Genomic DNA, 57,671 nt, shown 5'->3' with positions numbered 1-57,671 from the left:
CCGACCCCGGCATGAAGGAGACCTCGGCCATGAGAATCCTCGCAGCGGGCGACCACTTCGTCGCTCCCGACCTGTTCACCCGGGAGCTGACCGCCGAGATCGGCACCGGTCACTCCATCGACGAACTGCGGCTGCCGTGGCCGCTCACCCCCTTCGGCCGGGTCGCCGAGGTCGACGAGGCGTCGGGTGACGAGGACACCATGGTCACCGCGTTGCGCGGGGCGCAGGTGTGCGTCACCCAGATGGCGCCGGTGACCCGGAAGATCCTCGAAGGCGCCCCCGATCTGCGGCTGGTGGTGATCGGCAGGGGCGGCCCGGTGAACGTCAACCTCGAAGCGGCGAAGGAGCACGGCGTCCAGGTCTGCAACACCCCCGGGCGCAACGCGGCCGCCACCGCCGAGTACACCGTCGGGATGATGCTCGCGGCGATGCGCCGCATCCCCGAGACGTCCGCCGCGCTCGCCGCCGGGCGCTGGGCCGGCGAGTTCTACACGTACGACAACTGCGGGCCGGGGCTCGACGGTGCGACCGTCGGGCTCATCGGGTGCGGAGCCGTCGGCAGCCGGGTGGCGCGCGCCCTGACCGCGCTCGGCGCGCGGGTGCGGCTGTACGACCCGTACGCCGACGAGCGGGTGCTGCGCGAGTCCGGTGAGCCCGTCGCCGACCTGGACGACCTGCTGCGCGGCTCCGACGTGGTGTCGCTGCACGCGCGGCTGACACCGGAGACCCGCGGGCTGCTCGGCGCGCGCGAGCTGGCGCTGCTGCCGGAGGGCGCGGTCGTCGTCAACTGCGCGCGGGGCGCGCTGCTGGACGAGGACGCGCTCTGCGACGCCCTGGAGTCCGGGCGGTTGGCGGCGGCGGGGCTCGACGTGTTCGCGGTGGAGCCCCCGCCGCCGGACTCGCGGCTGCGGACCGCGCCCCGGCTGGTCATGACGCCCCACCTGGCCGGCGCCAACACCTCCGTCGCGCACAACGCGGCGAGGATCGCGGCCGCGGAGGTGGGGCGGTTCCTGCGCGGCGAGCCGCTCGCGCACCGCGTCGTGTGAGGCGCGCGCGGCGGGGATGCGGCGGAGTGGCTCCTGCCGCGTGACGCGCGGGCCGCGGGCTTCGGCCCCCTGACTTCGGCCGCTGGCTCGCTCGCCGCGCTTGCCTCGCTCGCCGTTCGCGCCGTTCGCGTCGTTCGCGCCGTTCGATGCTCGCGTCGCTTGAAGCTTGCGCTGCTTGAAGTCCTCGCCACTTCAAGTTCTCGTCCCCTGAAGGTGTTTCAGCCGAAGGTCTTTCAGTCGAGGGAAGGAACGCACGGTGTTCGTCGGACTGGACATGGGAACCTCCGTCGTCAAAGCGGCGGCCTTCGCCGATGACGGCGCGACCCTGCGCGTCGAATCGATGCCGATCTCGCTCGGCGGGCAGGGGGAACACGTCGAGCAGGACGTCGAGGAGGTGGTGCGCGCCGCCACGGGTGTCCTCGCCGCGGTCAGCGAAGGGCAGGCGCCCGCGCTCGTCGCCATCACCGGCCAGGGCGACGGGCTGTGGCTGGTGGACGCCGAGGGCCGGGCCGTACGCCCCGCCATGTCCTGGATGGACGGCCGGGCCGGCGGGCTGGTGGCCGGCTGGATGGCGGACGGCACCGCGGAGCGGCTCTACCGGCGCACCGGCAACGTGCTCTTCCCCGGCTCGCCCGGGCCGCTGCTGGCCTGGCTCGACCGCCACGAACCGCAGTCCCTCGACGCGGCCACCACCGCCGCCTGCTGCAAGGACGTCGTCCACCTGCGGCTGACCGGTGAGCGCGGCACCGACCTGTCCGACGCGTCGGTGCCCTTCCTGGACCCGCGCACCCGCACCTACGCCCCCGAAGCGCTCGCCGACCTCGGCCTCGGCCACCGGGCCGGCCTGCTGGCGCCGATCGCCGCGACCCTGCCGTACGGGCAGGCGCGCGGGCACATCGCGGGCCTGCCGGACGGCACCCCCGTCACCGGCGGCCCCTACGACCTGCCGGCCTCGGCGACGGGCGCCGGGGTGACCGAGCCGGGGGACGGGCTGCTCATCGTCGGCACGACCCTGGCCTGCCAGGTCGTCGTCGAGCGCGTCGCCCTCGACGAGGACCCGGTCGGCTTCCACCTCGCCACGGCCCGGCCGGACCGCCACATGCGGGCGCTGCCGGCGATGACCGGCACCGTCGCGCTCGACTGGGTGCTCGGCCTCACCGGCACGACCCACGACCAGCTCTCCGAACTGCTCGACGCCACCCCGCGCGGCGCCCGGGGCGTCGCCGCGCTGCCCTACCTGTCGCCGTCGGGCGAACGCGTGCCCTTCGTCGACCCCACCGCCCGCGCCGAGTTCACCGGTCTCGACCTGCGGGCCACCCGCGCGGACCTGGTCCGTGCCATGTGCGAGGCGATCGCCTTCGCCGCCCGGCACTGCCTCGAAGCGGCCGGCCTGACCGGCCGGTTGGCGGTCTGCGGCGGCGGTGCCCGCAACCCCGCGTGGCTGCGCCTGTTCGCCGACGTGCTGGGCCGCCCGCTGCGGGTCGCGCGGGGACCCGAACCGGGCGCGCGCGGCGCGGTGTTGGCGGGTGTCGCCGCCCACGGGGACACCCTCGGGCGGCAGTTGGACGTGGCGCGGTGGACGGCTCCCGAAGCGGTGATCGACCCGGACCCGGCGGGCGTCGCCTACTACGAACACGCCTACGCCGACTACCTGTTCCGCGTCGAGAGCGCCCGCAACCGCTGGGCCGGCCCGGCGGGCGCCAGGGAAGCCGGCCGCCCCTGAACGCCCGTCCGGTCGTACGGCCCCGCCCGGGCGCGGTCGGGCGGGTCCGTCGGGCGGGGCCGTCGAGCGGGGCTGTCGAGCGGTGCGCTCACCGCGCGGGAGGTCGGTGGGCCGGCGCCCGGTCGACCCCCTGCGCCGCGGTCGGCCCGGGCCCCTCAGGCCAGAAGATCAAGCCGGAGACGTAGCCACTCGGGCAGCCGAGCACCCTGTCGATCCGGTCCAACACGTTCGGAAGGCCAACGTCGGCGCACTCGGTGTCCATCACCTTCCGCACCCACGCGACGGCCGTCTCGCGCGTCATCGGCAACCGTCTCCACCCTTCGGGAACCGCCTTCAGGCGCGGCTGTCACGCCGGCGAGTCCTGATCGGCCCGGCACCCCCCGAGGCCGGTGAGGAGGCGGACGGGGCCCAGGAGGCCGGAGACGCGTTGGCCGGGGAAGACGAAGTGGGTGGGACCTGAGGCGTCGAGGTGGGGGGCGAGGGTGCCGAACACGGTGACCTCCAGGGTGTGGGGGCCCGGGGCCGCCGTCAGGGCGGTCAGGTCGAAGACGTAAGGGGAGCAGATCCGTACGCCGGCGGGGACGCCGTCGACGGACACCTCCGCGGTGCCGCGCACGCGGCCGAGGTCGAGGGTGACCGGGCCGCCCGCGGCATCGGGTGGCAGGTGCACGGTGCGGCGGTAGCGGACGCCGCCGCTGTACTCGGCGAGGCCGTGGGACTCCCAGTCGCCGGCCCTGATCCGGCCGGGGCCGACCTCGCAGCGCAGCGGCCCGGCGAGGGCGGCCCCGCCTGCGTGGCCCGAGTCCGGCTCCAGTCGCAGGGCGGCGCAGCGTACGCCCGTGGGGGCCTCGCCGCCGGCCAGGTGGACGGTCAGGGTGTGCGGGCCCGCGCCGCCCGCGGTGCTGCCGCGCTCCTCGCCGTCCACGAACACGGTGCCGCCGCCGTGCACCTCCACCGTCAACCGGGTGGCGCCGGGCGGCAGTTCGCACCACAGCCACTCCACCGACGGCCGGCCGCCCGGCACGGCGAACCCGACGGGTACCACGGTGCCGTCGTCGGCGTCCGGGTCCAGCCAGGCGGCACCGGGCAGCGGGTGGGGCCTGCGGCGCAGGTACAGTGCCGCGGGGTCGCCCGCCGGCGCACGGCGTACCACCGACGGCACCCGCTCGCCGTCGCGTTCCGCCCACCAGGTGGCATCGCTGTGCGCGGTCGCGACGAGGGCCGAGGCGTCGTCGTGGCAGGCCGCGTCCACCAGGACGGCGAGGTCGTCGCCGCCCGCGCTCTCCACCACGATCTCGTTGTCGCCCGCCCGCAGGGCCGCGGCCACGTCATGGCGCCGCACGCGCGGCACGGCGTGCTCGGCGTACGGGTCGAAACCGCCCTGCCGGCCCACCACCCGACCGTTGACCCGCAGCACGCACCGGCCCCGCGCGGCGACCTGCACCACGGCGCGCGCGGGCGGCCGGGACAGCGACAGCGTCGTGCCGACCCGTACGGTGCCCGAGCCCGCGCCGCCCGCACCCGCTCCCGCGCCCGCAGCCGTGCCCGTACCCGCAGCCGCAGCCGCAGCCGCAGCCGCAGCCGCCGTCGCAGGCGCACCCGCCGCTGTACCCGCGCCTGTACCCGTGCCCGCCGCCGTGCCCGCGCCCGCGCCTGTACCCGTGCCCGCCGCCGTGCCCGCGTCGCCCTCGACCGCCGTGTCGGGGGCGGCAGTCGCGGCGATCCACTCGGGTCGCCGGTAGCGTGCCGCGTCGCGTACGAGCGCCACGTGTGCCCGCAGATCCGTGTCCTGATCCGGTGTCAGATCCAGCTCCAGGAGCTGCCGGCCGGGCTCCAACCGCACGCGGCCCAGGGCGAGATGGCCGCCGTCGTCCAGGGCGACGGGGCGTCCTGCCAGCCGGGCCGACTTCGCGGCGGCGGCGCCGATCGCGAGGTGGCCGTCGAAGGCGTCGGCGAGCAGCAGGTCGACGGCCACCCGCCGGGTCGCCCCCGCGGGCGTCGGGCCGAGGTGGAGGAACTCCTCGGGCACGTGGCCCTTGGGGCCCAGCACCTCGCGGTGCACCGGGTCCTTGTGGATGCCGCGGGAGTCGGACCACTCCAGGGTCCGGACGGTCTGCCCGTCGGCGCCGCGCAGGACGGCGTGCGGTCCGAACGTGGCGTGCGCGGTTGGCTCGGCCGGCACCGCGGCGCTCCCCGGCACCGCCCACCCGTCGCGCACGCCGTCCTCGCCGGGGCCTTCCACCCGGTGGCGGAAGGTGCGCAGTTCGGTGCGGGCCGGGCCGTCCGGCCGGGCCGCGGGGCGGTCGAAGTCGCCCCAGGTGTTGTCGGCCGTCGGCACGAGCCGCATGTCCCAGTCCGCGTCGTCGGGGATCACGAGCACCTCACCGCCCCGCGCGGTGGCATCGGCAGCCACCGCTTCCTCCCGCGGCAGGTGCCGGAGCGCGCGACCGGCGGGGAGGACCAGCACCGCGGCCGGCCCGGCGTCGAAGGGCACCTCGACCTCGTGGCAGCCCGGCTCGTCGGGGACCGCCGTGACCGGCAGGGTGCGGGGCGAACCGTCGAACGGGTCGACCAGCAGGGCGAGTTCAGCCGGTTCGCACAGCCGGACCCGGACCCGTGCGGTGCGCGCGTAGCGGCCGGGGTCGAAGTCGTAGCGCGCGTCGAGCCAGCCCAGCGCGGCCCCGCGCGCGTCGGGCGCGGCGACGGCGGCCATGGTCGCGCGCGGAGCGGCCGCCGTCAGGAACACCACGGTCGCGTCCGCCACTTGGCGGGCGAGCGCGGGGACCGTCGCCTCGACGACCGGACCCGGCCCGTGCGGCAGATCGGCCAGCCGGTCCGCCGCGGGCACGCACACCGCGCGGCCGTCCGCGAAGCACGCCCGCAGCGCGTCGAGCGCGGCATCGGCGCCCGCGCCGACCACCTCCTCGGGCACCGCACCGACCGCGACCAGCCGCCCGCCGGCCGCCGCGAACTCCACCAACTTCCGTGCCGTGTCCGCTTCGAGGACGGTGCACGCGGGCAGCAGGAGCGTCGCGTACCGCTCCTCGGCGACGCACAACCGGGTGCCGTCCGGCTCGCCGCCGCGTACCGTCGCCCGCGCGAGGGAGGAGTCGTCGATGACGTCGGCGTCGCGGCCGAGCCGGTCGAGCAGCCCCGGCCTGGTGCGGAACCAGGTCATGTCGCCGACGAGTTCGAGGTACGTCGCCTGCGCGCGGGCCGCGGCGGCCGAGACGCCGTCCAGGGCGGTGCCGGCCTGCGCGGTCGTGGTGGGCAGCAGCACCGCGACGTCGCACAGGTGGTGGCCGAGGCTCAGGATCGCGCAGAGCCGGGTCACCGCGTCGGCGAAGACCCGGTGGTGGCGCCAGTACGGCTGCCGCCAGTCGGTGCCCGGCGGCGCCCACTCCCACCAGCCGCCCTTGGTCGTGTAGTACACCGCGTGCGGGTTGTAGAGGGTCGCGCCGGCGCGCAGCCACGGCAGCAGCCAGTCGAACGTCTCCTCCAGCGTGCCGCCCCACCCGGTGGAGTGGAACGCCTCGATCCAGGTGCGCCGGCCCCCGTACAGGTGGGCGAGCGAGGAGTGGATACGGGCGTCGCCGTGGTGGTCGGAGCCCGGCGCGGAGAACCAGCGGTGGGTCCTGGCGTAGTCGGCGTACAACTCGACCCCGCCGACCGGGTGTCCGGCGCGGGCGGGGTCCTGCTGGTCGCAGCCGACGAGCAGCCCGTGCCGCTGGTGCCAGCCGGCCAGCGGCCGGAAGAACGCCTCCTCGGCCGCCTCCGCCCGGGTCAGCTGGTAGTCGCGCCGTATCCGACCGGCGTCCGGGCGCGCGCTGTCCGCGTACAGCGCGTCCAGGTGCGGTACGAGGTCGTAGCCGCGCCGCCGCCGGAAGTCCGCGGCGAACCCGGCCGACCAGGTCGGCAGGGACGGCAGTTCGTCCTGGAACGAGCCGACGACCACGGTGCCGAGCCGGTCGCCCAGCCGCCGCTCGAAGGCGCCGTGCACCCGGTCGAGCAGCGCGGCGCACGCCTCGGTGCCGAGGTAGTCGAAGCCGCGCGCCACATGGTGGTGGAGCGTCAGCCGCCAGCGGCCGGGCCCCGGTGGGCGGATGGTCCGGCCGTCGACGGCGAGCGGGACGGCGGGGCCGGTCATCTCGCCTGCCTCGTCCAGCGGTTCCGCGTGGCCGCCGACCGGCTGCCCTTGCGGCGGGCAGCCCAGCTCGCCATCGCTGTCGACGACCGCGCGTACCCGCTCCAGCGCGCGCCCGGCGTAGCGCGGCTGCTCGTCGACGAGACGCGCCTGCAGATCGGCGCCGGAGAAGCCCAACTGGTCGTAGAACCAGAGGAACACGCCCAGTTCGGCCGCGTCCGCGCAGACGCCGTCGAGCAGCGCCCACCAGGCGTCGGTCATGAACGCCGGGTCGTCGGCGTCGGACCCGAACAGCGGCCCCGAGGGCGCCAGGTTGAGGATGACCAGGTTGAACACCCCGCCCTCGGCGAAGCGTTGGAGCTGCGCCCGCAGCCGGGACCGGTCCAGCCGCTCCCCGCTCCACCACCAGATGGCGGTGGGCGAGAAGGCCCTGGGGGGCTCGGCGAGGATCGCGGCGATGTCCGCCGGGAGAGCGTCAGCCCTTGAGGCCACCTGCGAACCCCTTGATCACGTAGCGCTGGAGGAAGAGGAAGATGACGAGGATCGGCAGCGCGGCGAGCACCAGACCGGCGAAGACCAGGCCGTAGTCGGAGACGTACTGCCCCACGAACGAGAAGATCGCCACCGGCACGGTCTCCTTGCCGGAGCCGCCGAGGTACAGCAGCGGGGTGAAGAAGTCGTTCCAGATGAAGACCGCGTTCAGGATGATCACGGTGCCGGTGATCGGCCGCAGCAGCGGGAAGACGATCCGGGTGAACGCCTGCCGGTGGTCGCAGCCGTCGATCAGCGCGGCCTGCGCGTAGTCCCGCGGCAGCGCCCGGATGAACCCGGTGTAGAGGAAGACGGTGAACGGCATCTGGATGCCGGTGTAGAAGAGGATCATGCCCTGGTAGGTGCCGAGCCAGCCGAGGTCGTCGACCAGCTTGTACAGCGGGATCATGCCGAGCTGGAACGGGAGGATGATCCCCAGCAGGAACAGGACGTACAGCCCGTAGCCGAGGCCGCTCGCGCACCGCGCCAGGTAGTACGCGCCGGTCGATCCGATCACGATGAGCAGCAGCAGGCTGACGGCGGTGATGATCGCGCTGTTCACCAGGGCGGACCCGAGGGACGCCGACGACCAGGCGTTGTCGAAGTTGTGGAAGGTCGGCGAAGTCGGCGGCGACAGCGGGGAGTCGGCGATCTGCGACGGGCTCTTCAGGGCGAGCGTGAGCAGGGCGTACACCGGGAACAGGAAGACGACCGCGGCCGCGATCATCACCAGTTCCAGCAGGTAGCGCCCGTAGCCGGGACGCCGTTTGCGGCGCGCGGTGGCGGGGCGCTCGGCCCCGGTGCTGACCCCGCCGGCCGTGACGGTACTCACGCGGTGACCTCCCGGGCGCGCAGATAGCGGAGTTGGACCAGCGAGACGGCGGCCACGAACAGCGCGAGGACCAGCGCCACCGCCGTGCTGTAGCCGAACTTCCCGTACACGAACGCTTCCTTGTAGAGCACCGTGGAGAGCGTCTCGCTCGACGTGCCGGGTCCGCCGTTGGTCGCGGCGTACACCTGGTCGAAGAGCTTCAGGCCGCCGATGGTCGACAGCATCAGGTTGACGGTCAGCGCGGGCGCCAGCAGCGGCCAGGTGACGTAGCGGAACCGCTGCCAGCTGCTCGCGCCGTCGATCCGCGCCGCCTCCAGGAGTTCGGCTGGCACGTCCTGGAGCCCGGCCAGGAAGATCACCATCGAGTAGCCGGCGTACTGCCACACCACCATCGCGGCCACCGACCACAGCGTGATCGACGGGTTGCCCAGCCAGTCCTGGCGCAGGCCGCCGAGGCCGACCGCGCCGAGGATGCCGTTGAGGCCCGCGCCGTTGTCGGGGTTGTAGACGTACTTCCACAGGAACGCCACCATCACCGGGCTGACCACGGCGGGCGCGAAGAAGATCACCCGCAGCAGCGTCCTGGACCTGATGTTGGCGTTCACGCCGAGCGCCAGCAGCAGCCCGATGAGGTTCTGCACGACGACGATCGCGACGGTGAGCAGCAGCGTGTTGCTGATGGACTGAAGGGCGCGGTCGTCGCCGAGCAGGGTGTGGAAGTTGGCGAGGCCGACGAACGAGAACGACCCGATGCCGGACCAGTCGGTGAACGCGTAGACCACGCCCGCGATGCTCGGGTAGAGCACCACGAGCGCGTACACGGCCAGCGCGGGCACGACGAAGATCCACGGCGGTACGGTCGGGTCGCGGCGGCCGGGCCGGGGCAGTGCGACGCGCGGTGCCTTCACGACTTCTTCCCGTAGGCCTTGTCCATCTGCGCCAGTGCGCCCTTGACGTCGGTCTTGCCGGCGAGCAGGTCCTGCACGGCGGCGAAGTGAGCGGGCTGCACTTCGGCGTTGGGCCAGCGCTGGTCCATGAACGGCACGGCGTGGTTGGCGTCGATGATCGGCAGGAACTCCGACAGCACCGGGTCGATCTTGGTGCTGGAGTCGCGGGAGAAGGGGATGGCGGAGACGTCCGCCGCCCAGGCGTTGATGTTCTCCTGCTTGCCGAGGAACTCGATGAACGCCTTGCCCTTGGCCGCGTTCTTCGCCCGAGCCGACACCCCCAGGCCCACCACGATGCCCGCCGGAATCCACAGGTTCGCCGCGTCGTCCCCGCCGGGGAAGGGGAACATGCCCAGGTCGTCAGGGGACTTGGCGGCCTGCCGGAAGTTGGACAGCACCGAGGACACCTGTACGGCCATGGCCGCCTTGCCGGTGGCGACCATCGAGGTCTGCTGCTCGAACGTGGTGCCGTCGGGGTGGTCGTTGAAGAAGCCCCGCTTCTGCAGGTCCTGGTACTTGCCCATCGCGTCGGCCCAGCCCGAGCCGACGAACGTCGCCTTCCCCGACGCCATCTGGTCGTCGAACGTGGGGTCCTTGGCGTAGACGGCGTTGGGGACCAGCGCGTAGGTGATCAGCTGGGTGACCCAGGGCGTCTGCGCGCCGAGCGCCAGCGGCACGACACCCTTGGACTTCAACGTGCCGCACACGTCGAGCAGTTCGGCCCAGGTCTTGGGCGGGGTCACCCCGGCGTCGGCGAACACCTTCTTGTTGTAGATGGTGCCGATGACGCTGCTGCCCGCCGAGTACAGATAGGTCTTGCCGTCGTGGCGGTAGGCGGCGTCGAAGCTCTTCGGGATGGTCTTGGTCCACGCCTGGTCGTCGAGGTCGGTCAGCAGGTCGGCCTTCGCCAGCTCGACCATGGACATCGCGCTGCCGCTGCCGGGGTAGAGCACGTGCACGTCGGGGGCGTTGCCGCCGGCGAGCTGGGTGCGGACCACCGTCTGCACCTGGTCGGTGGGCGCGAAGGAGGTGCTGAACGAGACGCCGGTGTGGCCCTTGCGGTAGGCGGCGATCAGGTCCGTGATCGGCTTCTGCTCGTCGGCGACACCGACCACCCGTATCTTGCCGCCGGAGCCGCCCGAACCCGAGCACGCCGTGAGGACCGAAGGGAGCGCGGCCGCGGCCGCGACCCCACCGCCGACGCGGAGCAGTCCTCGGCGGCTCACCGTGCCCCGGTCGGGCTGACTGCGGGAACCCGTGCTCATGGTGTGTCCTCCTCCTGGGGACCGGCGGACGTGGGCGCCGCCGGAGAGAATGCCGCGGTGAAGTGGTAGGAACCCGAGGCCACTTGGTAGCGGGCGTGGCCGGGGCCGGTGTCGATCAGCGTGGAGTGGGCGCCGTCCTCGGGCGCCGCGGCGAGTTCGCGGACCGAGCGCGGATCGGTGGTGGGTACGAAGACCTCGGCGGTGGCGCCGGGCGGCACCTGCACGCGCAGGGTCAGGCGCTCGCCCTCGCGCCGCCAGGCGGCGGCGACGGTGCCCCGCGCCGACTCGTAGCGGGCGCTCGCGTGGCCGAGCGCGCCGGGGCGGGGCCGGACGCGCAGCCGCCGGTAGGCGACGGAGTCCGCGTCCTGGTCCACACCGGCGACGCCCCGGTAGAGCCATTCGCCGATGGAGCCGAGCGCGTAGTGGTTGAAGGAATTCATCGCCGGGGCCCGGAAGCCGCCTTCGGGCGTCCAGCCGTCCCAGCGCTCCCAGATGGTGGTGGCGCCGTGCCGCAACGGGAAGAGCCACGACGGCACTTCGGTGCGGCGCAGCAGCGCGTGGGCCAGATCGGCGCGCCCGTACGCGTCGAGTACGGGCGCGGCGAGTGCCACCCCGACGAAGCCGGTCTGCAGGGCGGGCCCGGCCGCCTCGACGAGTTCGGCGAGCCGGCGGGCCGCGCCGTCCGCCAGGTGCTCGGGCAGCAGGCCGAAGGCGAGCACGACCAGATAGCCGGTCTGGGTGTCGCCCGCCAGCCGTACCTGCCCGGCGGGGGTCGGGGTGTCCTCGGCGGGTTCGGCTCGCCCGGTCCGCTCGGCTGGTGCGGTGTTCCCGGCATCCGCGGCTCGCTCGACGCCATCGGCGTCCCCGGTGGTGACGAAACGTGCCACGAACGCCGCTCTGATGGCGGCCGCCAGCCGGTGGTGCTCCTGCGCCACGTCGTGGTGGCCCAGTGCCTCGGCGGCCAGCGCGGTGAGCCGGGTGCTGTGCGCGAAGTACGCGGTGGCGATGACCTCGCGCGGGGTGGGGACGCCGGGGGCGAGCCAGTCCGAGAAGTGCGGGCCCACCCGGTGCCGCCAGATCAGGTCGGGGTTGTGCCGGTGGATCAGGGCGACCCAGGCGCGCATCCCGTCCAGCGCGCGGGAGAGGAACCGCGGGTCGCCGTAGGTGCGGTACAGGTGCCACGGCACGACCACTCCCGCGTCGGCCCAGCCGGGCGCCCCCTCGTCGGCGACGCCGGCCAGCCGCGGCGCGACGTTGGTGAAGCCGCCGTCGGGCGTCCGCGCGTCGTCGATGTCGCGCAGCCACTTGGTGAAGAAGGCCGCCACGTCCGCGTTGAGCGCCGCCGTGGGGAGGAAGACCTGCGCGTCGGCCAGCCAGCCGAGCCGCTCGTCACGCTGCGGGCAATCGGTGGGCACGCTCACGAAGTTGGAGCGCTGGCCCCACTCCACGCAGGCGTGCAGCCGGCGGATGTCCGGGTCCGAGCAGTCGAAGGAGCCCGTCCACGCGGTGTCGCTGTGCAGGGCGACGGCCAGCACGGCGTCCGAGCGCAGCTCCGGTATGCCGCTGATCTCCGCGTAGCGGAAGCCGTGGTAGGTGAACCGCGGCTCGAACGTGCGGTGTCGGCGCCCGTCGCCGATCAGTACGTCGGTGGCCGCGGCCGTGCGCAGGTTGGCCGTGTACAGGCGCTGCTTGTCGTCCAGCACCTCGGCGTGCCGGACGACCACCCGGGCGCCTGCGGCGAGGTCGTCGACCCGGAGGCGTATCCGCCCGGCGAGGTTCTGGCCGAAGTCGACGAGGTGCGTGCCGGGGGAGACGCGGGTGACGGACACCGGCCGGATCTCGGCCATCGCCCGCACGGGTTCGTCGACGGACGCCACCAGCAGCCGGTGGTCGGCGTCCACGACCAGGGCCGGCGACCAGCCGTCGTCGTCGTATCCGGGCGACTCCCAGCCGTCGACGGCCTGCCGCAGGTCGTGGCACTCGCCCCTCAGCAGATCGGCGTACCGGATCGCCCCGGTGCGGGTGACCCAGGTGTCGTCGGTGACGACGGTGCGGACGCTGCCGTCGGCGTGGGTGAGGTGCAGTTCGGCGAGGAACTGCGGGAACGTGCCGTAGTGCGCGCCCGCCCGGCGCGGTTCGAAGCCGACGAAGCCGCTCCACCAGCCGTCGGTGAGCGTCGCGGCCAGCACGTTCTCGCCCGGGCCTACCAACTCCGTGACGTCGTAGGTCTGGTACTGCACGCGGCGGGTGTAGTCGGTCCAGCCCGGGGCGAGTTCGGCGTCGCCGACGCGGGTGCCGTTGAGGCGTACCTCGTACAGGCCGCGCGCGCTGACGTAGAGCCTGGCGCGGACCAAGGGGGACGCGGCGGGGGAGTCCGCGGGGTGCGCCGCGCCCGGGAAGGCCCGCCGCAGCAGCGGGCAGGGGGCCAGACCGTGGTCGTCCAGGGCGAGTTCGCCCTCCGTCGGGGCGTCCATCACGGCGATGGGGTTCGGGTCGTGGGTGATCCACGAAGCCCGCCACGCCGGTTCGCCGGGGCCGCTGCCGTCCACCGCCCGCGACGGCACCGTCATCCCGGTCTCGAACCAGGAGACCGCGCCGGCGGGTTCCTCGCCGGCTGCCGCTGCCTGCGACCACACCTCGACCCGCCAGTGGTAGCGGGTCCTCGGGCGCAGGGCGGGTCCCGCGTAGCCGGCGCCGATCGCCGAGGGGTCCTCCACCCGGCCGCTGTCCCACAGGAGTCGACCGCCCTCGGCCAGTGCTTCGGGCCGTTCGGCGACGCGGACCCGGTAGGCGGCGGGCGCGTCGCCCCGCAGGTCGGACGCCAGCCGCCACGACAGCAGCGGGGCGGGTTCGTCGATGCCGAGGGGGGTGGTGCGGTGGTCGCACCGCAGGGCGTACGGCCGCAGTGCGGGCACAGGCACGTCCTCCTCTCACACCATCTACGGCGTGAAGATGATCATCCGTGAATGTGAAAACTAACGTCGATTCTGTGGCGTGGAGACTATGAGCCCCTCGCGAGGGGTGTCAAGAGTCCCGTCGGACCCCCGACCAACCGCCCCCTTTCCGTGACCCACTCCTCACCCGCACCCCTTCGACCGGCACCACCACGTAAGCGGCGCACCCTTGTGAAGCACGGCCCCTCGGTGATATTCGCGGCGTGATTACCACACGAATGAACGTGAAATCGTCCACGCCGCCGCCCTCGCACCGTTGGGGGGTGCGGGCATTCCGCGGGAGACCCGCACCGACTCAGGGGCGCGGGGAACTGCGCCCTCGGCCACGTGCCGGGCTGAGCCGGGCCGCCGGCCAGGCCCCCGCGGCGGAGTCGCCGGACCACCGGCCGGTGGCGCTGAGCGCGCCGTGCCGCGCACGACCCGCGGGGGTCCGCCACCACGGCGCGTCGCCCGGTTCAGCCCGGCGGCAAGCCACCCGTGTTCGTCGGGCCGTCATCGTGGAAAGGGAACCCTGAGGGGAAGGACGGTGGTCGGGGGATGTACTCGATCGACGCTTTGCGCACCGCGGCCGACGGATACCGCTACCTGGACGAGGGCGGCCACGTGTACCTGGACCACACGGGTGCGGGCCTGCCCGCGCGGGCCCAACTGTGGGCCCACGCGGAACGCATCACGACCGGCTGCTACGGCAACCCCCACTCCGTCAGCCCCGCCTCCGCGGCCTCGGGCGAACTCGTGGAGCGCGCGAGACGCAGGGTGCTGGCCCACTTCGAGGCGGACCCGTCCGAGTACGCGGTCGTGTTCACGGCGAACGCGACCGGGGCGTGCCGGCTCGTCGGCGAGGCGTACCCGTTCGCACCGGGCACCCGGTTGGTGCTGACGCTGGACAACCACAACTCGGTCAACGGCCTGCGGGAGTACGCCAGAAGCCGCGGCGCCGACACGGTCTACGTACCGCTGCGGGCACCTCGCCTCGGTGTGGACGCGGAGGCGATGGACGCGGTGCTGGCCACCCCGCCGCCGGGCGGCGGCCTGCTGGCGTACCCGGCGCAGAGCAACTTCAGCGGCGTACGGCACTCGCTGGAGTGGGTCACCCGGGCGAAGGCGGCGGGTTGGGACGTGCTGCTCGACGCGGCCGCCTACGTGCCGACCAACCACCTGGACCTGTCCGCGGTGCACCCGGACTTCGTCGCGGTGAGCTGGTACAAGGTCTTCGGCTACCCGACCGGCGTCGGCTGCCTGCTCGCCCGCCGGGACGCGCTCGCCCGGCTGCGCCGCCCCTGGTTCTCCGGCGGCACCATCCACGTCGCCAGCGCGCAGGGCCAGTGGCACCACATGGCCGACGGGGAGGCCGCGTTCGAGGACGGCACCGTCAACTACCTGAGCATTCCGGACATCGAGTTCGGCCTGGACTGGGTACGCGCGATCGGCACCGACACGATCCACCGCCATGTCACCGCGCTCACCGCGGAGTTGCTGACCGGGCTGGCCGCGCTGCGGCACTCCGGCGGCGGACCGCTGGCCCGCGTCTACGGCCCGCCCGACACCGAGGACCGCGGCGGCACCGTGGCACTCAACCTGCTCGACCCGGCCGGGACGGTCGTCGACGAGCGGATCGTCGCCCGTGACAGCGCCGCCCGCCGGATCTCGCTGCGCACCGGCTGCTTCTGCAACCCCGGCACCGGGGAGGCCGCGTTCGCGATCGACCGGCACACCCTGGGCGGCGCGGTGCGCACCGCCACCGGCACCATCGACGACTACCTCGGCCGGCTCGGCCTGCCCTCCGGCGGCGCGGTCCGGGTCTCCCTCGGCCTGTCCTCCAGCCGCGCGGACGTCGAGGCATTCCTGGACTTCGTGGCCACCGGCTACCGCGACCGCACCCCGGACCCGGGCGGACTCAGCCCCCGGCTGGTGTGCTGAGCGCGACCGCGGGCACCGGGGCCGCCCGGGGTGCCGGCCGGCCGACGGTACGGCACCGGCCGGCCAGCACCGCCCACGCGCCGGCCAGGAACAGCGCGGTGAACCCCGCCAGCAGCAGCCAGTCCACCCACACCGCGCGCCCGAACGAGTTCCCGTACGACGCCAGCAGCGGCGGGCCCAGCGGCGAGGAGCCGTGCGCCCACAGCCCCGGCAGCCCGATGCCGCCGCCCAGCCCCTCGAACGCCCACCGGTTGGTCATCGCCGCGCTCAACACCCGCCCGGCCCACGCCATTTGCGGCACCGGCACGAAGGCGCCGGAGAACAGCACCTGCGGGAAGCACAGCAGCGGCAGCATCAGCGTCGCCTGCTGCGGCTCGGCCACCGACGCCGACGCCAGCAGCCCGAGCGCCAGCGCCGCGGCCGACGCCAGCAGCACCGTGGTGAACAGCGAGCCGTACGTGCCCCAGCCGGCCGCCGGCAGCCGGTCGAGGCCGCGCAGCACCGCGAGCAGCAGCGCGTCCGCCCCCGCCAGCACCGGCATCAGCAGCGCGGCCTTCGACAGCAGGTACGGGCCCAGCCGCAGCGCGGTCAGCCGCTCCCTGCGCACCACCGGCAGTTCCGTACTGACCTGGAGCAGGCCGTAGGTCAGCCCGAAGAAGAAGCCGCCGAACGCGATCCAGAACAGGATCATCGCCGCGGAACCCGGGCTGGGCGCGGCCGGGTCGAAGGCGCCCGGGCGGAAGAGCAGCGCGAACATCGCGGCGATCACCACCGGTGAACCCACCACGACGGCGGCGGTCAACCGGCTGCGCAGCATCAACTCGGTGCTGCGGCGGGTCAGCAGCCACCACTGGCCGACCGCGCCGAGCGGCCGATCCGGGTCCGGGTCCGGGCTGAGCTTCGGGCCGAGGTTCGGGTTGTGGTGCGGGTCCAGGTTCAGGTCCGGGTCCGTGGCCAGGCCCGGGTCCGACGTACGGCCGGCGGACTGGTCCGGCAACTCCCTTGCCACAAAGCCGGGTTCGGGCAGCTCCGGCAGCTCGCGCGCGCCCCGGCGGGCCACCGCCGCGTACACCTCCTCGACCGTGGGCACCGCGAACGCCTGCGTCAGGTCCTGCGGGCGACCCAGGTAGCCTGGGTGGCCGTCGGGGGTGAGGAAGAGCACCCGGTCGCAGCGGGCGAGGTCGGCGGGTGCGTGCGTGGTCAGCACGACCGTCACCCCCTCGCCGGCCAAGTCCCGCAGGGTCCGCATGAGTTCGGCGCCGGTCGCCGGGTCGAGCCCGGTGGTCGGCTCGTCCAGGAACAGCACCCGCGGCCGGGTCAGCAACTCCACCGCGATACAGGCCCTGCGCCGCTCGCCCTCGCTCAGCGTCCGCACCCGCTGGGTGGCCCGCGCGGACAGCCCGACCGCGGCCATCGCGCCGTCCACCGCCGCGGCACGCCGCTCCGCGCCGGCCGCCGCCGGCATCCGCAGCCGCGCCGCGTACGACAGCGCCCGCACCAGCGGGAGGTCCTCGTGCATGACGTTGCCGTGCGGCAGGTAGCCCAGCGCGGGCCGCAGCCCCGCCGGGTCGGCGCCGTCGTGCAGCACCCGGCCGCGCGAGGGCAGCCGGATGCCGGCCAGGATCTCCAGCAGGGTGGTCTTGCCCGACCCGCTGCCGCCGGCCAGGGCCAGCACCTCGCCGGGCGCGACCGCCAGGTGCACCCCGCTCAGCGTCTCCCGCCCGCCGCGCACCCGCTGCCCCACGCCGTACGCCGCCACCTCGAGACCGATCCCGCCGGTACGGCCCGTGCCGCCCATCGTGCCGCCCCCGCCCGTGTCGACCATGCCACCCGCGTCGCCCATGCCGCCCGCCTCGCGCCTCGCCCGCTGTCCGGTCCCGCTTCCCGGTCCCGCGGTCCCGTCCCGGAGTCCGGTCCCGCACTCCGTGCGGACTCCTACCCCCGGGCGGCACGTAGCGTACGCGAGGCGGGCCGGTGGTCGGCCCGGAGACAGCGGGCCGGCGACCGGTCCTGACGGCCGTAAGGTGCGGTGCCTGGCGGCGGCGTACGGGCCCGGGTCACCGGAGGCGCGGTGAACGGTGTCCCGCGGATGGATGAATACTGCGGGCCGTCGACGATCCGCCGACTCGCGGGTACGGGGATGCGGCGCCGTCGCAATACGCTGGTCCCGCGCGGCCGTTCCGCGCCGCAGCCGAACCTGCCGGGCCCGGGTGGCCGCCGGCGCGGGCCGTCGCGGCGGTGCGCCGCGCCGCCGCGTTGCCCGTATCCTCGCCCTCTCAGCCGAATGGGAGCCCGCACGATGTCCGCAAGTCCCCTTGCCCTGCCACCGGTACGGCTGCTGCCCGCGGACGTGCTCGCCCGGCAGGCGCTGGCCGCGCCGCTGCTGGACCGCGCGCTGCGGCTGACCCGGTGGGCCGGGGAGCAGCGCCGTGTCGACGGCATGGGTGAACTGCTGGACGACGAACTCACCTCCGCCGTGCAGGCGTTGGGCCTGACCGGTGACGAGGGACCGCTCGACGCCTTGCAGGCGTGGGGTGTTGCCGTGGACACCGGGCTGCTCGTGCTGGAGATCGAGGAGGAGGCCGAGGAGTCCACCCCGCCCGGCGAGGCGGCCGGGCAAGCGGTGCCCGGTGAGGTGTACGCGCGGATCGGCCAGGGTGGCGCGGCGGACGGCGCGGACCCGTACGACGTGCTCGACCTGTGGCTCGGCGCGCTGGAGTGCGCGCTGGCCGAGACCACCGCGCCCGACTACGACAACCTGCTCGGGGACCCGGACGGCGACGGCGAGGCGATCAGCCCGGAGGAGGCCGACCGGGAGGCCGAGGAGGAGGCCGAACTCCTCGACGCGGCACTGGTCAACCTGTACGCGCTGTCGGCGCTGGAGGTGGCCGACGCGGAGACCGGGGGAGCGAGCGCGGAGCCCGCAGGTGCGGACGGGGACGGTGCGCGGGACGGCCGGGCAGTGCCGCTGCCCGTGCTCGCGGCCTCCTTGGTGCTCCCCGACGAGATGGAGCAGCCCAGCGAGGCCGTCCTCGAAGAGGTCACCGCCGTCATGCTGCGGCTGGACGAGCACTTCCGGCTGCTGGAGGCCACCGGCCTGGTGGCGTACACGCCGATGGACGAGGCGCTGATCGAGGAGGCCGACGACGAGGGCGCCGCGGCGCTGGGCGAGCCGGACGACGACGAGATCGCCCGCTACGGCGCGGTCCGGCTGACCCCGCTCGGCGTGTACGGCGTGCGCGAGCGGCTCGCCGACGCGGGGGCGTACGCGCCCGTGCTCGGTGACCTCGCGGAGGCCGGCGCGGACGAGCTGCTGGGCGCGCTCGGCTCCTACCCGGACCACGCGGTGCGGATCGAGGCGGAGGCGTGGCTCGCCCGGCGCGAACCGGCCGCCGCGGCAGCGGAGTTGCTCGCCGCCGCGAAGGGGGACGGCGCGGACGGACCCACCCGGCGGCTGGTCTGCCAGCAGGTGCTCGCGGTGCTCGGCGCCGAGGCCGAACCGGCGGTCCGCGACGTCCTCGACGACCCGCATCTCGGCGGCCTCGCCCGGGTCTGGCTCACCGAGCGGCACGCGCCCGACGTCCCCGCGCCCACCACCGACATGGTCTACTGGCTCACCATCGACACCGTCGCGGCCCAACTCGCCGCCGACGGCGACTCCGACGAACTCGCCGCCCTCATCACCGAACTCGTCGCCCGGCACGAGGAGTTCTTCGCCGACGCCTGGCGCGTCGAGCACCCCGCCACCGCCGCCGTCCTCGAAGCGATCGGCCGCCTCCACCCCGACCGCTCCACCGCCAAAGCCTCCCGCAAGGCAGCCTTCAAGGCCCGCTCCCGCTCCCGGAACTAGGGCTTTTCGGTCCCTGGCTCCGGGGTGCGCGCCCCGGGCCGGGAGGCGGGTGCGCCGGGTACGAGCCAGGCGGGCAGTGCGGCGGCGACCGCCGAGACGAACAGCCGGCGGTCGCGGGGCGCGGGCAGGGAGATCCACGCCTCGACGACGCCGGCCTCGCCGTGGGCCACGAAGCGGCTGTGGGCCTCGGTGCGCCAGGCGACGGACCCCTCGCCGTCGGGCAGGAGATGCGGGTCGCGTGCGAGGAGGGCGTGCACGGACGCGGTGAAGTGATCGACGAGCAGGCGGTACAGGATCGCGCTGCGCTGCCCGGCGAGCCCCGCGGTGTACAGGGCGTCGTGGCGCTCCAGGTGGTCGGCCAGTTCGTTGGACGCGCGCTCCCAGATCTCGTCCGCGGGCAGCCGGGCGGCGACGGTGTCGGCGATCCAGTTCGCCCGGATGCGGTCCAGCTCCGCGTACAGCACCTCCTCGAGGACGTGCGCGGGGCTCGCGGCGTGCTTGTAGAAGGTGGTGCGGTTGACCCGCGCGGCGCGCACCAGGTCCGCCACCGCGATCTCCTCCACCGGTTGCCGCGACGCCAGCAGCAGCACGGCCTCGCGCAGCCGCTGCCGGGTCCGCAGCACCCGGACGTCGACGGTATCCGCGGCGACGGTATCCGCGGCCGGGCCCGCGGCGGCGGAACCCGCGGCGGCGGAACCCTCGGGGGCGGTGCTTTCGGCGCCGGGCGGCGAGGACGCCGAGGGTCGAGGGCGCTGCGAGGACTCCGAGGCTCGCGGCGGCTGCGGCGGCTGCGAAGGCGTGTGCGGCAAGGGCTCCGGCATACCAGGAGTGTAGCCCGCACCGTGCCTGACAAGCACTGATCGACAGGTGTCTCTTTTCTTTTCGGCTCATCGGTGCCACACTTCGAACATGGCGGCGCTGCCTGCGACCACTTCGCGGGGGCGCCCCATCGACCGCGTCCGCGCCGACACTCGCCGAGCCCACCGGCCCCGCGCGGCCTACTTCCCGGTGCCGCCCACCCGGCGGCTCCGACGGTCCGCACACGAAAGAAGCACCATCATGAAGGCATCCGTCACCAAGGGCCTGGGGCAGGGTTTCGTCATCGAGGAGGTCGAGCTCGCCGCCCCGATCGGGCACGAGGTCCGCGTCCAGGTACGGGCCTCCGGCCTGTGTCACTCCGACCTCAGCGTCGCCACCTTCATCGGCGGCGAGTTCCCCGTCGTGCTCGGCCACGAGGTGGCGGGCGTCGTCACCGCGACCGGTCCGGACGTCACGCAGGTGAAGACCGGCGACCATGTCGTCGGCAGCCTGATCCAGTACTGCGGCTCCTGCGTGAACTGCCTCAGCGGTCGTACGCACATCTGCCTGCACCCCGAGTACACGCTGCGCGCCCCCGAAGAGGCGCCCCGGCTGTCCTGGAACGGCGCTCCGGTCGCGCAGGGCATGGGCCTGGGCGGCTTCGCCCAGGAGACGCTCGTCCACGAGAACCAACTCGCCGTCATACCCGACGAGATGCCCTGGGCGCCCGCCGCGCTCATCGGCTGCGGCGTGCTCACCGGCGCCGGCGCCGTGCTGAACAGCGCGAACGTCCAGCACGGCGAGACCGTCGTGGTGATGGGCGCCGGCGGCGTCGGCATGAACGCGGTCAGCGGCGCCCGGCTCGCCGGCGCCGGGAAGATCATCGTGACCGACATCGAGGACGGCAAGCTGGCGCGCGCCAGGGCCTTCGGCGCCACGCACGTCGTCAACTCCCGCGAGACGGACCCGGTCGAGGCGGTCCGCGACATCACCGGCGGGGGCGCCCACCACGTGTTCGACTTCGTCGGTGCCCGCCCGGTGACGGCGCAGGGCCTGCGGATGCTCGGCAGCGGCGGCGGCCTCTACCTCATCGGTGTCGCCGGCAACGACGCGGGCGTCGAGGTCTCCACGATGGCGGCGCTGGGCGGCTCGCAGAAGGTGCAGGGCGTCTACATGGGGTCCTCCCACCTCAAGCGGGACATCCCGTTCTACGCCTCGATGTACCTCCAGGGCCGGATGAACCTCGACGACCTGGTCTCCAAGGAGATCGGCCTGGCCGACATCGAGGAGGGCTACGAGGCGCTGAAGGACGGCACGACCGCGCGCGTGGTCATCACCGACCTGTCCTGACCGGGCGCGAGCCGTCCCGACCGGGGGCGACCGGGGGCGACCGGGGCGGGGCCCGTGCCGCGCCCGCCCCGCGGGACCCCGCCCCCGGGCTTCCGCCTCCCTCCCCCCGTGGTGAGGGAGGCGGAACGTTCCGGTCGGCCGCCGCCGAGGCGGAACGTTACGGCTAGCAGCCGTTCAGGACCGAGCTGATCGCGGACTTCTCCGCGCTGTCCACGGACAGGCCGTAGTAGTGCTTGACCTGCACGTACGCGCGCAGGTAGGTGCACTGGTAGGACGCCTGGGGCAGCCACTCCGCCGGGTCGTCGTCACCTTTGGAGCGGTTGGAGTGCGCGGAGACCGCGACGAGTTGGGGGCGGGTGGTGTCGTTGGCGAACGCCTGGCGCTGCGCGGTGGTCCACGCCCACGCGCCGGAGTCCCACGCCTCGGAGAGCGGCACGAGGTGGTCGATGTCGAAGGTCGACGGATCGGTGGTCGTGACACCGTCGTACGGGCTGGTCCAACTGCCGGAAGTGGCCTTGCAGGCGCTGTCGGTCACGACGCCGGAGCCGTCCCGCTTGATGACGTACTCCCGGGTGTCGCAGGTCCCGGAGATCGTGATCCAGGTCGGGAAGAGGCTGCGGTCGTACGTCGACGCGTGCGTCTCGGGCGTCGCGGTCATCTCGGAGAGGTACGTGCGCGCCGTGGAGGCGGCGATGGGCGTCGGCAGCGCGGCCTGCGCCGTGCCGCTGCCGGTGAGGAGGATCGTGGCCGCGAGCACGACGGCCCCGGCTGACGCGCAAATGCCGCGCAGGAGACGGGTTTTGGGCATGGCTGAGCGCTCCCGTGACTAGAGGGTCGGAAGGTGCGGGGGAGTTGCCCCTCCAGCGTCCCGGTCTCCGGTCTATGCGGGTAGACAGCCGTCGGTAAATTTTAGGTGACCATGACATTTTGTTCGCTGACGGCATGGAAACGGCCCGGTTCCGTACGGGAACCGGGCCGTGTGTTCGAACGCCAGGGCCCTGCCGCGGAGTTGCGGCAGCCGATCCGGGGTCGGGGCGCGCGGCCGGCGCCCCTCCCGTCGTGCTGCTAGAGCGCGGCCGCGCCCGGCTCGACCATCGCCTTCGCGGTGCGGCCGTCCGCGAAGGTGCCGAGCGCCGTCATCTCCCACTCACCGGAGTTCTGCTTGACCATCTTGGCCATCAGCACCCCGCGCCGCGCCTCGCCGTGGGTGAGGTCGAAGCGCACCATCTCCTCGCCGGTGACGGCGTCGAAGAGCCGGCAGTACGCCTTCGCGACCTTGTTGAACTTCTGCCCGCTGTAGGAGTTGACGGTGAAGACCAGGCCGGTGGCGTTCGCCGGGAGCGCGCCGAGGTTGATGGAGATGACCTCGTCGTCGCCGGAGCCGGCGCCGGTCAGGTTGTCCCCGGCGTGCTGGACCGCGCCGCCCAGGACGCTCAACTTGCCGAAGTAGCAGGTGGCGAGGTGCTCGCGCTGCGGCCCGTAGACGATGACCGAGGCGTCCAGGTCGATGGCCCGGCCGCCGAACGCGGGCTCCCAGCCCAGCCCCATCTTGACCGTCGACAGCACCGGGCGGCCCGCCTTGACCAGCGAGACCGACTGGTTCTTCTGCAGGTTCACCCGGCCCTTGTCGAGGCTGATCTTGCCGGCGCCGGGCGCGGCCGCCGGGGGAGCCGGCGGCGTCGCCGCGGGCGGCGGCGGGAACTGCGCGGCGGGCGCGCCCGCGGGCGGCGGCGGCAGGTGCGCGGCGGGCGGGCCGGAAGGGGGCGCGCCGAAAGCCGCCGGGGGCGCGGGCGGTGCGGACGGCGCGGCGGGCGGAGCCGCGGGAGCGGGGGGTGCGACCGGCTGCGCGGCCGGGGCCGCGGGCTCCTCGACGCTCACCCCGAAGTCGGTGGCGATCCCGGCCAGCCCGTTCGCGTACCCCTGGCCCACCGCGCGGACCTTCCAGGCGCCGCCGCGCCGGTAGACCTCGACGACGACCAGCGCCGTCTCCGGGCCGAGCCCGGACGGCTCGAACGTGGCGACCACGGAGCCGTCGCTGCCGCGGACGGTCGCGGTCGGGGTGGTGCCGGCGAAGACGCCGCCGCCGTCGATGCTGGCGGTCACCACGATCTTGTCGATCTCTGCGGGCACCGCCGCGGTGTCGACCTCGATCGAGTCGGGCGCGGAGCGGCCGCCCGAGTGGTGGGTCACCCCGGGGCCCTCGGGCTGGTTGTAGAAGACGAAGTCGTCGTCCGAGCGCACCTTGCCGTCAGCGGTCAGGAGCAGACCCGAGACGTCGAGCCGCACCGGTGCGGAGACGTCCACCACCACTCGGGGTACGGAGAGCGGCACATTCGAGCCAGGCGTCATTGCGGTCATGTCCTAGGTAACGACAAATCCCTCGTCACGGTTCCATGGCCGGGCAGCCGGGCGGGGCCGCCGTTCCTCCCGCACCTGCGGCCTCGCCCGTACCGACGGGGCCCGTGTCCGGCACGTCCGCACCCGGTCCATCGGGTGCCGCTGTCCGGTGCCCCCGCGCCCGCGCCGACACCCTCGTCCGCACCCGCCCACGTGCCCGGGCGGACCCGCCCGCCCCGGCGACGGGCGCGGGTTTCCCGGCGCGCCCGCCGGCAGGGTGCTACTTGTGGTGGTTCCAGGGCCCCTTGTCCATGACCACCCTGACCTCCTCCGGCCCCTTGCGCATGAGGCCGCCGCGCTGGAGCCGCAGCGTCGGCCGGCTCTCGGAGTCGGGGCTCGAGTACAGCTCCAGGGCGTGGACGACCACGGCGTCCGGGGTGTTCTCGATCATGCCGGGCACGCAGGTGTACACCAGGTCGTCGTCACTGGCGTTCTCCGCCGCGATGACGACCCTGTCGCCGGCCGTCCCGTTGTCGATCTCCAGGGTGACGCCGTAGCGGAAGAACGAGCCGGTGCCGTTGGACTGCGCCGAGTACGCCACCGGCACCACCGCGCGGATCGTGTCGTTGAGGGCGATCTCGATGATCTCCTCGGCCGTGCCCTGGTGATCGCGGCCGACGTCGCCCAGGTGCTTGACCGCCCCGTCGGCGGTGCTCATCTGCGGCGGGACGTCGTCGGCGCCGAAGGTGGCGACGTGCTCGACGGTGCCGTTCGTTCTCAGTATCAGGGCGTGCAGGTCGTAGTCCGTACTGCTGTCCCAGCGCATCCGGGCGGTGATTCCGGGGGACTTGGCGAGCGAGACGGGGGCGTCGCCCTTCTTCATGTTGATCATGGGAGTCCTGTTCCGACGGGCGGGCGTCGCGCTCGTACCGGGTGGTCCGTTCGACCGCGACCTGACTCCGGAACCGTAGGACATCGGCGGACTCCCTGGAACAGGTGGGTACATGGGGGATATCCGCCGCACCGGGCGAACCGTCCCCGCCGCGCCGGGCGAGCCGTCCTCACCGGGCCGATCGAACCGTCCCCGCCGTGCCGATCGAACCGTCCCCGCGCCCGGCGCGGCCCGGGCTCGGCCCGGTCAGTGCGGCCAGATCGGCGGGTCCGTGCAGAAGGCGCCGCCGAGGTTCGCCTGCGCGGGGTTGTCCGGGTCCAACTCGCCCTGCTCGGCGACGAGTCGCGCGGCGAACACCTCGGAGTCGTCCTGCGGTTCGTAGCCCAGTGCCCGCGCCGACCCGAGGTCCCACCACAGGCGGGTGTTGGCGGAGGAGCCGTAGACGACGGTGTGCCCGGGGGTGCCCGCGCCCAGGGCCGCGTGGAAGAGCCGGGCGCCGTCGGCGGGGCTCATCCAGACCGACAGCATCCGCACGTTCGCCGGCTCGGGGAAGCAGGAGCCGATCCGGACCGAGACGGTGTCGATGCCGTGCAGGTCGGCGTAGAGCTGGGCGAGGTCCTCCCCGAAGCACTTGGACAGCCCGTAGAAGGTGTCGGGGCGGCGCGGCGTGTCGACCGGGATCAGCGGGTCGCCGTCCTGCGGGCGCGGGGTGAAGCCGACCGCGTGGTTGCTGGAGGCGAAGACGACCCGGGGCGCCGCGCTCCCGGTGCGGAGCCCTTCCTCGCGGACCGCCTCGTAGAGGTTGTGCGTGCCCTGGATGTTCGCCGCCAGAATCTTGTCGAAGGTGGACTCCAGCGAGATGCCGGCCAGGTGCAGCACCGCGTCCACCCCGCGCACGGCCGCGCGCAGCGCGTCGCGGTCGGCGAGGTCGGCGGTGATCGCCGTGCGCCCCTCGGGCTCGCCCGGCACCGGCTCGATCGGCTGGACGTCGAAGAGCCGCAGGTCGTAGCCGTATGACGGCAGCAGGCCGCGCATCAGGGTGCCCAGGCCGCCGGCGGCGCCGGTGAGCAGGACGGTACGAGGAGCGGGCATGGTGGTCCTCCTGGTTCGACGACGGGCTTCGGGCGGTGGCTCCGGGCGGTGCCCCCGGCTGCCGGGGGCACCGCTGGTGCGGGCGGTGCGGGCGTGACCGGAGGAGTATATCCATGAATGCAGTTCAGATACATAGACGACTTGCGTTGCTTGACGCGCGTTTCGCGGACTGCTCGCTCGCTTGACCCGCGCCGGGAACCTCGCCTAGCGTGGCAGCGTTCATGAATATAGACATGATTCACGAGGGCGCACATCACGCCCACCGGCTCCGAGGGGGACCCCCGATGACCTCGCCCGCACTCGCCGAGCGACTTGACGGTCTGCTGTTCTTTCCCGTGACGGCGTTCGACGCGGACGGCTCGCTGGACCTCGACGCCTTCCGCGCCCATGTCCGGCAGGGCGTCGAGGCCGGAGCGGCGGCCGCCTTCGTCTGCTGCGGCACGGGCGAGTTCCACGCGCTGGCCCCCGAGGAGTTCGGCGCCTGCGTGGCCGCGGCCGTCGAGGAGGCGGCCGGCCGGGTGCCGGTGGTGGCCGGCGCCGGATACGGCACCGCGCTCGCCCTCCAGTACGCCGCCGTCGCCGAACGGGCCGGCGCCGACGGCCTGCTCGCCATGCCGCCCTACCTGGTGCTGGCCGACCAGGAGGGACTGCTGCGCCACTACACGGCGCTCGCCGCGGGCACCGGCCTGGACGTCATCGTCTACCAGCGCGACAACGCCGTCTTCACCCCCGAGACCGTGGTCGCGCTCGCCCGGGTGCCGAACATCATCGGCCTCAAGGACGGGATCGGCGACCTCGACCTGATGCAGCGGATCATCAGCACCGTCCGCACCGAACTGCCCGGCCACGACTTCCTGTACTTCAACGGCCTGCCCACCGCCGAACTCACCGGCCTCGCCTACCGCGGCATCGGTGTGACCCTCTACTCCTCGGCGGTGTACGCCTTCTCGCCCGAGATCGCGCTCGCCTTCCACCGCGCGCTCACCACCGGCGACGACGCCACCGTCGGCAAGCTGCTCGACGGCTTCTACCGCCCGCTGGTCAACCTCCGCAACCAGGGCCGGGGTTACGCGGTCTCGCTGGTCAAGGCGGGCGTACGGCTGCGGGGTCTGGACGTCGGCGAGGTACGGCCGCCGCTGTCCGAGCCCGCCCCGGCGCACGTCAAGGAACTGGGCGAACTCATCGAGCGCGGCCTGGCGCTGGTCGGCGAGCACTGACATGGCCGCCGCCGACACGCCCGCCGCGGGTCCATCCGTGCCCGCCGGCCGATCCGCCGCCGGCCCGTCCGCCCCCGGCGAGCCCTCCGCCGGTCCGCCCGCCGCCACGGCTGCCGCCATGAAGACCTCCGCCTTCCTCTACCCCTGGGACGTCGTCGGCGACCCGGCCGCCGCCGACCGGGTCGCCGCGCTCGGCGTCCGCCAGGTCACCCTCGCCTCCGCCTACCACTCCACCCGCGCCCTGACCCCGCGCCACCCCGGGCGCCGCGTCGTCACCGCCGAGCACGCCGCCGTGCTCTACCCGCCCGACGCCGAGCGCTGGCGGTCGCACGCCCTGCGCCCGTATCCCGCGGGCACCTGGACGGACGGAGACCAGGACGCCTACGGCACGGCTGCGGCGGCGCTGGCGGCCGCGGGGCTCGACGTGCACACCTGGGTGGTGCTCGCCCACAACTCCCGTATGGGCGCCGAACATCCGGACACCAGCGTGGTCAACGCGTACGGCGACCGCTATCCGTGGGCGCCGTGCATCGCCCAACCCACGGTCCGCGCCTACCTGGTGGAGCTGGCCGCCGAAGCCGCGCCCCGGCCCGGCGCCCGCGGCACCGAGCTGGAATCCCTCGGCTGGTACGGCCTGGCGCACCTGCACGCCCACGACAAGATCGGCGGCGTGCCGCTCGGCGACGCGGCCCAGTACCTGATGTCGCTCTGCTTCTGCCCGCACTGCCGCGAAGGGTACGCCGGGCTCGGCGCCGATCCGGACCGGCTCGCCGCCGCGGTCCGCGCCGCGCTCGCACCCGCCTGGGCGGGCGGCGCCACCGACACCGGGACGGACGCCGGATCGGGCAGCGGAGCGGACGGTGTCGAGCGGCTGCTGGGTGCCGAGTTCACCGCGCTGACGTTGAACTGGCGTACCCGCACGGCCGGTTCGCTCCAGGCCGAGGCGATCGCCGCGGTCCGGGCGGCGGCCGGGCCCGGCTTCCAGGTGCTGATGCACGCCGACCCGGTGCCGTACCGCTGCGGGGCCAACGCCGGCGTCGATCCCGCGCACATCCTCGGCCACGCCGACGGTCTGGTGCTGCCCTGCACCGGCGGGCCGGCCGCGCGCGAGGCGGTCCTCGCGCCGCTCGCCGCGCACCGCCGCGAACACACTGTGCTCGCCGCGAACTTCACGGTCGTGGCCGGCATGGGCGGCAGTCCCCGCACCCTCGCCGCCGACGCGGCGCACGCCGCGGAACTGGGTGCCACCGAACTGCGGCTCTACCACGCGGGGCTGGCGAGTGACGCGGACCTCGCGGCGGTACGGGCGGCGCTGCGGCCGTAGCACCGTACCCGGCACGGCTCCCGGGGCGTCTTCCGGGGCGCGGCGATCATGGGGGTACCGCCGCGCCCCGGAACCTCCGCCCCCGGCTGGGGCAGGAGGGTCCGTGCGTACCCAAGTCGCCACCGGGGCGCGGGGGGTTGCCGTGGCGGTACAAATATTTCCGGCCGATGTCGCAACCGGACACCGGACGCTCAGAAGGCGCCGCTGGACGAGGCCGGTCCGGCGGCGCCGCCGGCGGTGACGGTGTAGCGGTCGGCCGTGGTGGTGCGGTCGCGCGAGGCGTGGTTGAACTGGCCCGCGAACGTGTACGTGCCCGGCGGCAGCGTCTGGTCGGGGTTGAGCGTCCAGCGGTAGACCAGGTCGCCGCCGCTCGTCGAGACCGTGGTGGTGATCCCCGTCGCCGAGGTGTAGGAGCTGTTGTCGCTGACCCCGCCCGACCGGCCGGAGACGCGCAGCTCCACGGTGAGCGAGGTGAGCGCCACCGTGCTGGTGAGGTTGACGTCGTCCTCGGTCCAGTACGGGTTGCTGTTCGGGTCGACGCTTCCGTTGGATGTCACACCGCCGCTGCCGGCGGCGGGCGCGGACGGGGTGGAGCCGCCGGGGGCCGCGGGCGCGCCGCTCGCGCTGCCGGACGTCGGGCCGGCGGCCGAGCCCGAGGCGTGGCCGGGGGTGTGCCGGGTGCTCGGCGCGGAGTGGCCGGGCCGCGCGTGCTTCTCGGTCGTGCGGGAGCGGGCGGCGGAACCGGAGGTGGCCGACTCCGCGGGCTGCGGCTCCGGTTGCGCGGAGGTCGCGGCGCCGGACGTCACCGCGTCCCGCCCCGGCGTGCCGGCGCCGCCGACCGCGCCCACCGCGAGCCCGCCGATGGCGATCGCGCCGGCCACGGCCGCCGCCACCGCGGTGACCCGCATCCACGCGGCGGGGGAGTGCTCCCGCGCCGCCGCCGTGGCCGCCGTGGCCGCGGCCAGGTCGGCCGGCTCGCAGTCGGGCGTGGCGATCGCGCGCTCCACCCGGGCCAGCATCCGTTCGCGGTCCGGCCGGTGCGCGTCCGCCGCCTCGCGCAGGCGTTGCGGCAGTTGCGGCAGTTGGGCCATCACATTCCCCGTCCCGTGTGCGTACGCGGGCGTGTCGCGGGATTCGTCGACCCCAGTATCCGCGCCGTCGCGCTTCGTTCCGCGTCGGCCCCCGCCGCGGGAGCGCTCCCGCCGGCCGCCTCACTTCCCCCCGTACGGCCTCGCCGCCCCCCGGCGGGCGCTTCACCGTCCGAGCCGACGGAGGCCAACTCGCCTGTTGCGAAGGGTGGTTGGTCGGCCAGGAGGGTGGTGCCCGGCGCGGCGTCGGTTGCGTCGTCCGCGGGTGTTGCCGTAGCCGTGGCCGTTGCTGTCGCCGCCTCCGGTGCTGCCGCGGTCGCCACGGCCGCGGTCATCGGTGCCGCTGTTGCTTCCGCGGGCGGGCCGAACGCCCCTCCGGTGGGAGGTGGTTGACCGGTGTGCACGCCGCCGGCCGCGGCGAGCCGGCCGCCGACGGTGGGCGCCGGTGCGGTCGCGGGGGCCGGGGCGCGCGGCGCCGGCGCACCGGGCGCGGCCGGGCCGGCATCCGGCGCACCGCCGGACAGGGCGACCGCCGCCGTCGGCCGGCCCGTCGCCGGGTCCGGGCCGTGCGGTGCCGCCGGCGGTTCGGCCGGCTGGGCCAGCAGCCGCTCCAACTCCGCGACCCCGCGCGAGGTCTGGCTCTTCACGGTGCCCACCGAGATGCCCAGCGCCTCGGCCGTGTCCTTCTCCGACAGGTCGAACGCGTGCCGCAGCACCACGCACGCCCGTTTGCGGAACGGCAGCCGCTGGAGCGCCTCGCGCAGGTCCAGCACCGCGGGCACGTCGGGCTGCTCCACGACCCGTTCGGTGCGCTGGGACCAGAACAGGGCGACCCGGCGTCGCTCCCGGACCGCGCTGCGGATGCGCGAGCGCGCCAGGTTGGCCACCACGCCCCGCGCGTACGCCGCCGGGTGGTCGGCGCCCTGCACCCGGTCCCAGTGCCGCCACAGCGCCACCAGCGCGTCCGCCGCGAGATCGTCGGCCGCGTCCGCCTCACCCGTCAACAGGTGGGCGAGGCGGGCGAGTTCGGCGTAGTGCCGCTCGAAGAACGCGTGGAATGCGGCCGCGTCGTCGTCGGCCCCGCCGCCGTGCTCGACGGACATGCCCACGGTCACCTCTTCCTGCCCGGACCTCCCCGCCACGGCGCGGCGAGAGCGTAGCAGCGGGACAGGGCCGTGGGCAGTGGTCAGGAACCGGCGATTTCGCGCCTCCCCGACCGCTCGACGCGGGTGATGATCTCCAGGTCGAACTCGCCGCTCGCGGTCTCCGGGCGGGAGCGCAGGTACGCGCGGATTCTCTCGATCAACTCCGCGCGCTCGCCCGGTTCGAGGGTCAGCGCGTGCGAGTGGGTCGCGATCGTGTCGACCAGCGAGTCGGCGGTGCGGCGCTGCCGGTGCGGGAAGTACGCGTGCTCGACCGGGAACAGCTCCGGGTACGGCTGGATGCCGCGCCCCGGGCTCCAGTCGATGAACGACGTACGGCTGAGCGCCACCTTGCCGAGGCCGGCGATCCACTCCACCCGGTCGTCGTCGGCGTTCCACAGTGCGGCGAGCACCCCACCGGGCCGCAGCACCCTGCTGATCTCGGGCAGCGCGCGGCTCTGGTCGAACCAGTGCAGCGCCTGCCCGACGATCACCGCGTCCACGGACGCGTCCGCCAACGGGATCTCCTCCGCGCCCGCCTGATGCGTCGTCAACGTCGGCAGATACGAGCGCAGTTCGCCGAGCATCTCCGGGTCCGGCTCCACCGCGGTCACCCTGTGCCCGAGCCATGCCGCCACCGCGCTCAACTTCCCCGTGCCGGCGCCCAGGTCCAGCACGTCCAACGTCCCACCCTCCGCCCCCAGTCCACTGGCCAGCGCCGGTTCCAGCGCCCACTTCACCCCGTTCACGGGGTAGTCGGGCCGGTGCGCGGCATACGCGGTCGCCGCCGCCCCGAAGGACCTCGCGCGTCGCGCGATCAGAGCGGGATCGTAGGGGCCGTCACGATCGGTTCGGGCGTCGCCCGCGGTGTCGGTAGCCATACCCCCGAATCTACGGCGCCCCCTCCCCCCGTGGGCACCTTTGTCCGTCGCACCCGTTGCGGCCCGACGCCGGCGGACGCGGTTACCCGTGCCCCTCGCGCCCCACGCCACAGGCTCACTTCACTGCGGGTCGGCATCGGCGTGCCTGGCCCAGTCCTCTTGCGCGTCCACCAGGGCGGGCCGGACCTCCCGGTCGAGGCGGTTCGCGACCCAGCGGAAGGTGGCGGCGAGCCGGGTCAGGTCCTGCGGGCCGAGGTCGGTGAGCCAACTGTCCCCGCACAGGTGCAGGTTGACCAGCGGGGTGCGGGGTTCGGGTGCTTCGGCGTGCGGGTTGCAGTCGAGCGTGCAGGAGAAGGCTTCCTCGGCGACGGGTCCCGGGGCGGGGCTGGTGGCGCAGTAGACGGGGACCGTGCGTCCCGGGAAGCGCCGGGTGAGATGGATGTCGGCGAGCCGGTCCTCCCAGGCGTCGGGGGGTACGTTGTGCTCGCTCGGGTCGTTCCCGGCCCACGGGGGCAGGTGGCCGGTGAGGGTGCGGCCGTCGGTGGCGGTGAGGGTCCATCGGCGCGGTGCGGTGGGTAAGGCCGAGGGTCCGGCCGTAGCGGAAGAGGTCTTACGGGTCTGCATCTCGTTCCTTGTCGATTCTTGTCGTGCGGCCGGGTTCAGGCGGGCAGAGTTGGTTGCCGTTGCGGCGCGTGCTCGGCCAGCGCGGTGCGGAGGAAGGTCAGCGAGTCCGTCGGCGTGAGGGCGGTGTCGCGGAGCAAGTCGTAGGCCAGGCGGAGGGGTTCGACGTCTTCGGGTTCCTCGACGAGGTGGCCGCTCCAACTGCTTTGGGTGTAGGCGACGGTGTGGCCGTCCTGGAAGAAGATGAGTTCCAGGCAGCTGCGGATGTGGTGGGGTCCGGTGCCGAACGGGACGACGTGCAGGGAGACATCGGGCTTTTGGGCGGTCTCGATGAGGTGTTCCAGTTGGGCGGTCCACGTCTGGGGGTCGCGGGCTTTGCGGCGCAGCACGGCTTCGTCGCGTCTCCGGGCGGGTCGAATCCGGGCGGCCGGGGGTACATCCCCTTGTCGGGGCTTGAACCGGAGTCGTCAGGGGGAGCGCCCGCATCATGGGCGCAGAGGGCGACGGCGGGGGGCGCCAGGCGGGCGCCGCGGCTGTGTGCGACGCGCAGGGCGTCGAGAAGGGCCTCGGTCAGGCGGGCGATGAGGAAAGACAGTTCCCCGGGGGACGGCTCGGGGCCGGCGAGCACCGCGCGGACGTTGCGCAGGAGTTCTTCGGCAAGCCCTAGTTGGACGGCCTCCATCTGGTCGGCCAACTTCCACAGTGGTCCTGAGGGGTCGCCGTTCAGGTAGGCGGGCTGCCCGTTCTCCTCGGTCCAGGGCAGTAACCGCGGCGGGGTCTGATCTGCCGCTTCGGTGACGTTGCGGGGGTACTGATGCTCGGAGTCTGAGGTCATCATGGTCCCGGTTACGAATCGGTGACTGGGTGTCACGACGGTATGAGTGCGTGATGTCGCGCCCCATGGACGGGATGGCCCACTTATCCGCTCGGCACGGTGCAACCGCTACGCTCCGGCGTAGTTGCTCCCCGTGGCCGGATTTCCCGACTGCCCTCCTGTGTCCGCGCCGTACGCTGAACTGGAGGGCAGGTGAGGATATGTCGGAAGAACTCGCGGACAATGTACGCAGGCACCGGCGAAGGGCCGGCCTCAGCCAGGAGGAACTCGCCCATCAGTCGGGCTTTTCCGTAGCGACGGTCCGCAAGATCGAGCAGGGCGGAAGTGTACGGATCGAGACCCTCCACGCCGTTGCGCGCGGCCTCGGGGTCAGGACCTCGGAGTTACTGGTTTCGGATGCCCCGACGCCGGTTCGCCACAACGATCCGAATGATCTCAACCTTCGTGATCTGCGTATCGCGCTGACTCCGCGAGTGAGGCTGACCGATGTCCCGCCGCCGACGGGCGACGAACCGAACCTTCGTCTCCTGCGGCGGGCGGTCCGTGATGCCGTGACGCTGTATCCCGCGGGCCGGTACGCGAGTCTCGCGGCGGCACTTCCGCTGCTCATGCGTGACGCCAACGCGGCCGTTGCCTACTACGAGGGGTCGGAGGACGAGTCGCGGGAGGCGCTGCTGGCCCGCGCCGAGGTGCTGGGACTTGCCGGACGATATCTGACACAGATCCGGCAGTTCGATATCGCTCACGTCGCGGCCACCGCATCCGTGAACGACGCGGTGGCGGCGAAGGACAACGTGGCTGCCGCGAACCGGGTGAGGGGCCTGTGTTTCACGTTGCTGCGGACCGGACGGTTCGACGAGGCGGAAGAACTCGCCGTCGAGGCAATGGACCTGATCGAACCACAGGTCAGCAATGCCGATCCGGATCGCTACTCCGTGTGGGGCGGGGTAGCGATGGAAGCGGCTGCGGCGGCGATACGGAACAACCGGCCACAGGAGGCCAGGGAATACCGCCGGGCGGCTTCCATCGCAGCTGCCGCGGTCGGGCATTCCCAGACGTACGACGTTCTTGCGGCCTTCGGCCCCGTCACGGCGGCGATGAAGTCGTTGGAGGACTTCATGATTATCGGGGACGCCCGCACCGTGGTACGCAGGTCCACGGAAGACGAAGCCCTGTCGGCCAAGGCGTGGGGGCGTCTGGGGAAGCCCAGCACGACCGACGGCAGCCGCTACGTGCTCGACCTGGCGCGTGCGCACGTGCGCACGGGGGACGGCTCGGCGGCCATGGACGAGCTGATGCGGCTCTACCGTTCGGTTCCCGAGTGGCTGCGGCACCAGAAGTCGGCGGCCGTGACCATGGAAGAGATCATGAAGAAGCGCAAGCGCACCCTGACCGCGGACATGCGGGTGGTTGCCGACCACCTCTGCATGAGCGGGTAGAGGGCCGTACCCGCCCGGGGGGAGCGTCACCCCGAGGGGCGGGTCCGGGCGACCCGGGTGGGGTGGGGCGGGTAAGGCCGAGGGTCCGGCCGTTGCGGAAGACGTGTTACCCATGTGCGTCTCGTTCCTTGTCGTGCGGCCGGGTTCAGGCGGGCAGAGTTGGTTGCGGTCGCGGCGTGTGTTCGGCCAGCGCGGCGCGGAGGAAGGTCAGGGATTGGGTGGGCGTGAGGGCGGTGTCGCGGAGCAGGTCGTAGGCGAGGCGGAGGGGTTCGACGTCTTCGGGTTCTTCGACGAGGTGGCCGCTCCAACTGCTTTGCGTGTACGCCACGACGTGGCCGTCCTGGAAGAAGATGAGTTCCAGGCAGCTGCGGATGTGGTGGGGTCCGGTGCCGAACGGGACGACGTGCAGGGAGACATCGGGCTGCTGGGCTGTCGTGATCAGGTGTTCCAGTTGGGCGGTCCACGTCTGGGGGTCGCGGGCTTTGCGTCGTAGTACGGCTTCGTCGATCAGCGCCCGGTAGTGGACGGGTTCGGGCCGGTGAGGCGGTCCTGGCGTTTCAGCCGTGCGGCGACCTGGGCGCTCAGCTGCTTGATGCTGCGCGGGCGGGCGGTGCGGAGCTGTTCTTCGGCGTAGGCGCGGGTCTGGAGGAGGTACGGCACCGCGCTGACCGCGTACTCCTGGACGCTCACCGCGTCGGCTTCCAAGGGCGCCAGTCCGAGGAACGGCTTGTCCTTCGCTTCCCGTTTGGCCAGGTGCCACAGCTTCACCAGGAGGTCGCCGGTGCCGTACACCTTGTCCAGCGCGGCAGCCGCCTCCACGGTGCCCAACCGCTGACCCCGCTCCAGCCGATGCAAGTACGACTGCTCGTAAAGGCATTTCGCCCCGAGTTCCATCAGCGTCAGCCCCGCCTGCTGCCGCCGGTAGGCCAGTTCACTGGCGTACAACTCACGCGCGGACAACCACTCCCAGTCGATGGCGACCTTGGTCCCGCTCCCGCCGCTTCCGCTGCTGCCGGCCATACGGAATTCCTCCCTACGGTGATGGTCGTGCTGGTGCTATGTGCCCCGGGGGCCAGGGGAATTCCGCGTGCCGGGGCGCCATGTCCCCTTGTCCGGACTCGAACCGGAGTCATCGGGCCTGCCCGCACGCATGAACGGAGAGTGTGCGGTGCCGCCCGGGCTCTTCCTGACTGAGCTACAAGGGGGAGTTCATGAATCAAGGGGGCGACCGGGTGCCACCGGTGGCAGGTCCAGCAGCGCACCACGGCTGTCGGCAACGCGCAGCGCGTCCGACAACGCCGTGCACAAGTGCGTCACCATGCCGTGGAGTTCGGTCTCCGACGGAGCCGCCTCCCGCAGCGTCTTACGCACGAAGCCCAGCAGCTCCCAGCCCATTCCGAGCTGCACCGACTCCATCTCGTCCGCCAACCGCCACAACGCCGACGACGCGCCACCGCCCTCCGAGGCCAGGTAACACGCCCGCCCACCAGGCCCCACCCACGGAAGCCGCCGAGCCCTCACCGCACTACCCCGAAAGGCGCTCGCGTCGTGGCCTCGCCCCCGCGCGGACCGATGGGATCAGCCCTCTTCCACCGCCAACATCCCGTCGGATCGTGCATATCCACCGCTTTCGTCATGTCGTCCACGCTCCGGACCGTGAAGCATGCGGCCGTCTCGGGCGTCCCGTCTCGCTCTAGGCAACCGGTCCACTACGCAGAGCGGTACCGTTGGGACGCAGGGTGTTCTTAAGAGCGTTAAGCGTGGGGAGTGACGCGCACATGGGCGAGCGGCAGCCGAACGAGGATCTGAAGAGGCTGTACACAGCTACGGGTTGGACGCTGCGCCGGTTCGCCCAAGAGGTGAACAGGATCGCAACCGAGCGCGGTACGCCCACGCGATACCAACCACCGTCGGTTCACCAGTGGATCGACGGGCACCTGCCCAAAGCGGAGATACGTCCCCTGATCCTGGAGGCACTGGCCCGGCGGCTCCAACGCCCGGTGACGCACGCGGAAGCCGGCTTTCCCGCGCCTATCCACGACAAGGCCGACGCGAGCACGGTCGAAGGGTTACTCGACCTGGGCAGGCAGGACATGGACCCTTCACGTCGCAGCATCATAGGAGCGGGGGCCAAGCTCTTCTCCGCGGCGCTGGCCATTCCCGGATGGCAGGACGTCGTAGGCCGCATGGAAGCGGTCCAGGCCGGACGGACGCAGCGCATCGGAATGCCCGAGGTCGAATCCGTCGTCGCCATGACGGATCGGCTCTCCGACCTCGACGGACAGTTCGGCGGGCGATACGCACGCCCCATGGCAGCCGCGTTCCTGGTCAACATCGTCGCCCCCTATATGAAGGCTGACGCGCCGAGCGAAGTCCGTAAGGAAATGATGTCCGCCGCGTCATTCCTGTGCTACCTCGCGGGCTGGATGGCGGTGGACGAAGGATCGCACGGCACGGCTCAGCGCTACTACGTCAAGGGCCTGGAGTTCGCGGGCGCCAGCGACGACCACTTGACCTACTGCCACATTCTCCGTGGAATGTCGGTGCAATCCGTCGACCTGGGCCATGGTCCGACGGCGGTGAACTGGGCCAACGCGGCAAGCGAGGCATCTCCCACGGTGGGCCCCAGGATGACGGCTTTCATGGCGGGGCAGCAGGCCCATTCCTACGCGGTCGCGGGGGAGCGCTCCAACGCACTCCGCAGCATCGGGGAAACGGAGGCCGCCCTGAACAAGGCGGAAAGCCAGACCGGGACCTTCGGCGGCTACAACGCCTCCACGCTCGCCTATCACACCGCGCAGGTCAGGCATGCGCTGGGAGACGTTTCCGGGAGCGTGGAGTCATTGGAACTGTACTTTCGTCTGCGCAGTTCGAAGAGTGAATCGCGTCGAGGCGATCTGCGTTTCGGTGCCATGCTGGCCGAGCGCCAACTGGGGATCGGACATCTCGATGCCGCCTGCGCCACGTGGATGAAAGTGATGGACGATTACCCGTCGATGAATTCCGACAAGGTGGACAAGCGCGTCAAGGAGATGTTCCGACTGATCCGCCCGCACCTCAAGAACCCGGCCGCGCGCGACCTCTACGAGCGCGCCCGCCTCGCCGCGCCCTCGCTGGCCGCCTGAACGGTGCCGGTTTCCGCCGGCGGCAAGGCCGTTGCAGGCCCTTGCAGGCATGCGGGTGGTTGCCGACCACCTCTCCATGAGCGGGTAGAGGGCCGTACCCGCCCGGGCGAGCGTCACCCCGAGGGGCGGGTCCGGGCGACCCGGGTGGGGTGGGGCGCCGTCGGACGTCAGAGGCGGCGGGTGGCCAGGAGGAGGCGGTCGCGGGCGTCGAACAGGGTGTCCTTGATCATCTGCTCGTGTCCCGGGGTGAGCCGGGCCACCGGCACCGAGCAGCTCACCGCGTCGCGGGCCGGGGTCCGGTAGGGGATCGCGATGCCGAAGCAGCGCAGCCCCAGCGTGTTCTCCTCGCGGTCCACGGCGTAACCCTGCTCGCGGATGACGGCCAGCTCCTCGATCAGCTTCTCGCGGTCGGTGTGAGTGTGCTCGGTGAGCGGTTCCAGCGTCTCCGGAAGGAGCTTGCGCACCTGCTCGTCGGTGTACGTGGCCAGCAGCGCCTTGCCGAGGGAGGTGGAGTGCGCGGGAAGGCGGCGGCCGACCCGGGTGAACGGCCGCAGGTAGTGCTGCGACTGGCGGGTGGCGAGGTAGACCACGTTGGTGCCGTCGAGCCGGGCCATGTGGATGGTCTCGCTGGTCTCGTCGGAGAGCCGGTCCAGGGTCGGCCGGGCGGCGGCCACCACCTCGTCGCCGTCGATGTAGGACGTGCCGACCAGCAGCGCGCGCACGCCGATGCCGTACCGCGTGCCGGTCGCGTCGGTCTCGATCCAGCCCAGCTCGACCAGGGTGCGCAGCAGCATGTAGAGGCTGGACTTGGGGTAGCCGACCGACTCCTGCACGGCGGCCAGGCTGTGCATGCCGGGGCGGCCCGCGAAGAACTCCAGCAGCTCCACCGTGCGGACCGCGGACTTGACCTGCGAACCGGCACCCTCGGCAACAGCCATCGCGTCTGACCCCTCTTGTTCGGCCGGGCCGCGTGGACGTAGGCTCGGCGGAGATTCACATGTGAAGACGTTGTTCAGTATAGAGAACAGACCGGAACGACGACGAGCACCGACCGCGTGCAATATGGAAATGTGGAGGTTATTCCGGTGGCAGTACCAGTCTGGAGCGTGGACCCCCGAACCGGGAAGCAGCGCGAGCAGGTCGCCGTCGAGGCCACGGCTGCCGAGGTCGACGCCGCCGTGCGTGCCGCCGCCACCGCGCTCCCCGCCCTCGCCGACCGTAGCGTACGGTCCCGGCTGCTGCGGGCGGCAGCCGGGCTGCTGGAGCGGGACGCCGAGCAGGTGGTGGCCGCCGCCGACGCCGAGACCGCGCTCGGCATCCCCAGGCTCACCGGAGAGCTGGCCCGTACCGCGTTCCAACTGCGCTCCTTCGCCGAGGTGGTGGACGAGGGCGCGTTCCTGGACGTGATCATCGACCACCCCGACCCGGACGCGAAGCCCATCCCGCGGCCGGACCTGCGCCGGTACAAGATCCCGCTCGGCGTCGTGGCGGTCTACGCGGCCAGCAACTTCCCGCTCGCCTTCTCCGTGCCCGGCGGCGACACCGCCAGCGCGCTCGCCGCGGGCTGCCCGGTCGTGGTCAAGGCGCACCCGGACCACCCGGCCGCCTCCGAGCTCACCGCGGGGCTGCTGCGCGAGGCCGCGGTCTCGGTCGGCCTGCCCGCCGACACCGTGGTGCTGCTGCACGGCTTCGAGGCCGGCGTCGAGCTGGTCCGGCACCCGCTGGTGGCCGCGGCCGGCTTCACCGGGTCGATCCCCGGCGGCCGGGCGCTGTTCGACGCGGCCGCCGCCCGGCCCCGGCCGATCCCGTTCCACGGCGAACTGGGCAGCCTCAACCCGGTCGTGGTCACCCCGGCCGCCGCCGCCGAGCGGGCCGAGCAGATCGGCGCCGGGCTGGCGGGTTCCTTCACCCTCGGCAGCGGGCAGTTCTGCACCAAGCCGGGCCTGGTCCTCACCCCGGCGGGCGCCGACGGGGACCGACTCGTCGCCGCGCTCACCGGCGCCGCGCGGGACGCCGCCGCCGGGGTGCTGCTCGACGGCCGGATGCGCGAGAACTTCCTCAAGGGCGCCGCCGCCCGCGCCGCCCTGCCCGCCGTCGCGACCCCCGTCACCGCCGGCAGCGCCGAGGACCCCCTCGCGGTACGCCCCGGCTACGTCGTGGCCGATGCCGCGGAACTGGCCGAACCCGGCGCGTACGACCTGCTGCTGGAGGAGTGCTTCGGGCCGCTCACCGTGGTCGTACGGTACGGCGACGCGGACCAACTCGACGCCGTTCTGGACCGGTTGCCGGGGAACCTCACGGCGACCGCGCACCTCGGGGCGGACGAGGCGGCGACCCCGGGCGGGCCCGCCGCCGCGCTCCTGACCCGGCTCGGTGCGCTCGCCGGACGCGTGCTGGTCAACGGCTGGCCCACCGGGGTCGCCGTCACCGGCGCCCAGCACCACGGCGGGCCCTACCCCGCCACCACCTCCACGTCGACCTCCGTGGGCGGCACCGCGATCGAGCGATGGCTGCGGCCCGTCGCCTACCAGGACACCCCGCCGGCCCTCCTCCCGCCGGAGCTGCGCGACGACAACCCCGCGGGGGTTCCCCAACGGGTCACGGGACGCCCCTGAGCTCGGGGGCGCCCCGTCCCCGCCCTGCGCTGCCGTGACCTCGCGATGAGCGGCCCCTGTCCATGCGCGGCTCCCTCCGGAAGCACCCGGAACCGCTATCGCGGGGAGCCGTCCTCCAGGGACTCCAGGAGTACGGGGACGTGGCTGTGGTCGGGGTTCTTGACCGCGGTGAGGAGGGTGACGGTTCGGGCCGAGGCGAGCCGTCGCAGATGGTCGAGGTCTCCCCGCAGCTCCGGCGCCGCCAGCTCCGCACGGTAGCGGCGGGAGAACTCGTCGTAGCGGTCCGGTTCGGCGTGCAACCACTTCCGCAACTCGCCCGAGGGGGTGAGGGACTTGGGCCACTCGTCGACGGCCGCGGCCTCCTTGGACAGGCCGCGCGGCCAGAGCCGGTCGACCAGCACCCGCACCCCGTCGCCGGACTCGGGCGGGTCGTAGACCCGGCGTACCCGGAACCCGCTGGTGGACGTCATGACGGACCTCCTCGGCCCCCCGCGTTCGGCCTCATTCCGTGCCCTCTCCCAGCTTGCGGCCTTCCGCCCCGGACGGCTCGTTCCGGGGGGCGCGGGGGGCGAGTGCGGTCGCGAGCGCGGTGGCGGCGAGCAGGGCCGCCGAGATCAGCAGCCCCTTCCGCATCCCGGTCACGAAGTGCGTACGCCCGCCGACCAGCGCGCCGAAGACCGCGACGCTGAGCGCGCCGGAGACCTGGCGGGCGGCGTTGAGGACGCCGGCCGCCATCCCGGCCCGTTCGGCCGGCACCGCCCCCATCGCCGCGGCCGTGAGCGCGGGCACGGCGAGCGCGGCACCGAGGCTCAGCGGCATCATCGCGACCGCGGTCAGCACCGCCGGTGTGCCCGCGCCCACCGACAGCAGCACCAGCAGCCCGGCCACCGCCACGCTCTGGCCGACGAGCATCGGCGCCCTGGGCCCGTAGCGATTGGTGATCCTGCCCGACGCCACGTTCACCACGGAGATCAGCAGCGTCATCGGCAGGAACATCAACCCCGCGGTCAGCGCCGACTCGCCGCGTACCTCCTGGAAGAACAGGCTCAGCACGAAGACCACCCCGAAGAAGCCGAAGGTGACCGCGGCGCCGGTCGCGATCGACGTCGCCGCGGTGCCGTTCCGGAACAGCCCCAGCGGCACCACCGGGTGCGGGTGCCGGGCCTCGATCGCCAGGAACCCCGCCAGCGCGAGCGCGGCCACCGCACCCGCCACCGCGCCCGTCCGGCCGCCCTCGATCACCGCGTACGTCAGCGCGGCCAGCGCCACCACCGCGGTGGTCTGCCCGGGCAGGTCCAGCGGGGCCGGGCGGCGCGGGGAGCGGGCCACCCGGGCCGAGAGCACCAGGGCGGCCAGGCCCACCGGCAGGTTGATGAAGAAGATGGCCCGCCAGCTCCACCCCGTGGTCAGCGCGCCGCCCGCCACCGGGCCGAGCGCCAGGGCGGTCGAACCGCCCGCCGCCCAGACCGAGATGGCGCGCGCCCGCTTTCGCGGGTCGGGGAACGCCTGCCGCACCAGCGCCAGGGAAGCGGGCAGCACCACGGCCGCCGCGCTGCCCTGCACCACCCGCGCGGCCACCAGCACCGCCAGGTTCGGTGAGAGCCCGCACGCCACGGACGCGACGGTGAAGACCGCGGTTCCGATCGCGAACGCCCGGCTCGCGCCGACCCGGTCCGACAGCGCGCCGGTGGACAGCATCAGCGACGCGAACGCGAGGGTGTAGCCGTCCACCACCCACTGCAACGCGGCCAGCCCGCCGTGCAGTTCGCGGCCCATCGCGGGCAGGGCGACGTTCACCACGGACGAGTCGAGGGTGACCAGGACGAAGCCGATCAGTGCGGCCGCCAGGGTCAGGGCGGGGGAGGCCGTGGCCGAAGCGGCGCCCGGCGCCGGGCCCGCGCCGTCCCCGCTCGTCGTGCGCGGGAGGTCCAACCGCTCTTCGCACGGCGGCAGATGGGGCTCGGGGGTGATGAGTTCCTCTGGCATGCCCTCAGCCTGCCGACGGCCGGACGCGTAGAGTAGTGGCCGGAATGCCACGCTCCCGGAGGTTCTGGCCATGAAGACCGCAGGGTCCGAAGCGACGCACGAGCCGCCCGAGCCGTACGACTTGCCCGAGCCGTACGACTTGCACGAGCCGCCCGAGCCGAACGAGCCGCCCGCGGTGAACGCGGCGCACGCGGCGGCCCGACCCCACGCGATGAAGAAGCGGCCGCACGCACGTCCAACGGCCCAAGGACCCACCGCGCCCGTCGCACCGCGCACCCCGCCGGTGCCCGCCGGACGGCCCGTACCGCCGCCCGTCGCCGCCGAGCCGTTCATCTGCCCGCGCCCCCACCGCGTCGCCGTCATCGCCTCGGAACCCGTCTCGCTGTTCAACCTCGCCCTGCCCGAAATGCTGCTGCTCAAGGTCGAGGTGGACGGCCGGCCCGGCTACGAGGTCGAGCTGTGCACGCCCGACCCCGGGCCGGTCGCCACCAGCGGCGGCGCCGACGTGGTGATCCGCAGCGGCCTGGACGCGCTCGACCGGGCCGACACCGTGATCGTGGCCGGCACCGGCGCCGCCGAGGACCCCGACCCGCGCGTCCTGGAGGCGCTGCGGGCCGCCGCGACGGCCGGGAAGCGGATCGCGTCCATCTGCACCGGCGCCTTCCTGCTCGCCGCGGCCGGACTGCTCGACGGCCTCCACGCCACCACCTACTGGGCGTACACCCGGCAGTTCGCGGAGAAGTACCCCGACGTGGTCATCCAGCCCGACGTGCTCTACGTGCAGGACGGCCGCATGCTCACGTCCTCCGGCTACGCGGCCGGCATCGACCTGTGCCTGCACCTGGTGCGCACCGACTACGGCGCCGCGGTCGCCAACGCCGTCGCCCGCCTCGCCCTGGTCGCGCCCGTACGGCCGGGCGGCCAGGCGCAGTTCACCGACACGCCGCTGCCCGCCGAGACCGGCACGTCGCTCGCCGAGACCCGCGCCTGGGCGATGACCCGGCTCGACCGGCCGCTGACCCTCACCGACCTCGCCCGCCACGCCGCCGTCAGCGTCCGCACCCTCACCCGCCGCTTCCACGCCGAGACCGGCCTCAGCCCGTTGCAGTGGCTGCTCCACCAGCGACTGGAACGCGCCCGCGAACTGCTGGAGACGACCACCCTCCCGGTCGACCAGGTCGCCCGCGCCAGCGGCCTCGGCACCGCCGACTCCCTCCGCCAGCACCTGCTGCGCCGCGTCGGCCTGACCCCCTCCGACTACCGCGCCGCCTTCACCCGCCTTCCCGTGGCCTGAACCCCCGGCGCACCGGGCCGTGACGCGGGCGCCGGCGCGGGGCGGTGGAACCGGAACGGCCCCCCGGTGCGTCACCGTTCCGGTGGCGCCCGCCCCCGGGGACGGGCGTGTGCGGGTGTGGGGAGAGCGAGCCCGTGGGACGCTGATGTGGTCTTCACCCGTGCTCCGCATATGCTTTCGGAAGGGCTGTAGACATGCGACGGAACGCCGCCCGGCACGGGGCGTCCGATACGGCCGACAGCAGGCCGCACGGAACGACGTTGGGGGAAAGCCGCATGTCCCGCGCCCGCGGTGCCACCCGCACCCGTACCCGTATCGACAAAGCGACCCGTTCCCGCAGGTGGGCGTTGCGCCGCTCGGTGCTGGCGCCCGCGGCCGGGGTGGTCGCGGCGGCGACCGTCGGCGCGCTGCTGGTGTCCAACGCGCGCGGCGCGCACCACGACGACGCGCGGGGCGGCCAGGCGGAGCCCACCGCGTCCGCCGGCCGGCAGGGCGACGCGGCGCACCCGGGCCGGGTCGGCGCCTGGGAGAGCGCGATGAGCGCGGGCGGGCCCTCGTTCCGGCGGCAGACGATACGGATGGTGGTGCACACCAGCGTCGGCGGTTCCGGCCTGCGGATCAGGATCTCCGACCTGCGCAGCGAGCAGGGCCTCGCGGTGGGCGCCGCCGACGTCGCCGAGCAGTACGACGGCGGTCGCGCCGTCGCCGGCACCCACCACCGGGTGACCTTCGGCGGCTCCCGCTCCACCACCGTCGCCGCGGGCACCGAGGAGTACAGCGACGTCATCCCGATGCGGGTCGCCGCCGACCAGAACCTGCTGGTCAGCCTCTACCTGCCGGGACCGACCGGCGCCTCCACCTTCCACCGCGAGGCGTACGAGACGACGTATGTCTCCACCGACGGCGTCGACCACGCCGCCGACGACTCCGCCGCGGGCTACGCGCGCACCCGCACCTCCTGGTACTACCTGTCCGGCCTCGACGTGGTCTCGCCGACCGCGCACGCGACCGTGGTGGCCTTCGGCGACTCGATCACCGACGGCTACCACTCGACCGCGGGCGCCAACCGGCGCTGGCCGGACCAGCTCGCCCGGCGGCTCGCCTCGGCGCCCGGCGGGCAGCGGCTCGGGGTGGTCGACGCCGGCATCGCCGGGAACCGGCTGCTCACCCAGGCGCCGGAGATCTACCGCGGCCCGAGCGGGGTGCACCGCTTCGCGGACGACGCCCTCAGCGAGCCCGGCGTCAAGGACGTCATCCTGCTCGAAGGCGTCAACGACCTGAGCAACGACCTCAACAGCGCCGGCGGCCCGCTGACCGCGCAGAACCTGATCGACGGCTACCGCGCCCTCATCACCCGCGGACACGCGGCCGGGGTCCGGATGATCGGCGGAACGATTCTCCCCTACAGCCGGCTCAGCCCGGCGATGAACGCGATCCGCGTCCAGGTCAACCAGTGGATCAGGACCAGCGGCGCGTTCGACGCGGTGGTGGACTTCGACCGGGCCCTGCGCGACCCCTCCCACCCCGACGCGATGGCCCCCGCCTACGACTCCGGCGACCACCTGCACCCCAACGACGCGGGGATGCTGGCGATGGCCGACGCGGTCGACCTCAACGCGCTGGTCTCCTGACGGACCCGCCGGCCGGGTCAGTACAGTGCCGGTATCAGTACAGTGCCGGTATGGGAGCCGGAGCCGAAGAGGTGCTGCACGTCAGGGGCCGGGTGCTCGCCGGGCCCGACGACGCGGCGGTCAGGGACGAACTGTGGGTGGTCGGCGGGCGGATCACCTACCGGCGACCCGCCGCCGAGGTCACCGCGACCGCCGACGGGTGGGTGCTGCCCGGGCTGGTGGACGCGCACTGCCACGTCGGCCTCGACGCGCACGGCGCCGTGGACGAGGCGACCACCGAGAAGCAGGCGCTGACCGAGCGCGAGGCGGGCGCCCTGCTGCTGCGCGACGCCGGAACTCCCGCCGACACCCGCTGGATCGACGACCGCGAGGACCTGCCGAAGATCATCAGGGCCGGCCGGCACATCGCCCGCACCCGCCGCTACATCCGCAACTACGCCCACGAGATCGAGCCCGGGGACCTCACCGCCTACGTGCGCCGCGAGGCCCGCCGGGGCGACGGCTGGGTGAAGCTGGTCGGCGACTGGATCGACCGCGGGATCGGCGACCTGGCGCCGTGCTGGCCGAAGGACGCGTTGCGCGAGGCGATCGCGGCCGCCCACGAGGAGGGTGCCCGGGTCACCGCGCACTGCTTCGCCGAGGACTCCCTCGCCGACCTGGTGGCCGCCGGGATCGACTGCGTCGAGCACGCCACCGGGCTCACCGACGACACCATCCCGCTCTTCGCCGAGCGCGGCATCGCCATCGTGCCGACCCTGGTCAACATCGCCACCTTCCCGCAGTTGGCGGCCGGCGGCGCCGCCAAGTTCCCCCGCTGGTCGGCCCACTTGGAGCGGCTGCACGCGCGCCGCCACCAGACGGTGCGGGACGCGTACGACGCCGGCATCCCGATCTACGCGGGCACCGACGCGGGCGGCAGCCTCGCCCACGGGCTGGTCGCCGGCGAGGTGGCCGAACTGGTGCGCGCCGGGCTGCCGCACACCGCCGCGCTGTCCGCCGCGACCTGGGGCGCCCGGCAGTGGCTGGGCCGCGCCGGCCTGGAGGAGGGCGCGCCCGCCGACCTGGTGGTCTACGAGGCGGACCCGCGCGAGGACGTCCGGGTGCTGGCGGCGCCGCGCCGGGTGGTGCTGCGCGGCCGCACGGTGGCCTGAGCGGCGGTCTCGACGGCGGCGGCACGCTGACCTGAGCGGTGGTCCGAACGGCGGCGGCACGGCGATCGCGACGACGGCGGGGCGGGTGGCACGCCGGTCCGAAGAACTGCGGCGGCCCGCCGGTTTGAGCGGCGGCCCGGATCGGAGCCCCGCCCAGTCTCCCGGGTGAAGCGTACAGAACGGCCGTACGCCGGGAATCGAAGAAATGCACGGAAACCACCCTTCTGGGTGAACTGGCGCCGTGTAGCGGTCAATTCACCCTCAGTGCGTAAATATTGCCGGGTCGAGGTCCCCGGGTGCTGTCCCCAATCAGCGCGCGCCGGGGGCTCCATCCCATACGTGGGGGTTTCCCAACCGTGTACCGCACCATCAACTTCCGCCTGCCCGCACGCCGTTCGGTCGCCGTCATCGGCGCCGCCACGGCCGTTGCCGCCGGGGCCGTACTGGCCGTCGCACCGGCGGTGCAGGCGACGCCCGCGACCGCGCACGACTCCGGGGCCGCCACGGCCACGGACCTGCGCGCGGGCCTGGACGTGTCCCTGCTCGGCAAGACCGTGGACGTGCCGGTCAACGTCTCCCTGAACGACGTGCACGCCCCGGCCGACGCCAAGGAGACCGCGCTGACCGTCACGGTCGGCCACGGTGTCGAGGCGGGCCGGGCCGTCAACCTGCTGCGCGCCTCGGTCGCCACCGCGAACGCCACCACCAGCCGCGACAAGGCCGAGGGCGTCGCCAACATCGCCGCTGCGAACCTGCACGTCCCCGGGCTGCCGCTGCTGTCCCTGATCAAGCTGGACGCGGTGACGTCCACGGCGACCTGCCAGGTCGGCCACCGGCCGACCGCGTCCTCGCACCTGGCCGGCCTCACCGTGCTCGGCAAGCGCACCGAGCTGTCGGCGATCGGTGTCACCAAGGTCGCCGTCCCCGGCGTCGGCGAGGTGGACCTGGAACTGACCAACGCCGTCACCACCTCGAACACCGCCGCGGCCACGGCGCTGCACCTCAAGGTCGACATCGACCCGCTGAGCCTCGGTGTCGCCCACGTGACCGGGGACGTCACGCTCGCCCAGGCCACCTGCCGCACCCCGAAGGGCGACAGCGGCTCGTCCGGCGGCTCGACCTCCGGTGGCTCCGGCAACGGCGGTACGTCCTCGGGGAGTTCCTCCAGCGGGGCGGGCAACGGCGGTTCCACCGGCGGGCACTCCTCCGGCGGCTCCTCCAACGGGGGCAGCGCGAGCGGCGGTTCGAGCAGCGGCTCCTCCGGCAGCGGCGGGTCCGCCGGCTCCTCCGGCAGCAGCGGTTCGAGCGGCGGCTCCTCCGCGTCCGGCGGCTCGGGCGGTTCCGGCACCCACACCCAGACCGTCGCCGACACCGCGAGCACCGGCAACCTCGCCGAGACCGGCGCAAGCTCCAACATGCCCTACCTCGCGGGCGGCGCCGCGGCACTGGTGGCCGCCGGCGCGCTGACCTTCGTGGTCACCAACCGCCGCCGCAGGGGGGCCGGTTCGTCCGCCGACGGCGACGCGTGACCGCCACAAGGCGGTAACAAGCGCGGGGGGCGGCACCGGCGGTGGTGCCGCCCCCCGTACTCTGTTCCTCACACCCGGGGCCGGGGGACCACCGCGCCATGGGCACTGACACGGTGGGGCAACAGGGCGGGCGGGCATGAGCGACGGGCTATTCGCGGGCAGATACGAACTCGCGGAGCTGCTCGGCTCCGGTGGCATGGCCCGGGTGCACCGCGCCCGGGACACCCGGATGGGCCGGGTGGTCGCGATCAAGACCCTGATACCGGAGTTGGCGCAGGACCCCGACGCCCGCCGCCGGTTCGCCCGCGAGGCGCACGCCGCCGGGGTGCTGAACCACCCCGGCATCGTCACCGTCCACGACCAGGACGAGTACCAGGACGGCGACACCGTCGTGCCGTACCTCGTCATGGAGTACGTACGCGGCGGCACGCTGGCCCAACTCGTCCGCGAGCAGGCCCCGTTCGAGCCGGAGCGGGCGGTGCGGATCGTCTGCGACATCCTCGACGCGCTCGCCCACGCGCACAGCCACGGCACCGTGCACCGCGACGTGAAGCCCGCCAACGTGATGGTCACCGAGGAAGGCGCCATCAAGGTCGCCGACTTCGGCATCGCCCGCGTGATGGACACCGACACCCGGCTGACCACGGTCGGCTCCTCCGTCGGCACCCCCAGCTACATGTCGCCCGAGCAGGTCAACGGCGGCGACGTGGACGCCCGCAGCGACGTCTACGCGGTCGGCTGCGTGCTGACCGAACTGCTCACCGGCAAGCCGCCGTTCCACGAGGGCACCCCGCTGAGCCTGATGTACTGGCACGTCCACGCCGAGCCCCCGGCGCCCTCCACCCGCAACCCGAGGGTGCCCGCGGAGCTGGACGCCCTGGCGCTGGCCGCGCTCGCGAAGGACCCCGCCGACCGCCCCGCCGACGCCGGGGTCTACCGGGCCCGGCTGTGGGCCTGGCTGACCGCCGCCCGCTCCGCCACGGTGAACGGGCCGGCCACGCTGCCGCCGAGGGACTTCGGCCTGCCGCCGGCCACCGCCCCGACGAACGCGCCGACCGATGCCCCGACCGACGCCCCGGGCGCCGACCCGCGCGCCACCTTCGGCGTCGGCGGCGCGCTGCCCTCGCTCCCCGCCCAGGGCACGCCGCCGCGAACACCCGGCCCGTACCAGGGAGTTCCGGGTCCGCAGTTCCCGCAGAACCCGTCGGCGCAGCAAGGGCAGCAAGGGCAGCAAGGGCAGCAGGGCTCTCAGTCCCCGCAGCCGCCCGCGCCCTCGCAGCCCTCCACGCCCCCGCCGCCGTCACCCGGCCCGGCCGAGCACCCCGCGTACTCGCGCAGCCCGCAGGTGCCGCTGCCCCCGCCGTACCAGCCGAGCACCCCGCCGCCGGTCAACAACGGCGCCGCGCGGCAGCAGCAGCCGCTGATGCAAGGCGGGCCGCCCCTGCACGGCGGTATGCCGCCCGGGCCCGGACTCGGTTCCGTCCCCGGCCCGCGTGCCGGCATGCCGCCCGGCCCGAAGCCGACCTGGAGCGGCCGCCGCAAGATCCTCACCGCGGTGGCCGGGGTCGCCGTCGCGGGCATCACCGTCTCCGTCGTGCTGGCCACCGGCGCCCTCGGCGGCGGCGGCAAGCCCGACCCCACGCCCGACCCGCACCCGCCGACGACGGCGCCGGTCGACCAGCAGGCCGCCCTCCAGCGGCACGGCGGCAAGCAGGGCGCCGGCTACAACGGCGGCACCGAGGGCGTGGTCCGCCCCTCCGTGCAGACCGGCGGCACCGTCCAACTGGCCACCTCCTACCTCGACGACAGCCTGCTGGACCCCGCCGACACCTACGACCCCGGCGCCTGGAACGTCCAGCGGCTGCTCTACCGCAACCTCGTCAGCTACGCGCCCGCGCCCGGCGACAAGGGCCGCGCGCTCCTGCCCGACCTGGCCACCACCACCGGCGACGTCAGCAGCGACGGCCTGACCTGGACCTTCCACCTGAAGAAGGGCCTGCGCTTCCAGGACGGCTCGACGATCACTTCCAAGGACGTCAAGTACGGCGTCGAGCGCAGCTTCGACCGCGACGTGCACTCCGGCGGGGCGACCTACTTCCCCGACCTGCTCGACGAGGGCCAGCACTACCCGGGGCCGTACAAGGACTCCGACCCCGACAAGATGGGCCTGAAGTCGGTGGCCACCCCCGACGACAGCACCGTCGTGTTCACCCTCGCCAAGCCCTACGCCGACTTCCCGTACATCCTCGCGATGTCGGCCGGCGCCGTGGTGCCGCCCAGCGCCGACACCGACGGCGGCAAGGGCTACGAGCAGAAGCCGATGGCCAGCGGCCCCTACAAGGTGGCCAGTTACGTCAAGGGCAAGTCGCTGCACCTGGTCCGCAACACCGAGTGGGACGCGACCACCGACCCGGTCCGCTCCCAACTGCCCGCCGGGTACCAGGTGAAGTCCTACGACTCCCAGGCCGAGGTGGAGCAGGCGCTGCTCGACGGCACCGCCGACCTGGACTTCAGCGAGGTGATGTTCGACGACGAGACCGAGGCGAAGATCATCAACAGCTCGGCGCAGAAGTCGAACGTGGACCTCGCCTACACCGGGGCGACCCGCTACCTGAGCCTGCGCACCGACACCGCACCGTTCGACAACGTCTCCTGCCGCAAGGCCGTCGCGTACGCCGTGGACCGCGCCGAGGTGGAGGCCGCGCTCGGCGGCCAGTACGAAGGCGGCGAGGTCGCCACCACGATGCTGCCGCCCAGCAACGACAGCCACGACCCCAAGGCGAACCTGTACTCCAGCAGCGCCGGCGAGGCGGAGGACACGTACGCCAAGACCGAACTCAGCCAGTGCGGGATGCCGAACGGCTTCAGCACCACGCTGGTCGGCCTCTCGGGCGCCTCCAAGAGCGAGCAGGCCATGCAGGCGGTCGCCACCGCACTGGAGAAGGTCGGCATCAAGGTCACCGTCAAGACCATGGACTCCGGCGCCTTCTACGACACCCTGCTGTCCCCGAGCAAGCTCAAGGCGGCCAAGTGGGGCATGGTGTACACCGGTTGGATCGGGGACTACCCGACCGGCGGCGGCTTCCTGCGCCAGCTCGTCGAGCCGGACTCCGGCACCAACTACTCGGGCCTGGACGACAGCAGCCTCAACGCCATGGTCGACCAGGCCGACGCGCTCACCGACCCGTCGGCCGCGACCGAGGCATGGACCAAGATCGACGCGCGGGTCATGCAGGACGCCGCGATGGTGCCGCTCGTCTACGACCGGCACCTGGTCTACCGCGGCCCGCGCCTGACCAACGTCTACCAGCAGCAGGTGATCGGCCAGATCGACCTCAGCGCGCTGGGAGTGAAGTGAGCACCGCGGACAGCGCGTTGACGAACCCGTCGGTGGTGCGGCGATCCCGCACCGCGACCCGCAGCCAGTCCGGGCCGAGGCCGGGGAAGGTGTCGCCCCGGCGCACCGCGTAGCCCGACTCCCGCAGCGCCGCGCGTACGTCGGCCGCGGCCGGTATCCGCAGCAGGACGAACGGCGCCGCGGGCGCGTCCCCGGCCGTGCGGACCCGCGGCACCTCCCGCAGCCGCTCCACCAGGTACGCCCGGTCCGCGGTGACCTGCCGGGCCGCCTCGGCGGCCTCCGTACGGGCCCGCGCCGACACGCACGCCTCCGCCGCCGCCAGCGCGGGCGAGGAGACCGCCCACAGTGGCTGCGCCGCCGCCAACTCCGCGATCAGCTCCGGCGCCCCCAGCACGTAGCCGACCCGCAGCCCGGCCAGGCCCCAGGTCTTGGTCAGGCTGCGCAGCACCACCAGTCCGGGCACCGTGTCCGCCCCGCCGGTCCCGGCCGCCCCGGCCAGTGACTCGCGCTCGCCCGGCACCGCGTCCATGAACGCCTCGTCCACCACCAGCGTGCGCCCGGGCCGGGCCAACTCCCGTACCAGCGCCGCCGGGTGCAGCACCGACGTGGGGTTCGTCGGATTGCCGAGCACCACCAGGTCCGCGTCCGCCGGGACCCGGTGCGGATCGAGCCGGAACCCGTCGGAGGCGTCCAGCAGCACCCGCTCCACCGCGTGCCCGGCCGCCCGCAGCGCCGCCTCCGGCTCCGTGAACTGCGGGTGCACCACCACCGCGCGCCGCGGCCGCAGCACCCGCGCCAGCAGCACGAACGCCTCCGCCGCGCCCGCCGTGAGCAGCACCTCCGGGTCCGCCCGGCCGTGCCGGACCGCCACCGCGTGCCGCGCCGGCCGGCCGTCCGGATACGCCGCCAGCCCTGCCAGCGTCCCCCCGATCACCTCGGCCAGCCACGCCGGCGGTGTCCCCGCCCGCACGTTCACCGCGAGGTCGACCAGGCCCTCGCCGACCTCCGCGTCGCCGTGATGCCGCAGGTCATGGCCATCGGGGTACACGTCTTGGGCTCCAGAGTGCGGGAAGGGGAGGGGGAGGGGAGCGCGGGCGACGGCGACCGTGGCGTGTGCCGACTTCCGCTTGGCGAGGGCGAGTTCGGCGCCGGGACCGGCGGCGAGGAGTGCCGCGGCCTCGGCGACGGACGGGGTGCCGAGCGCGCCGAGCGCGGCCTCGGACGGCGTCGGCACCGCCACGCGCGCCAGCGCGGCCGGGTCGAAACCGACCACCGCCACCCCGAGTTGCTCGGCGGCTCCGGCGATCGCGGGCGCCCGCTCCTTCCCGGTGACCGTGGCCAGCACCGCCACGGAGCATCCGCCGCCCCCGCCGAGCCCGGCGCCGGTGAGCCCAACAGCCGTGTCCGGGGCGGCCGTTGATCCGTCCGGAGGGCCGGGGGAACGGCTCGCCCCGGGGTGCGGCGCCCGCGCCCGCGGCAGCAGAGCCGCTTCCGCCGGTGCCGCTTCCGCCGGTGCCGCCTCCGCCAGCGCCGCCCGGATCAGGCCCAGTACCTCAGCCGCGTCCGCCGCGCCGCTCGCGCCCACGCCGACGTGGAACCGCTCGCTCATCGAGGCGGCCGGGCGGCGCAGGAGGCGACGAAGCGCCGGGCGAGGGAGGGCGCCGCGGCCCAGTGGGTGTGCAGGTAGGAGGCGTGCACGCGGTGCTGGACGAAGCCCTCGACCCGGCGTTCGGGGCGGACGAAGCCCCACGCCGGTGCCTGGCCCGCACCCGGTTCGACCCGGGTGCGGTGGAACTCGTGCCCCCGGACCCGGGTCCCGGCCGCGGCCAGCACGCTGTCGCCGACCGCGACCGCCTCGCGGTAGCCGAGCGTGAGCCGGGCGTTCATCTCGGCCTTCGCGTCGAGCACCCCGCACATCGGCCGCCCGTCCAACTCCCGCACCAGGTAGAGCAGTCCGGCGCACTCCGCGGCCAGCGGACCGGAGAAGCGGGCGACCTCGCGGCGCAGCGCACCGTTCGCGGACAGCTCGGGAGCGTACATCTCGGGGAAGCCCCCGCCGATCACGACGCCCTGGGTGCCGGCGGGCAGCGCCTCGTCGGTGAGCGGGTCGAACTCCACCACGTCGGCGCCCGCGGCGGTCAGCAGTTCCTCGTGCTCGGGGTAGGCGAAGGTGAAGGCGGCGCCGCGGGCCACCGCGACCACGGGCCGCCGGGCCGTACGCCCCGCCGCCGGTGCGTCCGCCGACGTGCCTGCCGGACGGCCGTCGGCCGTGCCTGTCACCGAGCCCGTTTCCGCGTCCGACACCGAGCCCGACACCTCGCGCGCCGGGTCCCACGCCGGTCCCGCCAGCGGGGGAGCGGTACGCGCCAGCGCCAGCAGCGCGTCCAGGTCGCAGCCGGCGGCGACCCGGTCGGCCACCGCCCGCACCCACGCCAGCGCCTCCGCGCGCCGCTCGGCCACCGGCACCAGCCCGAGGTGGCGCGCGGGCACCGCGAGCACGTCGGAGCGGCCCAGCGCGCCCAGCACCGGAATCCCGACCTCCTCCAGCGCCGCGCGCAGGATCTCCTCGTGACGTGCCGAGCCGACCTTGTTGAGCACCACCCCGCCCAGCCGCACCCCCGGGTCGAAGGAGGCGAAGCCGTGCACCAGCGCCGCCACCGAGCGGGCCTGCGCGGACGCGTCCACCACCAGCACCACCGGCGCGGACAGCACCTTGGCGACCTGCGCGGTCGAGGCCAACTCCCCATGCCCGGTGGCGCCGTCGAACAGCCCCATCACGCCCTCGACCACGGCGAGCCCCGCGCCGGCCGCCCCGTGCAGGAACAGCGGCACCATCCGCTCCACCCCGCACAGGTACGGGTCGAGGTTGCGGCCCGGCCGGCCGGTGGCGAGCGCGTGGTAGCCCGGGTCGATGTAGTCGGGGCCGACCTTGTGCGGGGACACCGCGAGGCCGCGCGCGGCGAAGGCGGCCATCAACCCGGTGGCGACCGTGGTCTTGCCGCTGCGCGAGGACGGCGCGGCGATCACGAAGCGCGGCACCGAGGCCCGGCCCGCGGCGGAGGCCGAAGCCGTACCCGTACTCGTACCCGTTCTCGTACCCGTGGCGGAAGCCGCAGCCGTGCGCGCCGTCCGGCCCGCCGCCGTACCGGCGTCCTGGCTCACCACTCGATCCCCCGCTGCCCCTTCTGCCCGGTGTCCATCGGGTGCTTGACCTTCGCCATCTCGGTCACCAGGTCGGCGTGGTCGAGCAGTTCGGCCGGTGCGTTGCGCCCGGTGACGACCACGTGCTGGCTGCCGGGACGGTCCCGCAGCACCCGCACCACCTCGTCCACCGGCACCCATCCCCAGTGCATCGGGTACGCGAACTCGTCCAGTACGTACAGCCGGTAGGTCTCCGCGGCCAGGTCCCGCTTGACCTGCTCCCAGCCCTCCCGGGCCGCCTCCTCGCTGGAGGCGAGGTCGCGCTGCACCCACGACCAGCCCTCGCCCATCTTGTGCCAGGCGACCGTGCCGCCCTCGCCGGAGGCGCCCAGCACCCGCAGCGCCCGCTCCTCCCCGACCTTCCACTTCGCCGACTTGACGAACTGGAACACCCCCACCGGCCAGCCCTGGTTCCAGGCCCGCAGCGCCAGCCCGAACGCGGCCGTCGACTTGCCCTTGCCCGGACCGGTGTGCACGATCGTCAGCGGCCGGTTGCGCCGCTGACGCGTCGTCAGCCCGTCCTCCGGCACCACACTCGGCTGTCCCTGCGGCATTACGCGGCCCTCCGTACGTCCTTGACCAGCGCGGACACCGTGTCGGCCCGCAACTCCTGCAGCGTCACCGCGGTGGCGCCCAACTCCCGTGCCAGCGCGCCCGCCAGGCCCAGCCGTACCGGACCGGCCTCGCAGTCCACCACCACCGACGCCGCCCCGGACGCGGCCAGCAGCCGGGCCGCGCGCGCCGCCCGCGGCAGCGGCTCGGGTCCGCCGGTGGCCCGCCCGTCGGTCACCACCACCAGCAGCGGCCGCCGCGAGGGGTCCCGCAGCCGCTCCACCCGCAGCACCTCGTGCGCCCGCAGCAGCCCCGCGGCCAGCGGCGTACGGCCCCCGGTCGGCAGCTTCTCCAGCCGCGCCGCGCCGGCGTCCACCGACGACGTCGGCGGCAGCGCCAACTCCGCGCCCGCGCCCCGGAACGTCACCAGGCCGACCTTGTCCCGCCGCTGGTACGCGTCCAGCAGCAGCGACAGCACCGCGCCCTTCACCGCGCCCATCCGCCGCCGCGCCGCCATCGAACCCGACGCGTCCACCACGAACAGCACGAGGTTGCCCTCCCGGCCCTCCCGCACCGCCTGCCGCAGATCCTCCCGCCGCACCACCAGGCCGCGCCCGTCGCGGCCCCGCGCCCGCTGGTGCGGCGCCGCCGCCCGTACGGTCGCCGTCAGATGCAGCGCCGCCAGCCGGCCGCGCGGCTGCTCCGCCCCGGTGGTACGCCCGTGCGCCGTCCGGGCCCGCGAGCGCCGCCCCGCCGCGCCCTCACCCAGCCCGGGCACGGTCAACGTCCGTGTCTTGTACGGTTCCCCGGCGGCGGACGGCGGCTGCTCGGAGGCGGCGGCGAGCGCGGAGCCGGCTCCCGCTCCCGTGTCCGCTCCCGGTTCCGTGCCGGTTCCCGGGTTCGGGGCAGCGGGGTCGGACCCGCCGTCCGGAGCGGGGGAGCCCGCCGCCGGGTCCACGCCCGGGTCGCGCTGCGGCGGCACCCCGCCACCGCCGTCGGGCCCGCCGCCGTCCGGGCCGCCGTCGTCGGGGCCGCCGTCCGGATCCGGATCGGGGTCGGGCTCCGGCTCGTCCTGCGGGTCCCGGCCCTCGGCCTCGGCCCGCTCCGCCTCCTGCCGCGCCCGCTCCAGCGTCTCGTCCAGCTTCTCCTCGTCGAGGCCGGGCGCGTCGAACGGATTGCGGCGCCGCCGGTGCGGCAGCGCCAGCAGCGCGGCCTGCCGTACGTCCGGGTCCGTCACCTCCGTGCGGCCCGCCCACGCCGCCAGCGCGGTCGCGGTCCGCGCCATCACGATGTCCGCGCGCATCCCGTCCACCTCGAACGCCGCACAGGTCGCCGCGATCTGCCGCAGCGCCGCGTCCCCGAGCACCACCGACGGCAGCAACTCCCGCGCGGCCGATATCCGTTCGCGCATCTCCTGCTCGTCGGCCGCCCACCGTGCCGCGAACCGCGCCGGGTCCGCGTCGTACGCCAGCCGCCGCCGTACGACCTCCACCCGCTGGTCGGTCTCGCGCGAGGCGGTGACCTCCACGGTCAGCCCGAACCGGTCGAGCAACTGCGGCCGCAGCTCGCCCTCTTCCGGGTTCATCGTGCCCACCAGCAGGAAGCGTGCCGCGTGCCGCACCGACACGCCCTCGCGCTCCACGTAACTCGCCCCCGTCGCGGCGGCGTCCAGCAGGACGTCCACGAGGTGGTCATGGAGCAGATTGACCTCGTCGACGTAGAGAATCCCCCGGTGCGCGTCGGCCAGCAGCCCGGGCTCGAACGCCTTCACCCCCTCGGCGAGGGCCCGTTCGATGTCGAGCGCGCCGACCAGCCGGTCCTCCGAGGCGCCCACCGGCAACTCGACCAGCCGCGCGGGGCGCTGTACCCCTGCCTCGTCCACCGGGTGCGGCCCGTCCGGGCAGTCCGGGTCCGGGGCGGCGGGGGCGCAGCTGAACCGGCAGCCGGGAACCACCGCGAGATCGGGCAGCAGCGAGGCGAGCGCGCGGACGGTCGTGGTCTTGGCCGTCCCCTTCTCACCTCGCACGAGGATGCCACCCACCGATGGGTTGATCGCGTTGAGCAGCAGCCCCAACCGTAGATCCTCCTGGCCGACGATCGCCGAGAACGGATAGGGAATGCTCATGAAGTGGCCACTCCTTCGAGTGAGAAGACGTTCGATCGGTCGGAGGTGGACTCGCACCCACCCTGCTGTGACGCGTGGTCTCCGCTGCCGAGGGGGTGATCCGGGCACGGCGAACCGCCCCGCCGTTCGGGCTCTCCGCTCCCCGCACGGGCGGGGGTGAACGCGGTCACGGCGCCCCCGGCGGCAGGAACGGCAGGCCGTCCGGCGGACCCTGCTCGATCAGCCGCAGCAGCGCTCCGGTGTCGGCGTGCTCCTCGATCAGATCGGCCAGCCGCTCCAACTGGCCCTCCCGCAGCGCCTCGAAGCGGGTGTCCGGCGCCGGCGCGAACCGCCGCCCGGCCGCCGCTGCCACCCGCGTGAGGAACGCCCGCCGGAAGCCGTCGCTCTCCAGCGAGCCGTGCCAGTGCGTGCCCCACACCGCGCCGACCCGGCAGCCGTCGAGGAACGGCTCGTCGCCGCCCAGGAGTTCGGCCACCCCGTGGTGGATCTCGTAGGCGCGCACCGGCTCGCCGTACTGCGTGCCCTCCGGGCGGGCGAGGGTCTTCTCGCGGGCGAAGCGGACCCGGACCGGCAGCAGGCCGAGGCCCGCGACCGTACCGGCCTTCGACTCCACGTCGTCCTCGATGCGTTCGGCGAGGAGTTGGAAGCCGCCGCAGACGCCGAGCACGGGGCGGCCCTCGGCGGCACGCCGGCGGACCGCGTCGGCCAGGCCGCGCTCGCGCAGCCAGGCCAGCGCGCGGACGGTGCCGCGGGTGCCGGGCAGCACCACCAGGTCGGCGTCGGCGAGTTCGTCCGGGCGGTCCACGAACCGCACCACCACACCGGGCTCGGCGGCGAGCGCGTCGAGGTCGGTGAAGTTCGACATCAGCGGAAGCG

General features: G+C 73.9%; 41 protein-coding genes, 1 tRNA gene and 2 pseudogenes (2 of these 44 only partly in view). 17 read left to right on the top strand and 27 right to left on the bottom strand.

Translation table 11 applies throughout. The features are described 5' to 3' along the window. The 3 genes from ACIPAE_RS31490 to ACIPAE_RS31480 form a co-directional block, all read left to right on the top strand. Positions 1-15: the end of a DeoR/GlpR family DNA-binding transcription regulator gene (locus ACIPAE_RS31490; RefSeq protein ID WP_402449877.1), read on the top strand. 777 nt of this gene lie to the left of the window's left edge; only the last 15 of its 792 coding nucleotides appear in the window; the start codon falls outside the window, past its left edge; the stop codon is at positions 13-15. A 14-nt stretch (positions 16-29) separates the two neighbouring features. Next, on the top strand, positions 30-1,046 hold the full coding sequence (locus ACIPAE_RS31485) for a 2-hydroxyacid dehydrogenase (protein ID WP_402449875.1): 1,017 nt from the start codon (positions 30-32) through the stop codon (positions 1,044-1,046). Between the two features lie 256 nt (positions 1,047-1,302). After that, positions 1,303-2,769 carry an FGGY family carbohydrate kinase gene (locus ACIPAE_RS31480; RefSeq protein WP_402449872.1) on the top strand — a complete coding sequence of 489 codons (1,467 nt, stop codon included), beginning with the start codon at positions 1,303-1,305 and terminating at the stop codon, positions 2,767-2,769. 346 nt (positions 2,770-3,115) lie between these two features. On the opposite strand, the gene ACIPAE_RS31475 is transcribed toward ACIPAE_RS31480, so the two are convergent. Genes ACIPAE_RS31475 through ACIPAE_RS31455 form a run of 5 tightly spaced genes read right to left on the bottom strand, consistent with a single transcriptional unit; the run spans position 3,116 to position 13,409 of the window. Then, entirely contained in the window at positions 3,116-7,405 is a 4,290-nt protein-coding gene (locus tag ACIPAE_RS31475; RefSeq protein WP_402449870.1) for a glycosyl hydrolase, read from the bottom strand. Further along, positions 7,389-8,276 carry a carbohydrate ABC transporter permease gene (locus ACIPAE_RS31470; protein ID WP_366413209.1) on the bottom strand — a complete coding sequence of 296 codons (888 nt, stop codon included), beginning with the start codon at positions 8,274-8,276 and terminating at the stop codon, positions 7,389-7,391. Before ACIPAE_RS31470 ends, ACIPAE_RS31475 begins: the two co-directional genes overlap by 17 nt. Beyond that, positions 8,273-9,184: a sugar ABC transporter permease gene (locus ACIPAE_RS31465; RefSeq protein ID WP_329370639.1), complete on the bottom strand. Its 912-nt coding sequence runs from the start codon at positions 9,182-9,184 to the stop codon at positions 8,273-8,275. The genes ACIPAE_RS31470 and ACIPAE_RS31465 overlap by 4 nt, the downstream gene beginning before the upstream one ends. Beyond that, positions 9,181-10,488 (bottom strand): extracellular solute-binding protein, encoded by a 1,308-nt coding sequence (locus ACIPAE_RS31460; RefSeq protein ID WP_402449866.1) that lies wholly within the window; start codon positions 10,486-10,488, stop codon positions 9,181-9,183. The genes ACIPAE_RS31465 and ACIPAE_RS31460 overlap by 4 nt, the downstream gene beginning before the upstream one ends. After that, positions 10,485-13,409 (bottom strand): family 78 glycoside hydrolase catalytic domain, encoded by a 2,925-nt coding sequence (locus ACIPAE_RS31455; RefSeq protein ID WP_402449864.1) that lies wholly within the window; start codon positions 13,407-13,409, stop codon positions 10,485-10,487. Before ACIPAE_RS31455 ends, ACIPAE_RS31460 begins: the two co-directional genes overlap by 4 nt. A gap of 570 nt (positions 13,410-13,979) precedes the next feature. On the opposite strand from ACIPAE_RS31455, the gene ACIPAE_RS31450 reads away from it, so the two are divergent. Beyond that, positions 13,980-15,362 (top strand): aminotransferase class V-fold PLP-dependent enzyme, encoded by a 1,383-nt coding sequence (locus ACIPAE_RS31450; RefSeq protein WP_402449862.1) that lies wholly within the window; start codon positions 13,980-13,982, stop codon positions 15,360-15,362. On the opposite strand, the gene ACIPAE_RS31445 is transcribed toward ACIPAE_RS31450, so the two are convergent. Continuing rightward, positions 15,340-17,205, bottom strand: a complete 1,866-nt coding sequence (locus tag ACIPAE_RS31445) for an ATP-binding cassette domain-containing protein (protein ID WP_402449859.1) — start codon at positions 17,203-17,205, stop codon at positions 15,340-15,342. The genes ACIPAE_RS31450 and ACIPAE_RS31445 overlap by 23 nt on opposite strands. A gap of 456 nt (positions 17,206-17,661) precedes the next feature. Here ACIPAE_RS31445 and ACIPAE_RS31440 point away from each other — a divergent pair, with 456 nt between their 5' ends. Further along, complete coding sequence (locus ACIPAE_RS31440; RefSeq protein WP_402449857.1) at positions 17,662-19,212, top strand: hypothetical protein; 1,551 nt, start codon at positions 17,662-17,664, stop codon at positions 19,210-19,212. Here the strand turns inward: ACIPAE_RS31440 and ACIPAE_RS31435 are convergent. After that, complete coding sequence (locus ACIPAE_RS31435; protein ID WP_402449854.1) at positions 19,209-20,033, bottom strand: TetR/AcrR family transcriptional regulator; 825 nt, start codon at positions 20,031-20,033, stop codon at positions 19,209-19,211. The two genes, ACIPAE_RS31440 and ACIPAE_RS31435, sit on opposite strands and share 4 nt — an antisense overlap. A gap of 238 nt (positions 20,034-20,271) precedes the next feature. Here ACIPAE_RS31435 and ACIPAE_RS31430 point away from each other — a divergent pair, with 238 nt between their 5' ends. Next, positions 20,272-21,360, top strand: a complete 1,089-nt coding sequence (locus tag ACIPAE_RS31430; RefSeq protein WP_402449852.1) for a zinc-binding dehydrogenase — start codon at positions 20,272-20,274, stop codon at positions 21,358-21,360. 163 nt (positions 21,361-21,523) lie between these two features. Here ACIPAE_RS31430 and ACIPAE_RS31425 read toward each other — a convergent pair whose 3' ends face one another. The 4 genes from ACIPAE_RS31425 to ACIPAE_RS31410 all read right to left on the bottom strand — a co-directional run bounded on the left by ACIPAE_RS31425 (position 21,524) and on the right by ACIPAE_RS31410 (position 25,681). Next, complete coding sequence (locus ACIPAE_RS31425; RefSeq protein WP_329370649.1) at positions 21,524-22,168, bottom strand: HNH endonuclease family protein; 645 nt, start codon at positions 22,166-22,168, stop codon at positions 21,524-21,526. Between the two features lie 257 nt (positions 22,169-22,425). Further along, positions 22,426-23,709, bottom strand: coding sequence for a TerD family protein (locus ACIPAE_RS31420; protein ID WP_402449850.1), 1,284 nt, complete (start codon positions 23,707-23,709; stop codon positions 22,426-22,428). Between the two features lie 268 nt (positions 23,710-23,977). After that, complete coding sequence (locus ACIPAE_RS31415) at positions 23,978-24,589, bottom strand: hypothetical protein (RefSeq protein ID WP_329370653.1); 612 nt, start codon at positions 24,587-24,589, stop codon at positions 23,978-23,980. A 246-nt stretch (positions 24,590-24,835) separates the two neighbouring features. After that, on the bottom strand, positions 24,836-25,681 hold the full coding sequence (locus ACIPAE_RS31410) for an NAD(P)-dependent oxidoreductase (RefSeq protein ID WP_329370655.1): 846 nt from the start codon (positions 25,679-25,681) through the stop codon (positions 24,836-24,838). A 284-nt stretch (positions 25,682-25,965) separates the two neighbouring features. On the opposite strand from ACIPAE_RS31410, the gene ACIPAE_RS31405 reads away from it, so the two are divergent. Next, complete coding sequence (locus ACIPAE_RS31405; RefSeq protein WP_329370656.1) at positions 25,966-26,898, top strand: 5-dehydro-4-deoxyglucarate dehydratase; 933 nt, start codon at positions 25,966-25,968, stop codon at positions 26,896-26,898. Positions 26,899-27,016: 118 nt separating this feature from the next. Then, on the top strand, positions 27,017-28,222 hold the full coding sequence (locus tag ACIPAE_RS31400) for a hypothetical protein (RefSeq protein ID WP_402449846.1): 1,206 nt from the start codon (positions 27,017-27,019) through the stop codon (positions 28,220-28,222). Between the two features lie 191 nt (positions 28,223-28,413). Here ACIPAE_RS31400 and ACIPAE_RS31395 read toward each other — a convergent pair whose 3' ends face one another. The 5 genes and pseudogenes from ACIPAE_RS31395 to ACIPAE_RS31375 all read right to left on the bottom strand — a co-directional run bounded on the left by ACIPAE_RS31395 (position 28,414) and on the right by ACIPAE_RS31375 (position 32,343). Then, the gene (locus tag ACIPAE_RS31395; RefSeq protein ID WP_402449843.1) at positions 28,414-29,313 is read right to left on the bottom strand and encodes a hypothetical protein; all 900 of its coding nucleotides are present in this window, start codon (positions 29,311-29,313) and stop codon (positions 28,414-28,416) included. Positions 29,314-29,810: 497 nt separating this feature from the next. Beyond that, positions 29,811-30,413 (bottom strand): annotated as a pseudogene (locus tag ACIPAE_RS31390) (SigE family RNA polymerase sigma factor); the annotation flags it as partial. Positions 30,414-30,496: 83 nt separating this feature from the next. Beyond that, positions 30,497-31,333: a class I SAM-dependent methyltransferase gene (locus ACIPAE_RS31385; protein WP_402449840.1), complete on the bottom strand. Its 837-nt coding sequence runs from the start codon at positions 31,331-31,333 to the stop codon at positions 30,497-30,499. 120 nt (positions 31,334-31,453) lie between these two features. Then, positions 31,454-31,957: a DUF6907 domain-containing protein gene (locus ACIPAE_RS31380; RefSeq protein ID WP_402449837.1), complete on the bottom strand. Its 504-nt coding sequence runs from the start codon at positions 31,955-31,957 to the stop codon at positions 31,454-31,456. Between the two features lie 35 nt (positions 31,958-31,992). Then, positions 31,993-32,343, bottom strand: coding sequence for a Scr1 family TA system antitoxin-like transcriptional regulator (locus tag ACIPAE_RS31375; protein ID WP_402449834.1), 351 nt, complete (start codon positions 32,341-32,343; stop codon positions 31,993-31,995). Between the two features lie 98 nt (positions 32,344-32,441). Here ACIPAE_RS31375 and ACIPAE_RS31370 point away from each other — a divergent pair, with 98 nt between their 5' ends. Both ACIPAE_RS31370 and ACIPAE_RS31365 read left to right on the top strand, forming a co-directional pair. Then, complete coding sequence (locus ACIPAE_RS31370) at positions 32,442-32,621, top strand: hypothetical protein (protein WP_402449831.1); 180 nt, start codon at positions 32,442-32,444, stop codon at positions 32,619-32,621. A gap of 368 nt (positions 32,622-32,989) precedes the next feature. After that, entirely contained in the window at positions 32,990-34,228 is a 1,239-nt protein-coding gene (locus ACIPAE_RS31365; protein ID WP_402449830.1) for a helix-turn-helix domain-containing protein, read from the top strand. Between the two features lie 145 nt (positions 34,229-34,373). On the opposite strand, the pseudogene ACIPAE_RS31360 reads toward ACIPAE_RS31365, so the two are convergent. From ACIPAE_RS31360 to ACIPAE_RS31350, 3 genes and pseudogenes are all read right to left on the bottom strand, one after another. Beyond that, positions 34,374-35,248, bottom strand: a pseudogene (locus ACIPAE_RS31360) (helix-turn-helix transcriptional regulator). An 83-nt stretch (positions 35,249-35,331) separates the two neighbouring features. Then, positions 35,332-35,433, bottom strand: a tRNA-Cys gene (locus tag ACIPAE_RS31355). 4 nt (positions 35,434-35,437) lie between these two features. Then, positions 35,438-35,635, bottom strand: coding sequence for a hypothetical protein (locus ACIPAE_RS31350; protein WP_402449827.1), 198 nt, complete (start codon positions 35,633-35,635; stop codon positions 35,438-35,440). A gap of 371 nt (positions 35,636-36,006) precedes the next feature. On the opposite strand from ACIPAE_RS31350, the gene ACIPAE_RS31345 reads away from it, so the two are divergent. After that, the gene (locus ACIPAE_RS31345) at positions 36,007-37,353 is read left to right on the top strand and encodes a tetratricopeptide repeat protein (RefSeq protein WP_402449826.1); all 1,347 of its coding nucleotides are present in this window, start codon (positions 36,007-36,009) and stop codon (positions 37,351-37,353) included. A 167-nt stretch (positions 37,354-37,520) separates the two neighbouring features. Here the strand turns inward: ACIPAE_RS31345 and ACIPAE_RS31340 are convergent, their stop codons facing one another. Continuing rightward, positions 37,521-38,291 (bottom strand): IclR family transcriptional regulator, encoded by a 771-nt coding sequence (locus ACIPAE_RS31340; protein ID WP_329370675.1) that lies wholly within the window; start codon positions 38,289-38,291, stop codon positions 37,521-37,523. A 147-nt stretch (positions 38,292-38,438) separates the two neighbouring features. Here ACIPAE_RS31340 and ACIPAE_RS31335 point away from each other — a divergent pair, with 147 nt between their 5' ends. After that, complete coding sequence (locus ACIPAE_RS31335) at positions 38,439-39,968, top strand: aldehyde dehydrogenase (NADP(+)) (RefSeq protein WP_402449824.1); 1,530 nt, start codon at positions 38,439-38,441, stop codon at positions 39,966-39,968. A gap of 95 nt (positions 39,969-40,063) precedes the next feature. On the opposite strand, the gene ACIPAE_RS31330 is transcribed toward ACIPAE_RS31335, so the two are convergent. Continuing rightward, positions 40,064-40,438, bottom strand: a complete 375-nt coding sequence (locus ACIPAE_RS31330) for a DUF488 domain-containing protein (protein WP_402449821.1) — start codon at positions 40,436-40,438, stop codon at positions 40,064-40,066. A 31-nt stretch (positions 40,439-40,469) separates the two neighbouring features. Next, entirely contained in the window at positions 40,470-41,954 is a 1,485-nt protein-coding gene (locus ACIPAE_RS31325) for an MFS transporter (RefSeq protein WP_402449818.1), read from the bottom strand. A 331-nt stretch (positions 41,955-42,285) separates the two neighbouring features. Between ACIPAE_RS31325 and ACIPAE_RS31320 the strand changes: the two genes are divergently transcribed. The 5 genes from ACIPAE_RS31320 to ACIPAE_RS31300 all read left to right on the top strand — a co-directional run bounded on the left by ACIPAE_RS31320 (position 42,286) and on the right by ACIPAE_RS31300 (position 50,917). After that, positions 42,286-43,248 (top strand): GlxA family transcriptional regulator, encoded by a 963-nt coding sequence (locus ACIPAE_RS31320; RefSeq protein WP_402449970.1) that lies wholly within the window; start codon positions 42,286-42,288, stop codon positions 43,246-43,248. Between the two features lie 275 nt (positions 43,249-43,523). After that, complete coding sequence (locus tag ACIPAE_RS31315) at positions 43,524-44,879, top strand: SGNH/GDSL hydrolase family protein (RefSeq protein WP_402449816.1); 1,356 nt, start codon at positions 43,524-43,526, stop codon at positions 44,877-44,879. 50 nt (positions 44,880-44,929) lie between these two features. Next, entirely contained in the window at positions 44,930-46,030 is a 1,101-nt protein-coding gene (locus tag ACIPAE_RS31310; protein ID WP_329370685.1) for an amidohydrolase family protein, read from the top strand. 356 nt (positions 46,031-46,386) lie between these two features. Beyond that, positions 46,387-47,559: an SCO1860 family LAETG-anchored protein gene (locus ACIPAE_RS31305; protein ID WP_402449813.1), complete on the top strand. Its 1,173-nt coding sequence runs from the start codon at positions 46,387-46,389 to the stop codon at positions 47,557-47,559. A 136-nt stretch (positions 47,560-47,695) separates the two neighbouring features. Then, the gene (locus tag ACIPAE_RS31300) at positions 47,696-50,917 is read left to right on the top strand and encodes an ABC transporter substrate-binding protein (protein WP_402449810.1); all 3,222 of its coding nucleotides are present in this window, start codon (positions 47,696-47,698) and stop codon (positions 50,915-50,917) included. Here the strand turns inward: ACIPAE_RS31300 and cobC are convergent. The 5 genes from cobC to ACIPAE_RS31275 all read right to left on the bottom strand — a co-directional run. Then, a complete protein-coding gene (gene cobC, locus ACIPAE_RS31295) occupies positions 50,895-52,526 on the bottom strand; it encodes an Rv2231c family pyridoxal phosphate-dependent protein CobC (RefSeq protein WP_402449807.1) in 1,632 nt (543 codons plus the stop codon). The genes ACIPAE_RS31300 and cobC overlap by 23 nt on opposite strands. Then, on the bottom strand, positions 52,523-53,956 hold the full coding sequence (locus ACIPAE_RS31290) for a cobyrinate a,c-diamide synthase (protein WP_402449967.1): 1,434 nt from the start codon (positions 53,954-53,956) through the stop codon (positions 52,523-52,525). Before ACIPAE_RS31290 ends, cobC begins: the two co-directional genes overlap by 4 nt. 119 nt (positions 53,957-54,075) lie before the next feature. Continuing rightward, positions 54,076-54,672 carry a cob(I)yrinic acid a,c-diamide adenosyltransferase gene (gene cobO / locus ACIPAE_RS31285; protein WP_328462639.1) on the bottom strand — a complete coding sequence of 199 codons (597 nt, stop codon included), beginning with the start codon at positions 54,670-54,672 and terminating at the stop codon, positions 54,076-54,078. Next, complete coding sequence (locus ACIPAE_RS31280) at positions 54,672-56,795, bottom strand: putative cobaltochelatase (RefSeq protein WP_402449805.1); 2,124 nt, start codon at positions 56,793-56,795, stop codon at positions 54,672-54,674. The genes cobO and ACIPAE_RS31280 overlap by 1 nt, the downstream gene beginning before the upstream one ends. 166 nt (positions 56,796-56,961) lie before the next feature. After that, a protein-coding gene (locus ACIPAE_RS31275; RefSeq protein WP_402449803.1) for a cobyric acid synthase crosses the window boundary here: on the bottom strand, positions 56,962-57,671 show its final stretch. 796 nt of this gene lie beyond the right edge of the window; the window shows 710 of its 1,506 coding nt (coding positions 797-1,506); its start codon lies beyond the right edge, outside the window; its stop codon occupies positions 56,962-56,964.

Source organism: Streptomyces sp. NPDC087270, assembly GCF_044744625.1.
Classification (GTDB): Bacteria; Actinomycetota; Actinomycetes; order Streptomycetales; family Streptomycetaceae; genus Actinacidiphila.
The sequence above is the reverse complement of the archived record's forward strand: the minus strand, read 5'-3'. Positions and strand labels throughout refer to the sequence as shown.

What these genes read in the sequence shown, in the direction of transcription:
- ACIPAE_RS31485 (WP_402449875.1), top strand. Translation starts at nt 30, where the DNA reads ATGAGAATCCTCGCAGCGGGCGACCACTTCGTCGCTCCCGACCTGTTC.
- ACIPAE_RS31460 (WP_402449866.1), bottom strand. Translation starts at nt 10,488, where the DNA reads ATGAGCACGGGTTCCCGCAGTCAGCCCGACCGGGGCACGGTGAGCCGC.
- ACIPAE_RS31450 (WP_402449862.1), top strand. Translation starts at nt 13,980, where the DNA reads ATGTACTCGATCGACGCTTTGCGCACCGCGGCCGACGGATACCGCTAC.
- ACIPAE_RS31445 (WP_402449859.1), bottom strand. Translation starts at nt 17,205, where the DNA reads ATGGGCGACGCGGGTGGCATGGTCGACACGGGCGGGGGCGGCACGATG.
- ACIPAE_RS31440 (WP_402449857.1), top strand. Translation starts at nt 17,662, where the DNA reads ATGTCCGCAAGTCCCCTTGCCCTGCCACCGGTACGGCTGCTGCCCGCG.
- ACIPAE_RS31435 (WP_402449854.1), bottom strand. Translation starts at nt 20,033, where the DNA reads ATGCCGGAGCCCTTGCCGCACACGCCTTCGCAGCCGCCGCAGCCGCCG.
- ACIPAE_RS31430 (WP_402449852.1), top strand. Translation starts at nt 20,272, where the DNA reads ATGAAGGCATCCGTCACCAAGGGCCTGGGGCAGGGTTTCGTCATCGAG.
- ACIPAE_RS31425 (WP_329370649.1), bottom strand. Translation starts at nt 22,168, where the DNA reads ATGCCCAAAACCCGTCTCCTGCGCGGCATTTGCGCGTCAGCCGGGGCC.
- ACIPAE_RS31420 (WP_402449850.1), bottom strand. Translation starts at nt 23,709, where the DNA reads ATGACGCCTGGCTCGAATGTGCCGCTCTCCGTACCCCGAGTGGTGGTG.
- ACIPAE_RS31415 (WP_329370653.1), bottom strand. Translation starts at nt 24,589, where the DNA reads ATGATCAACATGAAGAAGGGCGACGCCCCCGTCTCGCTCGCCAAGTCC.
- ACIPAE_RS31410 (WP_329370655.1), bottom strand. Translation starts at nt 25,681, where the DNA reads ATGCCCGCTCCTCGTACCGTCCTGCTCACCGGCGCCGCCGGCGGCCTG.
- ACIPAE_RS31405 (WP_329370656.1), top strand. Translation starts at nt 25,966, where the DNA reads ATGACCTCGCCCGCACTCGCCGAGCGACTTGACGGTCTGCTGTTCTTT.
- ACIPAE_RS31400 (WP_402449846.1), top strand. Translation starts at nt 27,017, where the DNA reads ATGAAGACCTCCGCCTTCCTCTACCCCTGGGACGTCGTCGGCGACCCG.
- ACIPAE_RS31395 (WP_402449843.1), bottom strand. Translation starts at nt 29,313, where the DNA reads ATGGCCCAACTGCCGCAACTGCCGCAACGCCTGCGCGAGGCGGCGGAC.
- ACIPAE_RS31385 (WP_402449840.1), bottom strand. Translation starts at nt 31,333, where the DNA reads ATGGCTACCGACACCGCGGGCGACGCCCGAACCGATCGTGACGGCCCC.
- ACIPAE_RS31380 (WP_402449837.1), bottom strand. Translation starts at nt 31,957, where the DNA reads ATGCAGACCCGTAAGACCTCTTCCGCTACGGCCGGACCCTCGGCCTTA.
- ACIPAE_RS31370 (WP_402449831.1), top strand. Translation starts at nt 32,442, where the DNA reads ATGGGCGCAGAGGGCGACGGCGGGGGGCGCCAGGCGGGCGCCGCGGCT.
- ACIPAE_RS31365 (WP_402449830.1), top strand. Translation starts at nt 32,990, where the DNA reads ATGTCGGAAGAACTCGCGGACAATGTACGCAGGCACCGGCGAAGGGCC.
- ACIPAE_RS31345 (WP_402449826.1), top strand. Translation starts at nt 36,007, where the DNA reads ATGGGCGAGCGGCAGCCGAACGAGGATCTGAAGAGGCTGTACACAGCT.
- ACIPAE_RS31340 (WP_329370675.1), bottom strand. Translation starts at nt 38,291, where the DNA reads ATGGCTGTTGCCGAGGGTGCCGGTTCGCAGGTCAAGTCCGCGGTCCGC.
- ACIPAE_RS31330 (WP_402449821.1), bottom strand. Translation starts at nt 40,438, where the DNA reads ATGACGTCCACCAGCGGGTTCCGGGTACGCCGGGTCTACGACCCGCCC.
- ACIPAE_RS31325 (WP_402449818.1), bottom strand. Translation starts at nt 41,954, where the DNA reads ATGCCAGAGGAACTCATCACCCCCGAGCCCCATCTGCCGCCGTGCGAA.
- ACIPAE_RS31315 (WP_402449816.1), top strand. Translation starts at nt 43,524, where the DNA reads ATGTCCCGCGCCCGCGGTGCCACCCGCACCCGTACCCGTATCGACAAA.
- ACIPAE_RS31310 (WP_329370685.1), top strand. Translation starts at nt 44,930, where the DNA reads ATGGGAGCCGGAGCCGAAGAGGTGCTGCACGTCAGGGGCCGGGTGCTC.
- ACIPAE_RS31300 (WP_402449810.1), top strand. Translation starts at nt 47,696, where the DNA reads ATGAGCGACGGGCTATTCGCGGGCAGATACGAACTCGCGGAGCTGCTC.
- cobC (WP_402449807.1), bottom strand. Translation starts at nt 52,526, where the DNA reads ATGAGCGAGCGGTTCCACGTCGGCGTGGGCGCGAGCGGCGCGGCGGAC.
- cobO (WP_328462639.1), bottom strand. Translation starts at nt 54,672, where the DNA reads ATGCCGCAGGGACAGCCGAGTGTGGTGCCGGAGGACGGGCTGACGACG.
- ACIPAE_RS31280 (WP_402449805.1), bottom strand. Translation starts at nt 56,795, where the DNA reads ATGAGCATTCCCTATCCGTTCTCGGCGATCGTCGGCCAGGAGGATCTA.